Source organism: Acidimangrovimonas sediminis, from assembly GCF_002871005.1.
Taxonomy (GTDB): domain Bacteria; phylum Pseudomonadota; class Alphaproteobacteria; order Rhodobacterales; family Rhodobacteraceae; genus Acidimangrovimonas; species Acidimangrovimonas sediminis.
Window position 1 is genome coordinate 112805 of the sequence record NZ_PHSN01000016.1, and the last position, 54808, is coordinate 167612.

Genomic DNA, 54808 nt, shown 5'->3' on the forward strand with positions numbered 1-54808 from the left:
CCTGGCCTCCGAGTTCGAGGACCTGCGACGCAACTACAACGACGCGATGCAGCGCCTCGAGGATGCGATGACCAACGTCGCGCAGGAAGCGGAATCGATCCGCAGCCAGTCGCGCGAAATCAACCTGTCGGCCAACGACCTGTCGGACCGGACCGAACGCCAGGCCGGCACGCTGACCGATGTCAGCGCCTCGATCGACCAGTTGGCCAAGGCCGTCCGCGCGGTCGCCGATGACACCGGCAGCGCCCGTCAACGGGCCGAAAGCACCCGGGCCGAAGCCGACAAGGGCAAGGAGATCATGACCCGGGCCGTCGCCGCGATGGAGGGGATCCACAAATCCTCGGGCGAGGTGCAGAAGATCACCTCGGTGATCGACGACATCGCCTTCCAGACCAACCTCCTTGCGCTGAACGCGGGGGTCGAAGCCGCCCGGGCAGGCGAGGCCGGGCGCGGCTTTGCCGTGGTCGCCTCGGAGGTTCGCGCGCTGGCGCAGCGCTCTTCAGAAGCGGCGCGCGAGATCAACGAGCTGATCTCCTCCTCGGTCACCGGCATCGCCAACGGCGCCAAGCTGGTGAACCAGACCGGCGAGGCGCTGGCCGGGATCAACGCCGCCGTACAGCAGATCGCCGAGGCGATGGCCTCCATTACCACCGCCACCGAGGAACAATCGGCCGGCGTGGCCGAGGTGAACCAGTCGATCGCCGAACTGGAGGCTGTGACCCAGAAGAATGCCGCCATGTTCGAGGAAACCACCGCGGCCAACTCGATGCTGGCGCAAAGCACCGAACGGCTGACCGCCCTGGTCGACCAGTTCCGCTGCGGCGGCACGGTAAAGCCCCCTGCCCCGGTGGCGCTGCCCCGCGCCTCGTGACCCGCGCCTTGTGACCCGCACGTCCGGGTCGGCAGCCCCCCCTGAGAAACGCGCAAGGCCCCGACGGATCCGCCGGGGCCTTGCGTCGCGGTCATGGTGCCGGGGTCAGCGGCTCAGGCCGCCATGCAACGTCGGCACGTCGAGCGCGCTGAACCCGTAGTGACGCAGCCACCGCAGGTCGCTCTCGAAGAAGGCGCGCAGATCGGGGATGCCGTATTTCAGCATCGCGATCCGGTCGATCCCCATGCCGAAGGCAAAGCCCTGCCACTGGTCGGGGTCCACCCCCGCCGCCGCCAGCACCTTGGGGTGCACCATGCCGGACCCCAGAACCTCCATCCAGCCGTCGCCTTCGCCGATACGCAATTGGCCGTCGACCCAGGAACACTGGATGTCGACCTCGGCCGAAGGCTCGGTGAAGGGAAAGTGCGAGGCGCGGAAACGGGTCGCAACCTTGACGCCGAAGAAGGCCGAGAAGAATTCCTCCAGCACCCACTTGAGGTTCGCCATCGACAGGTCGCGGTCGATCGCCAGCCCCTCGACCTGATGGAACATCGGCGCGTGAGTCTGGTCCATGTCCATGCGGTAGACGCGGCCGGGCGCGATCACCCGGATCGGCGCGCCGGCTTCGGTCATCGCGCGGATCTGCACCGGCGAGGTGTGGGTGCGAAGCACGTGCGGCGGACGCTCGTCACCCTCGGCCCGCGCCATGAAGAAGGTGTCATGCTCCTGCCGCGCCGGATGTTCGGGCGGGATGTTGAGGGCGTCGAAATTGTACCAGTCGGTCTCGATCTGCGGCCCCTCGGCCACGGCAAAGCCCATGTCGGCGAAGATCGCGGTCAGCTCCGCGGTCACCTGGCTCACGGGGTGGATCGTGCCGGCGGCGCGGGGCCGGCCCGGCAGGGTCACGTCCAGCCACTCGGCCTTCAGTCGCTCGTCAAGCGCGGCATCGGCCAGCGCGGCCTTCTTGGCACGCAGCGCGGCGTCGATCTCGTCCTTCAGCGCATTGAGCGCGGGGCCCGCGGTCTTGCGCTCTTCCGGGCTCATCTTGCCCAGCTCGCGCATCTTCAGGCTGACCTCGCCCTTCTTGCCCAGCGCGGCAAGGCGCAGCTCCTCCAACCCGGCTTCATCCGCCGCGTCGGAAATGCGGGTCAGGTAGCCCGCCTTGAGGGTGTCCAGTCCGTCCATCGGAGCCTCCGGCAATTCCGGCTCGTGCCTAGCCTCAGGGGCAGTCGAATGCAAGCGGCGGCACCCTCCTCGAGCATCAGGTTTCTCGCCCTCGGCCGGGCGGACGACGAGAAGCGCAGCGCAGGAGGAGGCGCGCAACGCAAAACCCCGCGCACCGTCAGGTACGCGGGGCCGGTCTCACTGTCCCTGAAACCTTGTCTTGTCGCCCGTTCAGGCTGCCGCAGCGGCCTTGGCCTGCTCGACGATGGCGCCGAAGGCTTCGGGCTCATGCACGGCGAGATCGGCGAGGACTTTACGGTCGACTTCGATCCCGGCTTTCGCCAGGCCATTGACGAAGCGCGAATAGGTCATCTCGGCATCCGCGGCGCGCACGGCGGCGTTGATCCGCTGGATCCACAGGGCGCGGAAGTTGCGCTTGCGGGTCTTGCGGTCGCGGGTGGCGTATTGGTTCGCCTTGTCCACGGCCTGGGTGGCGGTGCGGAAGTTGGTGCCGCGGGCGGCGTAGTAGCCTTTCGCCTTCTTGATCACCTTGCGGTGGGCGGCGTGGGTGACTTTCCCGGATTTGACGCGAGCCATTGTCCAGCCTCCTCAGCGGTCGTAGGGCATGAATTTCTTGACGATCTTGGTATCCGGTTCGGACAGAACCATGGTACCGCGGGCGTCACGGATGAACTTCGTCGTACGTTTGATCATGCCGTGGCGCTTGCCGGCCTGGGCCGACTTGATCTTGCCGGAGGCCGTCGTCGAGAAGCGCTTCTTGGCGCTGGACTTGGTCTTCATCTTGGGCATTTCGCTCTCCATCTTTCAGGCGTTTACGCGCGACTCGGCATGCCGTTTGGCCGGTCCCGCGGTTCGAGCGGGCCGTATAGGCGGCCCGGCCCGGTCTGGCAAGGGAAAAGTCTCCCCCGTGGGTGGCTTCCGCGAGTGGCTTCCATGGGTCAGCTTCCGTGCGTCAGCTGGCCGATCACCCGGTAGACCACGTTGGGGATACCCTCAAAGGTGTAGCCCCCCGGCTTGCGGGTGACCGCGACGACCACGAGGACGCCCGCGACCAGCAGCATGATCGCGGCTGCACGGGGCGGCCGCCCGTCCACGAAGGCGCTCAGGATCGCCGGAATCGCCAGGGCCCCGACAAGGAGGCCGATGACGAAGATCAGGTCGGTGTCCACGCGCCGTCCCTCCGCGGTTGCGAAGGGCCGATTATTCGGGATCGCTGCGATAAATCAAGCGCTCTTCACAGGGGGCGACGCGCAGGATGTTGGTCGACCCCTCGACGTTGAAGGGCACGCCCGCAACCACGAGGATCTGGTCCTTCTCGGTCGCGAACTTGTATTCCAGCACCGCCCGCACGGCCGAGATCACCGCGCCCTTGAAGCGGTCCTGCGCCTCGGTCATCACGCAATGCGTCCCCCAGGTGAGGCAGAGCCGCCGCGCCGTCTCCGGCAGCGGCGTCAGCGCGATGATCGGCACCGGCGGGCGTTCGCGCGCGGTCAGCGACGCGGTGGTGCCCGACTGGGTAAAGCAGCAGATCGCGCGGATCGAGGTGGTCTCGGCGATGTCGCGGGCCGCCGAGACGATGCCATGGGCGATCGTTGTACGGTCGATCCGGCGCGAGCTTTCGATGATCTCGCGGTAGGTCGGATCGCTTTCCACCTCCATCGCGACGGCGTTCATCGTCTTCACCGCCTCGACCGGATAATTCCCTGCCGCGGATTCGGCCGAGAGCATGACGGCATCGGCGCCCTCGTAGATCGCGGCCGCCACGTCGGACACCTCAGCCCGGGTGGGCATCGGCGATTCGATCATGCTTTCCAGCATCTGGGTTGCGACGATCACCGGCTTGCCGGCAGCCCGCGAAGCGCGCACCAGCTGTTTCTGGATCGGCGGCACGTTCTGCACCGGCAGTTCCACGCCCAGGTCGCCGCGCGCCACCATGATCCCGTCCGAGGCCGCGAGGATCTCGTTGAAGGTGCGGATCGCGGCGGGCTTCTCGATCTTCGACATGATCGCCGCGCGGCCCTTGGCCAGCGCCCGGCCCTCCTCGACGTCGGCGGCGCGCTGCACGAAGCTCAGCGCCAGCCAGTCGACGCCCAGCTCGCAGGCGAATTCCAGGTCAGTGCGGTCCTTGTCCGACAGCGCCGCCAACGGCAGCACCACGTCGGGCACGTTCACGCCCTTGCGGTTGGAGATCGTCCCCCCCACCGTCACCACGCAATTGGCGAAGTCGGGGCCGCATTCCTCGACCTTGAGGCGGATCTTGCCGTCGTTTACCAGCAGCGTCGAGCCGGGCTCGAGCGCGGCGAAGATCTCCTTGTGGGGCAGCTGAACGCGATGTTCGTCGCCCTCGGCCGGGTCGAGATCGAGGCGGAACTTGTTGCCCTCCTCAAGATCCGCGGCGCCGGCGACGAAAGTGCCAACGCGCAGCTTCGGCCCCTGCAGGTCGGCAAGGATGGCGATCGGGCGCCCGGTATCCTTCTCGATCTGCCGGATGATGCGATGGCGCGCGGCGATATCCTCGTGGGTGCCGTGGCTCATGTTCAGGCGGAACACGTCCGCGCCGGCCTCGAAAAGCGCACGGATGGTTTCGTAATCGTCGGAAGCGGGGCCAAGGGTGGCCACGATCTTCACGTTGCGAAGGCGTCTCATATGATGGTTCCCTGCTGTCCGGTCCTGCCGCGCCGGTCGGGTCCCTGTATGGCGGAAATGCCGCGAGGTGGCAACAAAGCGCTCCCGGGGACCGGCCCGCCCCCGGGTATGTTACCGCTACCATAAAATCAAGCCCGGGCATGCAGGCGGCGTGCATCGGTGTTGCCCCCCGTGTCGGGCGCCCTGCCCGGCCTGGCGGCAGCGGCGGAACCGGTACCGGCCCGTCACCAGGCCTTGCGCCCGATTGTCGGCGGACGGGGCGGGCGCCCTCCCCCACTGGCACATCCCGGGATTTCGGCGTATGCCCGCGCCCCTGAATGGCAGCCGTACTGCAAGGGGAAAGCGATGAATTACCGGCCCTTCGAGATCGTGGGCGAGGACCGCCCGGGCCGCTGGTTGATCACCTGCGACCATGCCGCGAACACGGTGCCCGATTTTGTCGCCGGCGGCGATCTGGGGATCGCGCCCGAGGATATGGCGCGCCACATCGCCTATGACGTCGGCGCCGCTGGCGTCACCCGCGCGCTGGCGGAGGCGCTGGATTGTCCCGCCGTCCTGTCGAATTTCTCGCGCCTCGTGATCGACCCGAACCGCGGCGAGGACGACCCGACGCTGGTGATGCAGCTCTATGACGGGACGATCATCCCCGCCAACCGCGCCGCCACCGAGGCGGAGGTGGAGGAACGCCTCGAGCGGCTCTACCGCCCTTACCATGCGGCCTATGAACGCCTTGCGTCGCGGCCCGGCACGGTGATCGTGGCTATCCACAGCTTCACCCCGCAGCTCAAGGGCCGGCCGCCGCGCCCGTGGGAGGTGGCCGTGCTCTACTCCCACCGCGACGAACGCTTCTCGCGTCCGCTGATCGAGGCATTGCGGTCCGGCGGCACGCTCTGCGTCGGCGACAACGAGCCCTACAGCGGCCACCTGCCGGGGGATTCCATCGACCGCCACGCCCTGACGCCGGACCGGCCCAATACCCTGATCGAGGTGCGCAACGACCTGATCCGCAACGATGCGGACCAGCAGGCCTGGGGCCGACGCCTGGCGCCCGTACTGGAGGCGGTGCTTGACGCAGCGCGGGTCGGGGGCCAGTTCTAGACTTGGGACGTACCCGCGCCGGAAGGAGGCCCGCCATGGACAAGATCGACGCCGCCACGCAGACTGAGCTTGAGGCCGCGGCCTTCCGCGCGCTGCGCGAGCACCTGATGGACAAGCGGCCCGAGGTGCAGAACATCGACCTGATGAACCTAGCAGGCTTCTGCCGCAACTGCCTGAGCCGCTGGTATCAGGAGGCCGCCAACGCCCGCGGCATCGAGATGTCGAAGGACGAGGCGCGAGAGGTCTTCTACGGCATGCCCTACGACACCTGGCGCGCGCAGAACCAGACCGAGGCCGACGGCACCAAGCAGGAGGCCTTTGCGAAGGCCTTCCGCGAGAACGTGGGCGACGCGCCCAAAGGCTGAGGCCCCGCGCGGCGTGGAGTGCAAGACCCTCGGCCGGATCCGGGAGCTCCTTTCCGCGGCGGCGCGTCGCTGCCGCCACGAAACAGCGCGGGATCGACCCGTTTCGTGTTAAGGTGAAGCGACTCTCCGGGGGAGCGGGACATGAGCGCAACGCCACGCACCAGCTATAGCCGCGCCGAGAGGGTGAGCGACGCGATCGTGCATATCTCGGGCGTGGCCGCGATGGCCGTGGCGGTGCCCGTGCTGATCGGCCTGACGATCTGGCGCGGCGCGGATCCGCTGACGATCACGGCGGTCGCGATCTACGGGACGACGCTTCTTGCGATGCTGGGGTTCTCGGCGCTTTACAACACGCTGGGACAACGGCGCTGGCATGGATTGCTGCGCCGGCTCGACCATTCCGCGATCTACGCCAAGATCGCCGGCACCTACACGCCCTTCACCCTGATCCCCGGCACCCATGGCGGCCTTCTGGCCGCGCTGTGGATCACCGCCGCGGCGGGCATGGTACTGAAACTGATCTCGCCCGGCCGGCTGCGCTGGCTGGCACTGGCGCTCTACCTCGGGATGGGCTGGGCCGGGATTGCGGCGGGCGGAGCACTGCTGGCCCCGCTGTCACCCGCCGTCATCGCCCTGATCATCATCGGCGGGGCGACCTATACCGCCGGCGTGGTCTTCTACCTGGTCGAGCGGATGCCGTTCCACTACACGCTCTGGCACGTCTTCGTGCTGGCGGCGAGCGCGGTGTTCTACGCCGCCGTCACCACACTGGTGGTTCAGAGCACGGCATGAGGCGCCTTCAGGGTGCGATTGATCGCACCCGCAGGGCGCAGGGCAGGTAGAGCTAGGGTGCGATCAATCGCACCCTAGCTTCGCGGTCTTCAGATCACTGCCCTCAGATCGCGGTCTTCAGGCTCTCGTCGATGTAGATCTCGCGCAGCCGCGCCGCGATCGGGCCCGGCTTGCCGCTGCCCACCGCCGTGCCGTCGACCTCGACCACCGGCATCACGAAGGCCGAAGCCGAGGTGAAGAACGCCTCGTCCGCCGCCTTGGCCTCGTCGATGGTGAAGGCACGCTCCTCCACTTCCATCTGCGCCTCGCGGGCGAACCGCAGAACGGCGGCCCGGGTGATGCCGTGCAGGATGTCGTTCGACAGGTTGCGGGTGATGATCTTGCCGCCCTTGACGATGTAGGCGTTGTTCGACGTGCCCTCGGTCACCTTGCCGTCCTCGACCATCCAGGCGTCGTCCGCGCCGGCCTGCTTGGCCATCATCTTGGCCATGGACGGGTAGAGCAGTTGCACCGTCTTGATGTCACGCCGGCCCCAGCGGATATCTTCGAGCGAGATCACCCTGATCCCGGTCTTCGCCGTCGGGTTGTCGGCCAGCCCCGGCTTCGACTGGGTAAAGAGCACGAGCGTCGGCTTCACGTCCGGCCCCGGGAAGGCGAAGTCGCGGTCGCCCGGGTTGCCGCGGGTGACCTGCAGGTAGATCATGCCCTCGTCGATCGCGTTCTTCGCCACCAGTTCGCGGTGAATCGCCAGCAGCTCTTCCTCGGTGCAGGGCGACGCCATGTCCAGTTCGGACAGCGAACGTTTCAGCCGCGCGGCATGTCCCGCGAAATCCAGCAGCTTGCCGCCAAGGACCGAGGTCACCTCGTAGACCGCGTCGGCCATCAGGAAGCCGCGGTCGAAGATCGAGACCTTGGCCTCTTCCTCGGGCATGTACTGGCCGTTGACATAGACAATGCGGCTCATTCTTTCGGTCCCTTCCAGATCAGATCCATTGCCGGGCGGTGCCCGGTCCGTGATGTCGCGCCATCAGCCCCAGAGCGCCGCCGGCGGCGGATGCACCCCCGCCGCGTCGTAATTGAGCGGCGCGGGGCGGTCTTCGGCCAGCAGCAGCGGCCCGTCAAGATCGACGTAATCGGCACCCTGCGCCAGCAGCACCGCCGGCGCCATCGCCAGCGATGAGCCCACCATGCAGCCGACGAAGATGCCATAGCCCTGTGCCCGGGCAAGATCGCGCATCGCCAGCGCCTCGGTCAGGCCACCGGTCTTGTCGAGCTTGATGTTGACCATGTCGTACTTGCCCGCCAGGTCGGCCAGCGTGGCGCGGTCATGGGCGCTCTCGTCGGCGCAGATCGGGACGGGGCGGTCGATCTCGGCCAGCGCCTCGTCGGCGCCGGCGGGCAGCGGCTGTTCGACCAGCGCGACGCCAAGACGTTCGAGATGCGGCACGAGATCGGCGTAGATCTCGGTCGTCCAGCCCTCGTTCGCGTCGATGATGATGCGGGCATTCGGCGCGCCCGCGCGCACGGCGGCAAGGCGGTGCAGGTCGTCCGGCGTGCCAAGCTTGATCTTAAGCAGCGGCCGGTGGGCGTTCTTCGCCGCCTCCGCGCGCATCTTGTCCGGATCGTCGAGCGACAGCGTGTAGGCGGTGATCATCGGTTGCGGCGCGGGCAGGCCCGCAAGGTCCCACACCCGTTTGCCGGCGCGCTTGGCCTCCCAGTCCCACAGGGCGCAATCGACCGCGTTGCGCGCGGCCCCGGCGTGCAGAGCCTGCTGAAGCTCCATCCGGTCGATGCCCGCGGGCAGGCCCTCGATTTCGGCGGTGACGCTTTCCAGCGTCTCGTTGTAGCGCGCATAGGGCACGCATTCGCCCTGCCCCACGATCCCGTCACGCTCGATCCGGACGGTGAGAACCTTCGCCTCGGTGCGCGATCCGCGCGAGATGGTGACGGCCTGGGCAAGGCGGAAGGTGTCGGCGGTGACGGTCAGGGTCATGGTCTACTCCGGTATCACCCCGGCGCCCGCCGGTGCCCCGTCGTCGCGACGACGAGACGCCGGAAGGCGCGCGAGGAGGGTCTCAGATCGCGGCCAGCGCGTCGACCAGCCGGCCCGCACCATGGCGGAACGGATCGACGGCGGGAAGCCCCATCCGGCTCTCGACCTCCGCGAGGTAGGTCTTGGCCTCCTCCTCGCTCATGTGCTGGGTATTGACCGAAATGCCCACCACCTTGCACGCCGGGTTGGCGACCTTGGCCAGTTCCAGCGCCACGTCGCGCAGCGCTTCCAGCGTCGGCAGCTTGTAACCCGGCAGGCCGCGCATGTGATCGCGCGTCGGCTCGTGGCACAGGATCAGCGCATCCGGCTGGCCGCCATGCACAAGCGCCATGGTCACGCCGGAATACGAGACGTGGAACAGGCTGCCCTGCCCCTCGATCAGGTCCCAGTGGTCGGCGTCATTGTCGGGCGTCAGCCACTCGATCGAGCCGGCCATGAAGTCGGCGATCACGGCGTCCAGCGGCACGCCCTCGCCGGTGATCAGGATGCCGGTCTGGCCGGTCGCGCGGAACGACGACTTCATGCCGCGGGCCCGCATCTCCTTGTCCATCGCCAGCGCGGTGTACATCTTGCCGACCGAGCAGTCGGTGCCGACGGCCAGGCAGCGCTTGCCCGTCCGCTTCTCGCCGTTGGCGATCGGGTATTTCACGCTGGGCACCCGCACGTCGTGCAGGGTGCGGCCGTTGGCCTTGGCGGTGCTCACCAGGTCGGCCTCGTCGCGCAGCAGGTTGTGCAGGCCCGATGCCAGGTCGAAGCCGACCTCCAGCGCCTCGCGCAGGACCTGCTTCCATTTCTCCGAGATCACGCCCCCACGGTTCGCCACGCCGATCACCAGCGTCCGTGCGCCCTTGGCATAGGCCTCTTCCAGCGTCATGTCGGGCAGCTTCATGTCGGCCTTGCAGCCGTCCATGCGGAACTGACCCAGCGCGTATTCGGGGCGCCAGTCCTTGATGCCCTGCGCGACCTTCGCGGCAAGCCCGTCCGGCGCGTCGCCGAGGAAGAGAAGATAGGGGGTCTCGATCATGTATGGCCTCCTGTTGCGTTGGCGGAAGAATGCGTCAGCATTTTCAGAATGTCTTGGGTTTGTCGGCGCAGCTCAGGGCGAACGGCGGAAAGATCGTGCGCCATGCGGGCATTTTGTCGAAGATTTGTGCGACCTCTCCGCCACGCGGGCACGAGTCGTGCCGCAGCGCGGCAGGATTGCTGCGTCGCAACGGGGCGCTTGCACCACCGCGCGCAACATTCTATCACGCAATGCAGTTCCAGAGAAATTTCCTTGCCAAGAGGTCCCGATGAGCTTCCGCATCCAGCCCCAACCCCCTGCCCGTCCGAACCGCTGCCAGCTGTTCGGCCCCGGCTCGCGTCCGGCGATCTTCGAGAAGATGGCGGCATCGGCGGCTGACGTGATCAATCTCGACCTCGAGGATTCGGTGTCTCCCTCTGACAAGGATAGCGCGCGGGCCAACATTATCGAGGCGACGCGCGACATCGACTGGGGGGCGAAGACGCTCAGCGTGCGGATCAACGGCCTCGATACGCCGTATTGGTACCGCGACGTGGTGGACCTGCTGGAAAAGGCGGGGCCCCGGCTCGACATGATCATGATCCCCAAGGTGGGCTGCGCGGCCGATGTCTATGCCGTCGACGCGCTCGCCACGGCGGTGGAGCGGGCCACGGGCCGGGAAACGCCCATCGCCTTCGAGGTGATCATCGAATCCGCCGCCGGCATCGCCCATGTCGAGGAGATCGCCGCCGCCTCGCCCCGGCTGGAGGCGATGAGCCTCGGCGCGGCGGATTTTGCGGCCTCGATGGGGATGCAGACCACCGGCATCGGCGGGACGCAGGAGAATTACTACATGCTGCATGACGGGGCGAAGCACTGGTCCGACCCCTGGCATTGGGCCCAGGCCGCGATCGTCGCCGCCTGCCGAACCCATGGCGTGCTGCCGGTCGACGGCCCCTTCGGAGACTTCTCGGACGACGCGGGCTTCCGCGCACAGGCCTTCCGCTCGGCCACGCTGGGCATGGTCGGCAAATGGGCGATCCATCCCAAGCAGGTGGCGCTTGCCAACGAGGTGTTCACCCCGTCCGAGGCCGCAGTCGCCGAGGCGCGGGAGATTCTCGCCGCCATGGAAGAAGCCAAGGCCCGGGGCGAGGGTGCGACCGTCTACAATGGTCGCCTCGTCGACATCGCCTCGATCAAGCAGGCCGAGGTGGTGGTGCGTCAGGCCGAAATGATTGCAGCAAAATAAAGGGCATGGCGGGGTGCACGTGAAAATTGTGTTAACGTAGCGAAACCAGGTGTTGACGCACGGCATCAAAATTGTGCAAGTCTTGTGAATGCGCGCGCCAAATTGCCGCATCCATCGAATCCCGGTCCGAGGGAGAGGAGGCCCGAGGACTCGTGGGAGGAGAGCACGCCCCGGGTAATTCCGGGGCGTCGCTCCTTTCCGGGGCCGGATCTGCGACGCGTAGCGCCGGTGCCCCCTGATCGGGCAACGCTATCGTGATCGCCCCGGCCGCACCGGCGCTGACCTGCCCTCGCCCGGACCGACCCACAACCCACACGTGCAGACCAGTCCGCATCCCGCGCCGTGGGCGCGCGTGCGCCCCGTCCCGCCTGGCCCGGGCGGCGCCCGGTGGCCCTTCTGCATCGCACCTCACTTCCGTCACGATACCTGCGGGGCGCGCCCCCGAAACGCCGCCGCAGCGTTCCCGGCGTTGCAAATGCTGGCCGCGGCGGTCATATAGCCCAGACGCCAAGGAAGCCGGGAGTGGAGCCGGGCATGAACTACCTCGAATTCGAGAAACCGCTTGCCGAGATCGAGGGCAAGGCAGAAGAACTGCGGGCGATGGCCCGCACCAACGACGGCATGGACGTCGAGAAGGAAGCCGCCGCGCTGGACAAGAAGGCGGCGGCGCTGCTTTCCGAGATCTACAAGGGGCTGACACCATGGCAGAAATGCCAGGTCGCGCGGCACCCCGAACGGCCCCATTGCCGCGACTACATCGAGGCGCTGTTCACCGAATTCACACCGCTCGCCGGCGATCGGAACTTTGCCGACGATCACGCGGTGATGGGCGGGCTCGCCCGATTCGACGACATGCCGGTGGTGGTGATCGGGCACGAGAAGGGCAACGACACCAAGAGCCGGATCGAACGGAATTTCGGCATGGCGCGGCCTGAAGGGTACCGCAAGGCGATCCGCCTGATGGACCTGGCGCACCGCTTCGGTCTGCCGGTGGTGACGCTGGTCGACACGCCCGGCGCCTACCCCGGCAAGGGCGCCGAGGAGCGCGGCCAGTCCGAGGCGATCGCGCGGTCGACCGCCAAGTGCCTCGAGATCGGCGTGCCGCTGGTGTCGGTCGTGATCGGCGAAGGCGGATCGGGCGGCGCGGTTGCCTTCGCCACGGCGAACAAGGTGCTGATGCTGGAGCATTCGATCTATTCGGTGATCTCGCCCGAGGGCTGCGCCTCGATCCTGTGGAAGGACGCCGAGAAGATGCGCGAGGCTGCCGAAGCGCTGCGGCTGACGGCGCAGGACCTTCTGAAGCTGGGCGTCATCGACCAGGTGATCGCGGAACCCAAGGGCGGCGCACAGCGCGACCCGCAGGCGGCGATCGCGGCGGTGGGCAAGGCGATCGGCGGGGTTCTCAAGGACCTCAAGGGCAAGAAGCCCGAGAAGCTGGTCAAGGACCGCCGGCAGAAATATCTCGACATGGGATCCAAGGGGCTGGCGGCCTGACCGCCCGCTTCCCGGCCCGCGGCCCTTGTGACCGCGGGCACATCCCCTGTGCAGCGCCGCCCGATGGGGCCGAGCGCGGCTTGGGGCGGGATCCCGTGCGACGGGCGGAGAACTCCCAACCCTTTAACTTATAGAGATTTTTCGCCGAAAAATCGTATCCGGCCTTGATCCGCCGGGTGTGGCTACCGCGTGCGGCGCAGGGGCCTCCTGTATCTCCGGCCCCTTTAAAACTAAACCGTTCAGTTCTATTTCCTCGTCACACGCCAAGCGAGGGTGCGGCAGGCTGCCGCATCCGATGGCGCCCCAGACAGGCGGCCGCACAGCGGTGCGGGCCGCGGACCGCAGGAGACGAGAGATGTACATGAACAAACCCACGCTGCTTCTGGCCGTTGCGCTGGCCGTCGCGCCACTGGCCATCGCAGCCGAGGCGGCCGTGCTTTCGGGCGAACAGAAGGTGCTGGCCAGCGGGAGCTACCCCCTCACGCCGGCCGGCTGGTCGACGGTGCAGACCAACGACTTGTCGGGACACCGCACCGCGATGACCGACTGGCAGGTCGGGGTGCAGATGGTCGCCCCGGCGCCGTCCGTCGGCACGGCGAATACTGGTCAGGCCAAGCACTGACACGCGGCCACCGCGACATGCGAAAGGGCCGGCGGAATGACCGCCGGCCCTTCGCTATTCCGGGGGACGGATCAGGCTGCCCTGCGTTCCGCCACGATCTTGGCCGCGTCCGCCACCGGCAGGTTCAGCGCGGCGCCCACCGCAGCATAGGTCAGCTGACCGGCGTGGGTGTTGAGGCCCGCCAGCAGGTGCCGGTCGTCGGCGCAGGCCTGGCGCCAGCCCTTGTTCGCGAGCGCCATGAGGAACGGCATCGTGGCGTTGCCCAGAGCGATGGTCGAGGTACGCGCCACCGCGCCCGGCATGTTGGCGACGCAATAGTGCATCACGCCGTCGACTTCGTAGATCGGATCCTGGTGGGTCGTGGCGTGAGAGGTCTCGAAACAGCCGCCCTGGTCGATCGCCACGTCGACGATCGCCGCGCCCGGCTTCATCGTCGACAGCTGCGCCCGCGTCACCAGCTTCGGCGCCGCGGCGCCGGGGATCAGCACCGCGCCGATCACCAGATCCGCCTCGGCGACCAGCTCGGCGGTGTCGCCGGCGCTGGCATAGCGGGTGCGGAACGCCCCGGCGAAGGTATCGTCGAGGTAGCGCAGCCGCGGCAGCGAGCGGTCGAGAACGGTCACCTCCGCCCCCATCCCCGCCGCGATCCGTGCGGCGTGGGTTCCGACGACGCCGCCGCCGATCACCACCACCCTGGCCGGGGCGACGCCGGGCACACCGCCCAGCAGGACGCCGCGCCCGCCGTTGGCCTTCTGCAGCGTCCAGGCGCCGACCTGCGGCGCCAGCCGCCCCGCGACCTCGGACATCGGCGCGAGGAGGGGCAGCCCGCCGCGATCGTCGGTCACCGTCTCGTAGGCGATCGCGGTGACGCCAGAGGCGAGCAGGTCCCGGGTCTGCTCCGGGTCCGGCGCGAGGTGGAGATAGGTGAACAGAAGCTGGCCTTCGCGCAGCCGCTTGCGTTCCTCCGCCTGCGGCTCCTTCACCTTGACGATCATCTCGGAGGCCGCGAAGACCTCCTCGGCGGTGTCGGCGATCCGGGCGCCGACGGCCGCGTAATCGGCATCGGAAAAGCCCGCGCCGACGCCGGCCCCGGCCTCGACCAGCACCTCGTGGCCGGCCGCGACGGCCTCATGCGCGGCGTGGGGTGTCATGCCCACGCGGAATTCCTGCGGTTTGATCTCTTTCGGACAACCGATCTTCATGTCGCAACTCCCTCATGTGTCTCCCATGTCTCATGCTGCGCCCGAACGCGTGCCATTGCTTTGAAAAAAGCGGTGGCGAAGGCGGATGGATTACGTAGGATGTCGCGCCGAAATTGACTTTCATCGAAGAAGATTGCGCCCACATGACGATCGACGCGACCGACCGCCGTATCCTGACAGCCCTGCAACGCGATGGCCGGATGACCAATGCCGAGCTCAGCGAACAGGTGAACCTGTCGCCTTCGGCCTGTCACCGGCGGGTGCAGCGGCTGGAAAGCGAGGGGCTGATCCGCGGCTATGTCGCGCTGCTGGACGAGCGGCGGATGGGCCGGCCAACCACCGTCTTCGTCGAGATCACGCTGTCGGGGCAGGCCGACGACGTGCTCGACGCGTTCGAACGGCAGGTGGCCCGGATCCCCGACCTGCTGGAATGCCACCTCATGGCGGGGACGGCGGATTACCTGCTGAAGATCCTGGCACAGGACACCGAGGATTTCGCCCGCATCCACCGGCAATACCTGTCGCGCCTGCCCGGGGTGTCGCAGATGCATTCGTCATTCGCCCTGCGCACCGTGTTCCGCACCACGGCTATCCCGGTGGACTGAGGCGCGCGCCGGGCGGTCAGAGCACGCCGCGAAGGCCGCCCCAAAGTGCGGCCAGCGTGAGGAGCAGGGCCACGGCGACCGCGGTCCAGCGCCAGCCACCCGCCTGGGGGCTGCGCCACGCGGCCATCACGACCGCCCGCGTCACGGCGGCCCAGTAGAGGCCGACGACGACCAGAAGCGCCGAGAACACGGGCAGGCCCGCCGCGGGATCCACCCCTTTCGACAGCATCGCCAGAAGCACCATGGCCGGCACCACCACGAGGAGCGGGCCGAACATCCCGGTCCAGAAACTGTCGGCAAGGCTCAGCCTGCCCCGGAACAGCCGGGCGAACCATCGCGGGGTGAAGTAGCGGCCACGCTCGGCCAGGGTGCGGTCGATCTCCTGTGCAAGCCTCGGGTCCATCGCGTCGTTTTCCCTCCGGCCGGGCACTCAGGCGGCGCGGGCGCCCTGCTCCTCGGCCCGGCGCTTGCGCAGGGCGTCGGCGATCCACAGCCGCGACAGCCCATGGTAGAGCGGCTGCGGTGACAGCATGCGCGACACGCCATAGCCGATCATCGCCGAGGCCATCACCGGCACCACGTTATCATGGTTTCCCGTCATCTCGACGATGATGACGAAAGCCGTCATCGGTGCCTGCACCACCCCGGCAAAATACCCCGCCATGCCAAGGACGGCGGCAAGGCTGGCGCTTCCCCCCAGCAGATAGCCAAGCGTGGAACCCATCCCCGCCCCGACCGCCAGCGACGGCGCGAAGAGGCCGCCGGGAATGCCAGACACGGTCGAGGCGACGGTGGCGACGAACTTCGCAAGGAAGTAGGTCGGGTCGAGGACATGCCCCTCGATGGCGAAACGCGCCTGCTCGTATCCGGTGCCGAAGGTGTCGCCGTGGTAGGCGACGCCGGTCAGCGCCAGCACGAGCCCCGCGAGGAAGGCCACCACCAGCACCCGGCGCCGTGGGGTGATCGAGCGCCAGCGGCGGATCCGGTTGGTCAGCGACAGCACGAGCTTGGAGAACGCCCCGCCCAATACGCCGCCGACCACGCCGCAAGCGATCACCAGCGGCCAGTCTCCGGGGAATTGCGCCGTCGCGTTGGTGAAGCCGAAATAGGTGTAATTGCCGACGATGGCGAGCGAGGCGATACCGGCGATGATCACCGTCGACAGCACCACCCCGTTGGTCCGCGCCTGGTAGGAGCGGCTCATCTCCTCGATGGCGAAGACGATACCGGCGAGTGGCGTGTTGAAGGCGGCCGCGATGCCCGCGGCGGATCCCGCAAGGATCAGGCCGCGCGCCTGTGCCATGCCGCCGATCCGACCCGCCAGCAGCATCAGCGCGGCGCCCACCTGCACGGTCGGCCCTTCGCGCCCGATCGAGGCACCGGAAGCCAGCCCGGCAAGCGTCAGGGCGATCTTGCCGAAGACGATACGCATCGTCAGGTAACGGGCCCGGTCGGTATCGTCGCGCATGTGACGGATGGCGATCGCCTGCGGGATGCCCGACCCCTGCGAGCCGGGAAAGAACCGATCCGCCAACCAGGCGCAGAGCACGAAGCCAAGCGGGGTGATGATCAGCGGAAGCCAGCCCCGCCCTCCGCCGCCGATGACCGCGTGAAACAGAATCTGCGCCTCGTCGGCCAGCCGGGCGAAGGCCGCGCTGACCGCGCCGATGGCAAGGGCGCCGATCCAGAAGACGAGGCGTGATTTCCACTGCCGCTTCGAAGTCACCATCGCCCGGGATCTGCGCACCCAGCCAATCCGTGACGCCCTCGGCGCTTTCATCCCGCTTCTCCCGGCTTCGAGTAATCCGATAGCCGGCGAAATCAAGCCCGGCGCTGTCATGCGGATGAACCTTTGCCTCGCCCCGCGCAAGCCCTGCTCACGCGCCGGTGATGAATGCTGCACCGCGAATGCAGGAAAGCCCCGAAAGCGCGACAATCCGCCGCGGGCGGGGCCCGTCTCCGTGATCGGATGAAACATGGGGCGCGCGGGGCCCGGGCGAGGCTGGGGTGCGTTAAAACCCACCCTGCACGCAGCGCCTATTCCGACGTCATGCTGCGGCGCAAAGAAAAACCCCCGCGGCGGGCGCCCCGGGGGTCGTTCTTCACTGCGTCCAAGGCTCAGGCCTCAGAGCAGACCTTCACGCTGCGCCTTCTTGCGCGCGAGTTTACGCGCACGGCGGATCGCTTCGGCTTGCTCACGGGCACGCTTGACCGACGGCTTCTCGAAATGCTGCTTGAGCTTCATTTCACGGAAGACGCCTTCACGCTGGAGCTTCTTCTTCAGGGCCCGAAGGGCCTGATCGACGTTGTTGTCGCGAACGCTAACCTGCATGTGGTTTTCACCACCTTTCTAAGTTTGAGTTGCATGGAAAATGCAGGAGGTGGCCGTATAGCAAAGCCACCCTAGTTTGTCTACTGTCCGAACGAGAGAGCCAAGGGAGGGCAAGATGGACGAGAGCGAGACCGATACCGCCGGCACCACGCGCGAGGATCCCGCCGAGGCGATCCTTGACGCGGCCTTGATCAACGTGCCCTTCGACGGCTGGTCCGAGACCACGCTGCGCAACGCCGCGCGCGATGCCGGGTACGATCTGGCCACCGCCCGCGCCCTTTATCCGCGCGGGGCTGTGGACCTTGCACTTGCCTTCCACCGTCGCGGCGATGCCGAGATGGTGCGGCGCCTGAACGAGGCCGATCTCGGCGCGCTGAGGTTCCGCGACCGGATCGCCGCCGCCGTGCGCTTTCGCCTCGAGGCGGTCGAGGACCGCGAGCTGGTACAGCGCGGCTCCACCCTCTTCGCGCTGCCGCAACACGCGGCGGACGGGGCCAAGGCGATCTGGGGCACCGCCGACCTGATCTGGCGCACGCTGGGCGACAGTTCGGACGATTTCAACTGGTACACCAAGCGCGCCACCCTCTCCGGCGTCTACGGCTCGACCGTGCTCTACTGGCTGGGCGACACGTCCGAGGGGCACGCGGCCACCTGGGAATTCCTCGACCGGCGGATCGACGACGTGATGCGGGTCGAGAAGGTCAAGGCCCAGGTCCGCGACAACCCGGTTCTGGGCCGCGCCTTCGCCCTGCCGATGCGGATGCTGGGCCGGATCCGGCCGCCGCGCGGCGTGCCCGCCGACCTGCCCGGACAGATCACCCCCCGCGGCTGACCGCCTTCCCCATCACACCGCAGACATTCCACCATTCCGACCGAGGACGAGTCCCATGACCCTGCCCGCGACCATGCGCGCGATCGAGATCGCACAACCCGGCGGCCCCGAAGTGCTGACCCCCACCGAGGTTCCGGTGCCCCAACCCGGCCCGGGCCAGATCGTGATCGCCCTGGATTATGCCGGGGTGAACCGGCCCGACGCCCTGCAGCGCGCCGGCAACTACGCCCCGCCACCCACCGCCTCGCCGCTGCCCGGGCTCGAGGGCGCGGGCCGCGTCGCCGCGGTCGGCGAAGGCGTCAGCCGCTGGTCCGTTGGCGACCAGGTCTGCGCGCTGCTGCCCGGGGGCGGCTATGCCGAATACGTCGTCACCCCGGCCGCGCACGCGCTGCCCATCCCCGCCGGCATGGGCATGCGCGAGGCCGCCTGCCTGCCCGAAACCTTCTTCACCGTGTTTTCCAACGTGTTCCAGCGCGGCGCCCTGAAGGCAGGAGAACGGTTTCTCGTCCACGGCGGTTCGTCGGGGATCGGGACCACCGCGATCCAGCTGGCCAGGGCCTTCGGCGCCCGGGTCTTCGCGACCGCCGGGTCCGAGGACAAATGCGCCGCCTGCCTGCGGCTGGGCGCCGAGCGTGCGATCAACTACCGCGAGGAGGATTTCGTCGAGGTGCTGAAAGCCGAAGGCGGCGCCGACCTGATCCTCGACATGGTCGGCGGCGACTACATTCCGCGCAACGTGCGGGCCCTGGCCGATGACGGGCGCCTGGTGCAGATCGCCTTCCTGTCGGGCCCGAAGGCGGAGCTGAACTTTTCCGCCGTGATGCGGCGGCGGCTGACGATCACCGGCTCGACGCTGCGCCCGCAATCCGACCTTGCCAAGGCACGGATCGCCGAGGGCCTCGAGGCACAGGTCTGGCCGCTTCTGGCCTCGGGCGCGGTGGCGCCGGTGATGGACAGCGAATACCCGATGGACAAAGCCAGCGAGGCCCATGCCCGCATGGAAAGCTCGGGCCATATCGGGAAGATCGTGCTGAAGATTCGCTGACAACATCGCAAAATCGGCTGCCTCGGGGTGTATCGGCCCGCGCTTGTTGCCATATGTTTGGGCAGGACGCGCACCGATCAGGAGGCAGCCGATGAACGTATCCGGCAATTTCGAGATCCTCGCGGGGTTTCCCGCGGACGTCGTGGCGATCGAGGCTCGGGGAAAGATCACCCGGGCCGATTACGAGGAGGTGCTGATCCCGGCGATCGCCCGGGTGGTGGCGGCCGAGGGCCGCGCCAAGCTCCTTTATGTCCTGGGCGAGGGCTTCGAGGGCCTTACCGCGGGCGCGGCCTGGGACGATGCCAAGCTGGGCATCCTGCACATGGGCGAGTTCGCGAAGGTGGCGGTGGTCACCGATGTCGAATGGATCCGGTTGGGCGTGAAGATGTTCGCGCCGATGCTGCGCCCGCCCGTGCACCTGTTCCACCTGTCCGAGATGGAGGCCGCGCGGAGCTGGATCCGGAACGACCACCCCGAACCGCCCCACGTGGCCGAAGTGGCCGCGGACCACAAGCTGCCGACCCTCGAAGACAAGATGTAGGCCACGCGCCGCAATCGCGACACTGCCGCCGCCAAGAAGTTCAGATCCCGCGCCCTGATCCCCAAGGCGCTGCCATTGAGCGCGACTGCCACCAGAAGAGCCACCAGCCCGGCGACTCATGGCGCGGCGGAACGCTCAAGGCTGGGGACCGCGCCAGCGGGGCCTCGTTCAGGGCATCGGGCTCAGGGCGCGGCGCTCAGCCTGCAGATCTCAGGGCATGCCGTCCATCAGGGCACCGGTCGCCGCGCAATCGCGCACGACATCGGCGCCGCAGGGCCGCGGGCGAAGCGACTTTGTGAGACAGATCCGTACCTCGTCGATCCGCCCCGCCTCGCAGGTCACCGTGACCATGTCGGCCGACAGGCCCTTGTTCGCCTCGAGGAAGGCCTGCTCCACGACCGCCGCGGGAAGCTTCACGTCGCGGTGGAGTTTCTTGAAGACCTGCGGGATGGCGATGCTGTCGAAAGCCTTGCGCGCCGCCTCGTAGTAGCGCGCGGCCGAAAGGCCGGTGCAGCGGCCGTGCTTCTTCCACTCGTGCCAGGCAAGGCCCGGCGTGCCGGTGATGTCGGCCATCGCCGCGGTCTGGGCGCGCGTGGGGTCGCGCTGGCTCGTGCGGCAGAAGCTGGGATAGCCGCGGTCGTTCTGCGGCCAAAGCCCATGCAGGGTGAAGCCGAAGCCCGGCCGCGCGGAACATTGCGGCGAATGCCGGGCGTCGCCGGTCAGCGCGCACCATGTCGGCGACCACGACAACGACAGCACGTAATAATCGAACCGGCCCGCACGGTCGCCCCCGGCGGCGGCGCGCAGCGGGGCCCCGAGGACAAGCGCCAAGGCGAGGGGGAGGGCGATCGCGACAACGGGAACGAAGTGGAGAGCTGGCGCAAGGATCCGCGCGCTGCGCCCCATGCGGCAGGGCCTGCCGGAAGCGTGGCGCATTTTCTCTTCCCTCCCGCGACTAGGGGCATTATATACCCTGCAACTTCCCCGGACATCGAGGACACGCGGACCGAAGAAGGCCGCAGCCGTTTTCCGGCCCGGGAGAGATTTGTAAAGGAGTGGCGGAGATGAACAAGCCCCTGATGCCGAAGGCCACCGCCGTCTGGCTGGTCGACAACACCACGCTGAGCTTCAAGCAGATCGCCGATTTCTGCGGCATGCATGAGCTTGAGATCCAGGGCATCGCAGACGGCGACGTCGCGGCCGGCGTGAAGGGCTTCGACCCGGTCGCGAACAACCAGCTCGACCAGATCGAGATCGACCGGGCCGAGAAGGACCCGATGATCAAGCTGAAGCTGAAGTTCAACCCGGCTTCGGTCGGCGAGGAAAAGCGCCGCGGCCCGCGCTACACCCCCCTGTCGAAGCGGCAGGATCGCCCGGCCTCGATCCTCTGGCTGGTCAAGTTCCACCCGGAACTCAGCGACGGCCAGATCGGCAAGCTGGTCGGCACGACCAAGCCGACGATCCAGTCGATCCGCGAGCGGACCCACTGGAACATCGCCAACATCCAGCCGATCGACCCGGTCGCGCTTGGCCTTTGCAAGCAGACCGAGCTTGACGCGGCGGTGCAGCAGGCAGCGCGCAAGAAGGCGGCCGAGGGTTCGGTCATGACCGACGACGAGCGCCGGAAGCTGGTGTCGACCGAACAGTCGCTGGGCATGGCGCCGGAACCCAAGATCCCGGCGGCGATCGCGGGGCTCGAGACCTTCACCCTCTCCGGCAACGACGAGGAAGAGGAAGAGAAGAAAAGCCCGGCCGATTTCTCGGACGCGGACAGCTTCTTCAACCTGCCCGGTGGCGACGACGACGAAGACGAGGACGATTGATCCCTCGCCCCCGGGCGCCTGCATGCGCCCCCACAGAATGACAACGTCCTCGCAGAGACCTGCGGGGGCGTTTTTCATTGGGTCTGAGGGGGGGGGGGCGCTACCACATGGTCCTTGCGGCGCGGCCGGGCCATTCCGCGTCATAGGTGGCGCCGTCGAAACCGCCCTCCGTCATCTCGCGCAGCAGGTCGCCCATGCTGGGCAGGTCGCGCGACTCGTCCCCCGAGGTCCAGAGCCGGGCGCGCAGCGGGGCGCGCGCACATTGGGCATAGACCTCGGCGATCTCGATCACCACGACGGTTCTGGGCACCTTGCCCTGCCGCGCGAAGCGGGCGCAAAGGTCGGCATCGGCGCTCACCCGGGCGCGGCCGTTGACGCGGATCACGTTGTTCGACCCAGGCACGAGGAACAGTAGCGACACGCGCGGATCGCGGACGATGTTGCGCAGGCTGTCGATCCGGTCGTTGCCGCGCCAGTCGGGCAGTGCGAGCATGCGCGGGTCCAGCTCGGTCACCACCGGGCCGTCGTCGCCGCGCGGGCTGCAATCGGTGCCCTCGGGCCCGACGGTGCTGAGCAGGCAGAACCGCGACCGCGCGATCCACGTCCGGTACCCCGGTGTCAGCCGGTCCGCCACCTTGGCGGTCGCGGCCTCGGTCGGGGTGCCGTAAAGCGCCTCGAGCGCGGCGATATCCTCGATGAAGGTCATGCCTTCACCGCTTGGGCACGGGCGGCGGGGGCGTCGAACCCGGCCTCGGCCATCAGCCGGTCGGAGGCCTCCTCGATCACCGATTCGAGTTCGGCCATGAAGGCGGGCACCGCCTTGCCCGGCGCGATCGGGTCGAGGAATTCGACCACCGCAAGACCGCGGCGGCGCAGGATGCCGTGACGCGGCCAGAACACGCCGACATTGGTCGCCGCCGGCACGCAAGTCTGGCCGAGCTGGCTGTAAAGCAGCCCGGCGCCCACCTTGTAGGGCTTGGCCGCACCGGGCGCGACCCGCGTGCCCTGCGGGTAGATGATTAGCTGGCCGGCATCGACCGTGCCCTTCTTCACGCCGTCCATCATCCCCTTGATCGCCATGCCCCGCTTGCCGCGGTCGACCGGCACGCAGCCGATCTTGAGCGCGTACCAGCCGAGGATCGGCGCCCAGAGCAGCTCCTTCTTCATGATGAACTTGGGCCGGGGCGTGGCGTCGACCAGCAGGATGATGTCAAAGAACGACTGGTGCTTGGACACGATCAGCGCCTCGTCGCGCGGCGCCGTGCCGCGCACCTCGGAGCGGAGCCCCACCAGCACGCGAGCCGAGAACCTGACCCAGCGGGTATAGGCATGCACCGCCCAGAAGGCGGCCTCGCGGCGGAACAGGACGACCGGAGTGTAGACGATCGCAAGGATGGCCATGGCGGCGTACATCTGGACGATGAACACCAGCGACAGGATCCATTGCAGCGGCAGCGGCATCAGCTGAGCCCCCTCAAGGTGCGGAACGCCGCGAACCGGGTCGCGGCAAAAGCGACGATGGCGGCCAGCGGCGGGATGAGCAAGGGCCAGAGCCAGCCGATCCCGGCAAACCCCAGCCCGGTGAGAAAGCCGCCCTCGGGCGCCGCGGCGGGCATGACCGCGATCGCCAGCATGCCCAGCCCGGTGCCGGCGACCGCGCCACCCAGCGCGCGCAGGGTGAAGCGGCGGACAAAGGCGCGGGCGATGTAGCTGTCACGCGCCCCGATCAGGCGCAGCACCCGGATGACCTGCGCGTTGGCGGCCAGCGCGGCATTGGCAGCCAGCGTGATCATCGCCGCCGTGGCGCCCGTCAGCAGCGCGATCGAGATCAGCCCGAGAAGGCGCAGCCGCTCTGCCGCGCGCACCAGCGGACGGCGCCAGCGTGCGTGATCGTCCAGCACCGCGCCCGGCGCCTCGGCGCTCAGCCGCTGGCGCAGGCCCTCGGCGTCAAAGCCCTTGCCGGTTTCCTGCACGTCGATCAGTTGCGGGATCGGCAGTTCGCCCAGCGGCAGGCCGGGGCCGAACCACGGGGTCAGCAGCTTCTTCTCGGCCTCCTTGGTAAGGGCGTTGGCAGAGGCGACACCGGGGGTCTCGGACAGGATCTTCAGCACCGCGCGGGTCTGCGTCTCCATCTGTCCGGGCGGGGCGGAAATGCGGATCGTCGCGCTGTCGGCCAGCGCCGCGGCCCAGCGGTCGGCCAGCCGCCCCGAGGCCAGCGACAGCGCCAGCGCGAAAACCGCGAGGAAGGCCATCGCGCCCGCGGTGAACCCGGTCAGCCGCGCGATCACGCCGGTCGGCGGCACCACGCGCCCGGCCTGCATGTCGCCGGTAATGAGCTTGGGCAGCTTCACAGATCGCTCCCCGCCAGGTGCAGGCGCCGGTTGCGGATCCGCAGGACGCGCGCGGCCACCTGCGCCTTGGCATTGCGGATCAGGTTGAGGTCATGCGTGGCGATCAGGATGGTCTTGCCCATCCGGTTGAGTTCGATGAGCAATTGCAGCAGCCGCTGGGACATGTCCCAGTCGACGTTCCCCGTAGGTTCGTCCGCCAGAATGACGTCGGGGCCCATGATGATCGCCCGGGCCAGGGCCGCACGCTGACGCTCGCCGCCGGAAAGCTCTGGCGGGCGGTGGCCCGCCAGCGATTTCAGCCCGACCCAGTTGAGCAGATCCTCGACATCGGTATCGGTCACCGCGCGTCCCGAAACGGTAAGCGGCAGCGCGACGTTCTCGGCCAGCGGCAGGTGATCGAGGAACTGGCAATCCTGGTGCACCACGCCGATCCTGCGGCGCATCCGCGCAACCTCGTCGCGCGACAGCGTCTTGACGTCGGCCTCGAACACGTTGACCCGCCCGGCGGTCGCCAGAAGTTCGCCGTAGCAAAGTTTGAGGAACGTCGTCTTGCCCGCCCCTGACGGCCCGGTGAGAAAATGGAACGACCCCGGCGCGAGGGTAAGCGTCATCTCCGACAGGAGTTCCCCCCCGCCGTAATTGTAGGCCACGTTCTGGAACTCGATCACCCGGCCCCGCCCCTTGGTCCTGCTGCCCCTCGGCCCTCTTGCGCGGCGCCGGTGCCGCGGGCGCCGAATCCGCGCCGGCAGCATCGCCCACGAAGACGGCGGTTTCAATCACCGAGACCACAGCGCGGGGCGCACAATATCACAAAAGCTTGGAGAAAGCTTAACGGCTTGCTACAAGATCAAGAGGGCACCCATATATTCCAGGCATGACGGGTGCGATAACGAGGGCAGGCATATGCGGCTGACGTGTCCGAATTGCGACGCGCAATACGAGGTCGACGATACGGCCATTCCCGATGGCGGGCGCGACGTTCAGTGTTCGAATTGCGGCCATGCCTGGTTTCAGCTTCATCCCGATGTCGAGGAGCAGTTACGCGACGAGGCCCGCGCCTTCGGCGATGCCGGGGTCGAGGCCCCCGCCCCTTCCCCTGCCGCCCCTTCTCCCACCGCCTCTTCCCCTGTCGCACCGGAACCGACGGAGATCACGGCAGCGATCCCAGAATCCAGCGCCGAACCCGCCCCCGCGATCGGGGCCTATGACGACGCGGAGACGACGGATGCGCCCCCCGCCGCGCCTGCGGAACCCGCGGCGGCCTCAGTCACTGCCGGCCTCGGGTCGATCCGCCCGCCGGTGCCAGAGGATGACGTCTACGACGACGATGATGATACGGCCCCGCTTGCCGCGCCGCGGCCTGCCGCATCGCCGCGCCAGATCGACGACGGTCTGAAGCAACTCCTGCGCGAGGAAGCCCAGCGAGAGAGCACCGCGCGCAAGGCCGAGGCCACGCCGATTGAATCCCAGCCCGATCTCGGCCTCGACGATTCCGCGCCCCGCCCGGCGCCCTCTCGCCCCGCCCGGCCGGAATCCGAAACCGGCAACCGCATCGAGAAGGTGATGGCCGAGGAGAAGGCCGCCGCCGCAAGAAGCCGCGCCACCATCGCCGCGGCCTCGACCGGCGACGTGGCCTCGGGTCCGCGCCGCGACCTGCTGCCGGACATCGAGGAGATCAACTCCACCCTGCGCGCCAGCACCGAGCGCGAGCGCACAGGCCCCGGCGCCAGCACCGAGGCCGAGACCCCGGCCGAGCAACGCCGCAACTTCCGCCGCGGCTTTCTGGTCGTGCTACTGATCGCGGTGATCCTGGCGCTCATCTACCTCTACGCGCCGAAGATCGCGCAGCGGGTGCCGGCGCTTTCCGGGCCGCTGCAGACCTATGTGCATACGGTCGACAAGGGGCGGATCTGGATGGACCGGATGATGACCCGGGCGACCCACGCGATCCAGGGCAAGCCCGCCGGCGGCAGCGCCCCGTCGAACTGATCGCGGCCTGATCGCTGCGGGCCTCCGCGTCTGGCCCCGCGTCTGGCCAGAGCGCTGCGGGAAGAGGTCCGCGCCCCGGGCGGCAGCCGTCAGTAAGGCTCCAGCAGCCGCTTCAGGTAGTCACGCTCCTGCTCGGGGCGGCTCATGTCGCCCGACCGCTTGCGCAGCTCCTTCAGTATCTCCTCGGCGCGGCGGTAGATGTCTTCGCCCTGCAGGATGTCCTGGTTGGTGCCCATGCGGCCCACGGTGCCGGTCTCGCGGCCCAGCGGATCGCGCGACCCGCTCTGTGCCTGCTGGCCCTGCTGCCCGCGCTGCCCCGGGGCCTGCCGCTGGTTGTCGGCCATGGCGCGGCCAAGGTTGCGCATCCCTTCACGCAGCGCGTCCATCGCCTGAGCCTGCTTGTCGAGCGCGCCGTTGAGATCGCCATCGCGCAGCGCCTGCTCGGCCCCCTCCATCGCCCGGCCGGCCCGGCCCAACGCCTCGCGCCCGGCCTTGCCGTCTGGCGTGCCCGCCCCGGGAAGGCCCTGCTGCCCCTGACGGTCGAGCTGATCGCGCAGCGCCTTCTGACGCTCGGCCAGCGACCGGCGCTCGGCATCGCCGTTCTGCCTCTGGCCCTGGCCCGGCTGCTGCTCTTGCTGACCTTGGCCCTGCTGACCCTGGCCCTGCTGACCCTGGCCCATCTGGCCCTGACCCTGCTGACCCGGCTCGGTGCCCTGCTGCCCCTGCTGGGCGCCCTTCTGCATGTCCTGGAACGCCTGGTCCGAGAGGTTCTGCTGCTTGCGCAGGGTGTCGGCGAGGCCCTGCATCTGGCCCTGCCCGGGGATCTGTTCGCCGCCCTGGCCCTGCGTGACCCGCAGGTTCTGCATCATCTGCGACAGCTGATCGAGAAGCTGCTGCGCCTCGGCCATCCGCCCCTCGTTCATCAGCTGCTGCAGGCGGTTCAGCATCTGCTGCAGCTGATCACCGGTGATCTTCCGGCTGTTGCCGTTGTCGGCATTCTGCTGGTCGGGGGTCTTCTGCTGCTGCTCGGCCAACTGACGGATGTAATTCTGCATGGCGTCATTCAGATCGCCCATCAGCTTCTTCACCTCATCGGGGCTCGCCCCCCTGCGGATCGCTTCGGACAGCCGGTCCTGCGCCTGCCGCAAGCGCGCCAGCGCATTGGCCAGCGTCCCGTCCTCGAGCAGCACCGCGACGTCCCAGAGCGCATTCGCCACCTCGTCGCGCACGCTGTCGGTCAGCGACTTGTCCTCCACCGCCGCATCCAGCCGGCGCATGGCGATCCGCAGCAACAGATACGCGCGCTCGTTCTTGATGAAGCCCTCCGGCTGCCACGTCACGGCGCGCAGCACCTCGACGGTGCGCGCGGCGTTGGCCTTCGACCACAGCAGATCGCGCCGCATCTCGATCACCGCCGCCGCCAGCGGATCGAAGAACCGCCGGCCCGGCAGGTCCATCACCCGCGGCGGGGTCGAGGTGACATGCCCCGCCGCATCCTCGACCGTCAGCACCATCTTCACCGGCAGGTTGGCCCAGGCGTTCTTGGCAAGGTTCTCCGTCAGGGTCTCGGTGAAGGACTTGCGGCTTCCCGAGATCGGCATCGGCAGGGTCAGCACGATCGGATCGCGATGCTCCGGCGCGACCTTGAGGCCATAGCGCCGGTCGACCGCGGCAAGGTCGAGGGTGATCGTGGCATGGCCCTTGACGATGCCGTAATCGTCGCTGGCGCGGAACGGCTGCTGCATCTCGCCGCCGGCCTTGCGTTGGGCGACCCCGGCAAAGTCCACCTTGGGCGCCTCGTCCGGCGTCACCTCGATCTGCCAGCTGCGCCCGCCCTGCCCCGAGACGGCCAGGTCGCCACTGTGGCTGGCGGTGAAGCGGATCGCGCCGTCATCCGCGGCCTGCCCGTCCCCGGCCTGTCCGTCCGCTTCCTTCCCGCCCGTCGGCGCCGTGCCTGTGCCTGTGCCCGTGGTGCCTGCGTCGGACAGGGTCTGGCTCACCGTCACCGTTCCGGGTGCGCCGTAGAGGCGCAACTGCACCTTCGATCCCTGCGGCACGGCGAAGCCATCCCGGTCGATCTCGTTGAGATAGAGTGCGGGCTTCCCGGTATAGAGCGGCGGCTGGATCCAGCCCTCCCACGCCGGGCCCGCGGCGATGGCGGCCCCCTTGGTGGGCACCGGTGCGGCCGGCAAGGTGAAGAGAAGGCGCTGCGGCACCCCGAAAATCAACGCAAGGACGAAGGCGGTGGCGGCAACGTGGCGCAGGCCGAACGGATCGCGCGCGGCGATCCTGAGGTCCGGCGCCACCGTGCGCGCGGCCTGCGCCCGGTCTGCCATGCGCCCCATGTGGGCCCGCCACACGGCCGAGGATTGGTCATCCTCGGCGCCGATCGCCTGCGCATCGGCAAGCGCGGCGAAGGGACGGCCCGGAAGGCTGGCATCCAGCCGCGCCAGAGCCTCGCCGCGCCGCGGCCGCCGGAACCGCCAGCCGCCCCATGCGGCAAAGACCGCCATGGCCGCAAGGCAGAGCCCGACGATCCAGTGCAGCACCTGCGGCGACAGGACCTGGCCCAGCCCCAGCATCAGCGCCGCGACCAGCGCCAGCCCGATCGTCCAGACCGGCCAGAACGCGCGGGTGATACGCTCCGCCCAGATCCCCGCAAGCGTCAGCCTCAGCGGCCAGCGCGCACGGCGAAGCGCGGCAGCATAGGCGCGGGCCGCCGGGTCCGTCGGCGCGTCCCGGGGATCTGCGCCCTCGCCGGGTGTCTGGGGGTCGTCGCTCATGCGCTCCTTCCGGCGGATCGTCGTTGCCGGGCAGGGCGCCCGGCGATCACATCCATGTGGGGATGGTATCGCGGGCGATCATTTCTTCAAAGCTCGGCCTTGCCCTTACCAGCGCGAATTGGCCGTCTTTCACAAGAACTTCGGGAATGAGCGGGCGCGAGTTGTATTCCGACGCCATCGTCGCACCGTAGGCCCCGGCCGAGCGGAAGGCGACAAGGTCGCCCGGCCCCACCGGCGGCAGCTTGCGGCCCTTGGCGAAGGTGTCGCCCGATTCGCAGACCGGCCCGACGATGTCGTAGACATGTGGCTCCACCCCCGGCTCGGGCTCGATCACCGGAACGATGTCGTGATGCGCGCCGTACATCGCCGGACGCACGAGATCGTTCATCGCGGCGTCGAGGATCAGGAAATCCCGCCCCTCGCCCGATTTCACATAGATCACCTCGGACACCAGGATCCCGGCGTTGCCGGCGATCAGGCGGCCCGGCTCGATCTCGATCTCGCAGCCCAGATGGCCCAGCTTCTCCTTCACCAGCGCACCGTATTCGATCGGCAGCGGCGGGGCGGAGTTCGACCGCTCATAAGGAATGCCGAGCCCCCCGCCCAGATCCAGCCGGCGGATCGTGTGGCCATCGGCACGCAGCGCCGCGGTCAGGGCCGCGACCTTGTCGAAGGCAAGGCCGTAAGGCTCCAGCTCCGTCAACTGGCTGCCGATGTGAACGTCGATCCCCACCACCTCCAGCCCCGGCAGGGCGGCGGCGCGGGCATAGACCTCCCGCGCGCGGGATATCGGGATGCCGAACTTGTTCTCGGACTTGCCGGTGGCGATCTTCTCATGCGTCTTGGCGTCGACGTCGGGGTTCACCCGCACAGTCACCGGCGCCACCTTGCCGAGCGAGAGCGCGACCTCGTTCAGCACCTCCATCTCGGGTTCGGATTCGAGGTTGAACTGACGGATCCCGCCCTCCAGCGCCGCCCGCATCTCGGCGCGCGTCTTGCCAACGCCGGAAAACACGATCCGCTCGCCCGGGAAGCCCGCGGCAACGGCCCGCGCGTATTCCCCGCCCGACACCACGTCGGCCCCGGCGCCCAGCTCCGCCATCAGCTTCAGCACGGCCTGGTTCGAGTTCGCCTTCATGGCGTAGCACACCAGGTGATCGGTGCCGGCCAGCGCCTCATCGAACAGGCGGAAGTGGCGGGTCAGCGTGGCCGTGGAATAGCAATAGAACGGCGTGCCGACCTCGGCCGCGATTTCGGTCAGGGGAACATCTTCGGCGTGCAACACGCCGTCGCGATAGAGAAAGTGATCCATGTGCTGCTGATAGCACCGGCAGGGCGCTTTGCAAGGCCCGTCACTCGGGCAGCTTGTAGAGCGTCGCCTTCTTGTGCGCGATGATCGCCTCGTTACGGGCGGCCACCCGGTCCATCCGGGCCTTGATGTCGGGCGACAGGATGCCCTTGCGGTGCGCCATCTGATAGAACTCATGCCCCGGGTTGCAGTTGCTCTCGACCAGCACGCCGCCATCGGGTCCGATTGCCACGTCCCAGCCGATCAGCCCGTTGATCGGAAAGACGGCGTGGGCATTGCAGACGGTTTCGACGATCCGGTCCCAGTTCGGCACGCGGAAGCCGACGATCGGCAGGCCCGACACCGGGTGCGTGTCGATCTCGTGCGAGTCCGGGCCATGGCCGGCATAGCATTTCTCGATCACCCCGCTGGTCGCATCGAGCCGCGCGATCATGCTTCCGTGCTGCCAGAAATTGTCCGACATCGCCTTGGGCGAGGCGATCTTCCAGATCGCGTAAAGCGGCTTCGGCGCGTGGTCCTCGATCACCGTGACGATGCGCAGGCAGCTCAGCCCGCGACCGGCGATGGCGGTCACCTCCGGATGCTGCTCCACCACGTCCTGGAACAGGTAGCCCTCCGGGAAGTCGCGCACGATCTCCTCGGCCAGCGCCACAAGCGGCACGCAACGCCCGTCCCCGAGCGAGAGCATCCCGCTGTCACGGTCGATCGCGTCGATCCAGACCGAGCCGAGCGCATGGGTGCCGTCGGTCGGCTTGCCGAATAGCGGGTAGGTCGCGGTGTCGCGCAGGAAGGCCGCGACCCCTTCCGCATCGCGCAGGACCGGGGTCTCGCCGAACCAGCGCTCGCGGCTCAGCAGCGCCTGTGTGCGTGTCGTGGGCAGGCCGAACTGGCGCCAGAGCGCGGTCGAGGCCGCCTTGTCGCCGAGAAAGCCGCGCATCCGCGTCAGCCCCTCGGGCGCCATGCGCTGGTTCAGCACCCAGTTCGCCTTTGCGCCGACGAACTGGCGCTTTTCTTCCAGCGTAAGATCGCTGCGATAGAGGTGCAGGCCGAAATATTCCTGCTGGGTGACGCCCCGGCGCCTTGCGACGAGGCGGATGATCTCGCGGAAGATGTGACCCGGGCTCACGCCGGCCTTCTCCGCTGCCTTGCGCACCAGCGTCGCGATCACCGGCGGCTTGGCGGTGCGTCGGTCGGTCAGAATCTTGGCGTCGGCCACCACTTCTGTCTGAATCATGGTCAGTCCCCACATATCCACAAGCACTGTTTCGCCAGCGGATACAGGCGGATTTGGGCAATACCGTGGCGAAACGGGGCCTCTGAAAGGTGATTTACGGGCCGCATGACGCAGGCCTCAGGTCACGGGCCGCGTCCTCAGGAACAGGTAGAGGGGCAAGCCACAGGACAGGCCGATCAGGAAGGTCGCGGGGATCGCCACCAGCGCGATCCAGTTGCGCCGCACCAGCGTCTCCGCCAGCACCCAGAGCGTGAGCGCGAGCGCGGCGATCGTCAGGTCCCACATCAGTCCGGTGGTCGCGGCATTGGCGTGCCAGGCGGTGACCAGCCCGGGAAGGTCAACGCCGTGGTCCGCGAACCATGCCAGGTAGAAGCGCATCGGTTGCACCGCGCCCCAGACCGCGAGGGCCAGATAGGCGAGGCGCAGCGCCGACATCAGAGCTTCGACACCACGCCGACCCGGGCATCGCCCGAGATCGACAGCGACGACGAGCCATCGCGCGACGTGACGGTGTTGTCGGGCTTGGCCGGCGGCGGGGTCGGCGCGCCATCGGCGCCACAGGCGGCGACGAGGGCGGCAAGGCCAAGGGTGGCGGCGAGGCGGATCATTTCAGGATCTCCTTCCAGCGGGCAGTCTGGGCCCGGACGTTGTCGGGCGCGGTGCCGCCGTAGGAGCGCCGGCTGGCCACCGAATTGTGGACGCCAAGCACCGAATAGAGATCCTGCGTGATCCCCTCGTGCCCGGTCTGCAGCTCCTTCAGCGACAGATCGGCAAGGTCGCAGCCCTTCTTTTCCGCCAGTGCCACCAGTGAACCGGTCACGTGGTGCGCGTCGCGGAACGGCAGGCCCAGCTCCCGCACCAGCCAGTCGGCAAGGTCCGTGGCGGTCGAGAAGCCCGCCCCTGCCGCCTCTTCCAGGATCTTCCGGTTGCCGTGCATGTCGCGCACCATCCCGGTCATCGCGGCCAGTCCCAGCATCAGGTTGTCGGCGGCGTCGAAGACCTGTTCCTTGTCTTCCTGCATGTCCTTGGAATAGGCCAGCGGCAGCCCCTTCATCACGGTGAAGAGGGCAACGGTCGCCCCAAGGATCCGGCCCACCTTGGCGCGCAGAAGCTCCGCCGCGTCAGGGTTGCGCTTTTGCGGCATGATCGACGAGCCGGTCGAGAAACCGTCCGACAGCCGCACGAAGCGGAACTGCGCCGAGGACCAGATCACCAGTTCCTCGGCGAAGCGCGACAGGTGCATGGCGCAGATCGAGGCGGCGGAGAGGAACTCCAGCGCGAAATCGCGGTCGGCCACGGCGTCGAGCGAATTGGCGGACGGCCGGTCGAAGCCAAGCGCCTCGGCCGTGGCATGGCGGTCGATCGGGAAAGAGGTGCCGGCCAGCGCGGCCGCGCCGAGCGGGCATTCGTTCATCCGCGCGCGGGCGTCGCGGAAGCGGCCGGCGTCGCGGCCCAGCATCTCGACATAGGCCAGCATGTGGTGGCCCCATGTCACGGGCTGGGCGCTTTGCAGGTGGGTGAAACCTGGCATGACCCAGTCGGCCCCGGCCTCGGCCTGCGCAAGAAAGGCCTTCTGCAACGCCTCGATCCCGCCGATGGCCGCGTCGATCTGGTCACGCACCCAGAGCCGGAAGTCAGTCGCCACCTGGTCGTTGCGCGACCGCGCGGTGTGCAGCCGGCCCGCCGGTTCGCCGATGATCTCCTTCAGCCGGGCCTCCACGTTCATGTGGATGTCCTCGAGGTCGGTGCGGAAGGCGAAGTCGCCCGCCTCGATCTCTGACAAGACCGTGAGCAGGCCTTCCCCGATCGCCTCGGCATCCTTATCCCCGATGATGCCCTGGGCGGCGAGCATCGCCGCATGGGCGCGCGAGCCGCGGATGTCCTGGGCGTAGAGCCGTTTGTCGTAACCGATCGAGGCGTTGATCGCCTCCATGATCGCGTCGGGACCAGCGGCGAAACGCCCGCCCCACATGGTGTTTGCAGCTGTCGTGTTATCGGTCATTGTCGGCAGGGTCCGCTTCGGGTCGGAGAGAGCATGAAGAATATCCGTATCGCCGTCCTGTACACGGCCCTCGCGCTTGGTGCAAATGCCCTGGCCGTGCTGCCCGCCGCCGCCGCGATGGCCCCCGCCGTCGCAAGCGCCGACGGGTTGCGCGCAGGCGACATGAAGAAACTGTCGCTGCATGCCGATCCGAAACCGGTGCCCGACATCGCCTTCCAGGACGCCGACGGCAAGCCGCACAAGCTTTCGGAATACCGCGGAAAGCTGGTCCTCGTGAACTTCTGGGCAACCTGGTGCGCGCCCTGCCGGGTCGAGATGCCGACCCTCGACAAGCTGCAGGCCGAGATGGGCGACCGGCTTACGGTGCTGCCGATCGCCACGATCCGCAACACGCTGCCCGCGGTGCAGCGGTTCTTCAAGAGCGACAAGATCGAACACCTGCCCATCCTGATCGACCCGCAGGCAGCGCTGGCGCACAAGATGGGGGTCATGGGGCTGCCCGTCACCCTCATACTGAACGCGCAGGGCGAGGAGATCGGGCGGTTGATCGGCGAGGCGGACTGGTCCGGCGACGACGCAAGGGCCGTGCTGGGCGCGCTGATCGGCGCGGACGGGTGACGCCAGGAGCCAAGAGTTTTAGATAAAACTCTTGGCAAATTTCTTGGAAGAAATTTGGATGGCGCTCAGGCGGGACGGCGGGTCTTCTGTGCCAGCGCCACGCCGCCGACGACCAGCACCAGCGCCGCGGCGTGGTAGGGTTTCAGCCGCTCGCCCAGCACCAGCACCGACAGGATCGCCCCGAAGACCGGCACGAAGTTCATGAAGAGCCCCGCCCGGTTCGACCCGATCAGGCGGTTCCCCGCGGCAAAGGACATCTGCGCGACAAGGCTGGGGAAAATCCCGGTGAAAAGCGCGATGGCCAGCCCGGCCGTGTCGGGCCCATGGGCCGCGCCCGTCGCGATCTCGAACCCCGAAAACGGCAGCGAGGTGATCAGCGCCGCGACCGACAGCACGATCATGAAGCTCAGCAGGTGGATCTCGGGCATCCAGCGCAACGAGACGGAATAGAGTCCGTAGAACGTCGTCGCCAGGAGCATCAGCGCGTCGCCGTGGTTGAGATGCAGGTTCAGAAGCACCCCCAGGCTGCCCTGCGCCGCGACGGTCAGCACACCGGCAAGCGTCAGCGCGAAGCCCGCGAACTGGGCCGCGGAAACGCGGGTGCGGAACAGCACGAAATTGGCCAGGAAGATCACCAGCGGCATCCCGGCCTGGATGATCAGCATGTTGAGCGCGGTGGTATAGCGCGCCGAGGTGTAGAAGGTCGCGTTGAAGAGGGTGAAGCCCACGGTGCCCATCGCCGCCAGCATCGGCAGGTGGCGGCGCACCACCGGCCAGTCGTGCCGCAACCGCCGGTGACCGACAAGGCCCACGGCGACCACCGCGATGGCCCAGCGCAGCGTGGTCAACACGAAGGGGCTGACATGCCCCACGGCAAGCCGCCCGGCGACGGCGTTCGAGGCCCAGACAAGCGCGGTCAAGAGCAGGAAGACATAGGCGCGGGTGATCATGACTGGGCCCCTCCCCGGCCCGACAACCGCGCGACCCTAACGGCGGGGGGCGGCGGGGACAATGGGGGCCGGTCCGTCCATCAACGGGGCATCAGGGCGGCAGCAGGGGCCCGTCAGCGCCACTTCACCCCGAGCCTCTTTCGGCACGAGCGAAGGAGCGGGTCCGTCCGGTCAACAGGGCGTCGGGGCGGCGGCAGGGGGCTGTATCAACCCTCCACCCCAGGTTGCATTTCGGCATGAAAGCCGGGGCCGGTCCGTTAGGCCAACGGAGCGGCAGGGCGGCAGGGGGCAGTCTGCCCCTGCACCCCCGGCGCATGTCGGCCCGAACGAAAGAGCCGGTCTCGCGGTCGGGGCGGAACGGCACCTCCGCTCAGTGCGGGGCTCCGTCTGCCGGGTCGTGGGGCCGGCAAGGGGGGCGTCAGCGCCTTCCCTCGCGCAGCCAGGCGGCGAGGGCAAAGAGCGAGGCGATCAGCAGGAAGGCCCAGGCCGGCAGGAACGGTGTCACCCGCAGGTCCTTGGTGATATAGGCGTGGCGCGGGGTGATCCCGATCCAGCCGCGGCCGGCGGCGGCGCGACCCTCCGCCACCGTGCGCACGTCGGGCACGCCATCCTCGACCCGAAGCACCCCGCCGCGGTGGATGGCGGCATAGGGCGCCAGCCGGTCGGGCGTGGCGATGGTCTGTTCGAATTCCTTCGGCGCCGAGGGGCCGACCGCGATCACCGCGGTCTTGTCGCCCTGCTTCAGGCGATAAAGCCCCATGTCCGGCGCCGTCCAGGTGGCGGTGAAACGGCCCGGCTCGGTCTCGGTCAGCGGCACCTCGACGGTCTTGTCGTCGGGGCCGGTGATCGAGACCTTGTCATGCCCCTCGCTCAGCGAGCGGCGGGTGATGGTGATGGTCTGGCCCTCGGCGCTGGCGGTCAGGGCCTCTTCCTCGAGGTCCGGCTCCTTCATCATCCAGTGCGCGAGGCGGCGCAGCAGTTCGAGCTGCGGCCCCCCGCCCTCGTAACCGCGCGACCAGAGCCAGGCCTCGTCCGACGATAGCAGCGCCACGCGCCCCTTGCCCTCGCGCTTGAGCACGAGGAGCGGGTCGCCGTCGATGCCGGACATCAGCACCTGCCCGCCGCGGTTCTTCACCTCGACCTGGCGGAACCAGCGGCCCCAGCCGGGCCCCTTCTCGCCCGGCTTCGGCTTCGGCCCGAAAGCCGCGAGCCCCTCGGTCACCGGGTGGCGATCGCCAAGCTTGGTGATCTCGGGCTTGAAGCCCCCGACGAGGACCTGGGAGGTGGGCACCACGGGCAGGATGTCGCCCAGAGGCGAACGCCAGAGGCTGTCGGCCGAGCCGAACTCGGGCCCGGCCGAGACCAGCACCGCACCGCCGTTCTCGACATATTGCTTGACGTTGTCGAGATAGGCCGATGGCAGGATGCCGCGGCGGCGGTAGCGGTCGAAGATGATCAGGTCGAATTCCTTGATCTTCTCGACGAAAAGCTCCCGCGTGGGGAAGGCGATCAGGGACAGCTCGCTCACCGGAACGCCGTCCTGCTTTTCCGGCGGGCGCAAAATGGTGAAGTGCACGAGATCGACCGAACTGTCGGATTTCAGCAGGTTGCGCCAGACCCGTTCGCCGGTATGCGGCTCTCCCGACACCAGCAGCACGCGCAGCCGGTCGCGCACCCCGTTCATCTGGACGACGGCGGAGTTGTTGCGGTCGGTCAGCTCGCCCGTCTCGGTGGGCACGGTGAATTGCAGCACGTTCATCCCGCCGTGCGGCAGGGTGACAGGCAGTTGCAGATCCTTGCCAACGGGAACGGTGAAAGTCTGTGGCGGCTTGCCGTCGATCGCGATCTTCAGGCTGGCGGTGGCGGGAATATCGGCGGGCACCTGCCCTTCGTCCTGCACCCGGAGGGTCAGCTTGACCGGCTCGCCCATGATGGCGAAGGCGGGGGCGTCCTTGACGATCAGCCGGCGGTCCCAGTCGCTGCGGTGGCCGGTCAGCACGACGTTCACCGGCGCCGGCATGTCGGGCGCGCGCGCCATATCGTGCACCTGCCCGTCGGTCACGAGGATGGCGCCGGCGACCCGGGCGCGGGGTTCCTCGGCCAGCGCGTCCGATAGTGCGCCCATCAGAAGGGTGCCGCCATCGCCCGGCGCGTCGCCCAGGGTGACCTGACGCACCTCGGTGTTGGGAAGGCGCTGCAACTCGTCCTTGAGGTCTGTGACCGCCCGCTCCATCTGCGCGGGGCGGTCGCCGATCTTCTGGCTGGCGGAATGGTCGCTGACCAGCAGCACGATGTTGGACAGCGGCTGGCGGTCCTCGGTCTGGAGCGCGGGATTGGCGAGCGCCAGCAGCAGCACCGCCGCGGTCAGCCCGCGCAGCCACCACCCCGACAGGCCGCGCCAGAAGGCCAGCACCACGGCCAGCACCGCCACCGCGATGGCAAGCCAGAGCACGGGCCATGGCACCATGGGCGCGAAGATGATCTGGCCCCAACTCAATTCCCCAGCCTTTCCAGAAGCGCCGGAACGTGGACCTGGTCGGACTTATAGTTGCCGGTCAGCACGTACATGATCAGGTTGACGCCGAAGCGGTAGGCGATCTCGCGCTGGCGCTCACCGGCATAGCCGGAGCCCACCGGCAACAGCGGCTGGCCCTGCCCGTTCACCGCCCAGGCCGCGGCCCAGTCGTTCGCGCCGATCACCACCGGCGTCACCCCGTCGTTGAGGTTGCGAAACGGCATCCCCTCGACCTTCTTGGCATCCGGCGGCGCGGCCTCGACCCATGTCGTGCCGCCGGTGTAGCGGCCGGGGAAATCCTGGATCAGATAGAAGGCGCGGGTCAGCACGTGGTCCTTGGGCACCGGCGAGAGTGGCGGAATGTCGAGGCCAAGCGCGATCTGGCGCAGGCGGTGGGCGTTCGGCGTTTCCTGTCCGCCGATGGCCAGGTCGGCATCCTGGGTGTCGAAGACGATCATCCCGCCGGTGCGCAGATATTCATTCAGCTTGGCATAGGCCTTCTGCGACGGGATCGGCTCATCCGCCGTCACCGGCCAGTAGAGAAAGGGGAAGAAGGCGAGCGTATCGGTCTCGACGTTCACGCCCATCGGTTTTTTCGGCTCGACCGAGGTGCGCGCGGTCAGCACGTCCGAGAGGCCCTGAAGACCGGCCTGCGCGATGCGGTCGACCTGCGCGTCGCCGGTCAGCACATGGGCAAGGACAACACCGGACGTCGCCTGAATCGCGAACTGGTCGCCGGGCTTCGGGTCGTTGCCTGCGGGCGCCGCGGATTCGTTTGCGGCTTGGCCCGGCGCCTGCTGTGCCGTCTGGCCGGCCCCGCCGGGGGCGGCCTCGGCCTGTGCCCGCGCGGGTGCCGGGGCCAGCGCCAGCCCGAGCCCCAGCGCCAGAAACATGGCGGCCGTGGTCGTGGCCCCCGAGGAGGGCCGGCGCATCCGCCCGGACAGGATGAGCGACGCGATCAAATCGGCCAGCAGGAGGATCAGCGCCGCGCCGATGAACCAGCCGGTCAGCAGCGTCTCGCGCGCCATGGCCAGCCCCTCGACCGGAACGCCGGCGGGCCAGCTGGCCGCCTTGAGCGTCGCATCGGGGCCGGTCACGTTGAGCGCGAGCCTGCGGTCCTCGCTTCGATAAAGGCCCGGGGGAGTCTTCGGCCCGGCCGCCGCTGCGACCAGCGTCTCGCCCGGAACCCCCGCCATCTGGCCCGCGTCGCGCGTCCGCCCGAAAGCGTCAAGCAGCTTGTCCGGCACCCAGGTCGTGCCCGCCATCTCCTTCGCGGTGGGGCGTTCGGGGCGGGTGGAGACCGCCAGCCGGTCCAGCATCTGCACGAAAAGCCCCGAGAGCGGCAGCGTCGACCATTCGGCATTCGCGGTGACGTGGAACAGCACCACCTGCCCCTGCCCCAGCGCCTTGCGCGTCACCAGCGGCGTGCCGTCGGCAAGCGAGGCGATGGTGTGCTGGGCAAGGTCCGGGTCGGGCTGGGCCAGCACCTGCGCGTTCACCGTCACGTCGTCGGGGATCTTCAGGCCGTAGAAGGGCGAGCCCTTGGTGAAGGGGCGCAGCTTTTTCGGTTGGCCCCAGCTCATCGCGCCGCCCACAGTGCGCCCGCCGATCCGCAGGCGCACTGGCATCAGCGGATCCTCGTGATCGCGCGAGACGTCGCTAGCGGCCAGCCGGGGCCCGGCAAAGCGCAGAAGCAGGCCGCCCTTGCGCGTCCACTTCTCCAGATCCTCCTTTTCCTGCGGCGAAAGCTTGGCCACGTCGGCAAGGATGATCACGTCTGGCGCGGCAAGCAGGATGTCGTCGAAACTGCCCTCGACAAGGTCGGCCGTGGGTTTCAGCGCCTCGCGCAGGTAATAGAGCGGCGACAGAAGCTGCAGCCCCTCGCGGTCGCGCGGCCCCAGCAGTGCCACCTTGCGGCGCTTCAGCGCGTCGTCGGTCAGGCTGATCGCTCCGGCCGAATGCGCGCCCTCGATCTCGAACCGGTTGATGCGGTTGCGAAGTTCCGGCGGCAGGGTCAGCCTGGCCTCCGCTTCGGTCTTGCTCGGCGCGAAACGCGCCTTGACCTGGGCCAGCGCGCGCTCGGCCCCATCCGGACCGGTGCCGCGGGCGATGATGGTCTGCGTCACCTCGGGCCCGGGATCGGCACGCAACGCGCCCAGCTCGATCGCGCCGTCGCGGAACTTCGGCGGGCGCAGCGCGTAGACCGGGCGCGGGCTTTCGAACACCCGCACCGCCCCGTGCGACTGCAATGCCTTCAGCAGCGCCGACCGCCCGTCACGGTCGAGCCCGTCCGACAGCCAGTAGGTATCGAACGACCCGCGCAGGGAGGCCGCCCAGTGCGCAACGGTCTGTGTATCCGGTCCCCAGGGCTTGGGTTGCAGGCTGGGCAGGCGCGCCTCCCACCCCTTCGCCTCGGTGAAGCGCGGGGTGCCGTCGCCGTCGCGCGGCACCTTCGGCAGATCGGTGAGCGAGATGATCGCCACCGGCCGCCCGGCGCGCCCCGCCTCCTCCAGCAGGCCCGAGATCCGGTCGGACCGCCGCTGCCAATCGCGGGCCGAGGCCCAGCTGCCGTCGGTGAGAATAAGCAGCGGTCCATGGCCCGGCGGCTCCACCTTCGGGTTCAGGACCGGCCCCGCGAAGGCCACGATCGCCGCCGCCAGCGCCAGCATGCGGATGAGCAGCAGCCACCACGGCGTTCGTTCCGTCTCGATCCGCGCATCGGTCAGGCCGAGAAGCAGCGCAACCCCCGGAAACCGCCGCCGGACCGGCGCGGGCGGCACGGCGCGCAGGATCACCCAGAGGATCGGCAGCGCCAGAAGACCCAGCAGCAGCCAGGGCGTGGTGAAGCCGAGAGGCCCCAGCATCCACATCAGCGCGCGCCCTCCAGCACCTGGTAAAGCCACAGGAGCGGCGTCAGCGCCGCCTCGCCGGTGTGATGGCAGCTGTAGTGCCAGCCGGTGGCCCGGGCGAGACCCGCAAGCCGATCCTTGCGCTCGGCCAGCCGTTCCAGGTACCGGTCGCGCAGATCGCCCGCACGCTTCGTCTCGTGCCGGAGCGCGCCGGACATGGAGGTGAAGATCGTCCGCCCGTCGAAGGGAAAGGCCTCCTCCACCGGGTCGAGCACCTGCACCAGCGCGCCGCGCACGCCACGGTCGGCGGCAGCCGTCAGCGCGGCCTCGACCCGCGCGGGGTCGCCCAGGAAATCCGACAGGAACACCGCCCGGCTGCGCGGCGGCAGGTCGCGCGCCCCGGGGGCGCCGTAATCCTCTTCGCCCTCGCCCTCCAGCCCCAGCGTCAGGCGCAGCAGCTGCATCCGCCCCGCTCCGGGCGCCAGCGGCGGCTGGGCAAGGCCCACGCGCTCCCCCGCCCGGATCAGCAATACGGCGGCCGCCAGCGCCAAGAGCTTCGCGCGGTCGCCCTTGGGCGCGCGCGTCTTGTCACCGCTGAAGGTCATCGAACGGCCGGGATCGACCCAGAACACCACCGATTGCGCCGCCTGCCATTCCTTCTCGCGCACGTAATGGGCGTCGGACCGGGCCGAGCGGCGCCAGTCGATCATCCGGGCCTCGTCGCCTGGCGTGGCGGGGCGGTATTGCCAGAATTCGTCGCCCATGCCGGCACGGCGGCGGCCATGTTCGCCCGGCATGATCGAGGCCGCCAGATGCTCGGCCTCGGCCAGCAGCGGCGGCAAGGCGCCGCCGAGGGTCTCGGCCCGGCCACGAAGCTGGGCAGAGGCGGCGGCATCGCTCACGCCGCGGCCCCGATCCGCGTGACCTGCGCAGTGACGCTGTCGATCACGCCGCCCAAGGTCTCGCCCCGGGCCCGCGCCGCGAAGGAAAGCGCCATGCGGTGGCTGAGCACCGGGCGCGCCATCGCCGCGACATCCTCGGCGTTGGGGGCAAGCCGGCCCTCCAGCAGGGCACGCGCCCGCACCGTCAGCATCAACGCCTGCGCGGCACGCGGACCTGGGCCCCAGGCCACCGACTCCGCCACCCGCTTGGTCGCCTCCGGCTCGCCCGGGCGGCAGGCGCGCACGAGGTCGAGGATCATCTCGACCACCGCCTCGCCCACCGGCATCCGGCGGAGCACGATCTGCGCGGCCAGCAATTCCTCGGCGGTGAACACGGCTTCCGACCTGGCCTCTTCCACCCCGGTGGTGGCGATCAGGATGTCACGCTCGGTCCGGCGCTCGGGGTACGGCACGTCGACCTGCACGAGAAAGCGGTCAAGCTGGGCCTCGGGCAGCGGGTAGGTGCCCTCCTGCTCGATCGGGTTCTGTGTGGCCAGCACGTGGAAGGGCTTGCCCAGCGGCCGGTGCTGCCCTGCGATCGTCACCTCGCGCTCCTGCATCGCCTGCAGAAGGGCGGATTGCGTGCGGGGCGAAGCGCGGTTGATCTCATCCGCCATCAGAAGCTGACAGAACACCGGTCCCTCGAGGAAACGGAACGCGCGGGACCCGTCGGCGGCGGTTTCCAACACCTCCGATCCCAGAATGTCGGCCGGCATCAGGTCGGGGGTGAACTGGATGCGGTTTCCCTTCAGCCCCATGACGGTAGAGAGCGTGTCCACGAGCCGCGTCTTGCCCAGCCCCGGCAGACCGATCAGCAGCGCATGCCCGCCGCAAAGCAGAGCCGAAAGCACGAGACCGACCACCCGGTCCTGCCCGATGAACCGCTTGTCGACGGCGGCCCGGGCATGGGCGAGGCGGTCGCCCAACGCCTCGATTTCGGCGACGAGTGCGGTGTCCTCGGCCATGACATCCCTCCGTGAGACTCTATATGGAACATTAGACTTTAGAATAGCGTGGGGCACAAATGACAAAAGGGGCGGAAGAAAAGAACATGCCCGGTGCGTCGGCGGAAAGCCTCGCATCGGCTGCGGGCAAGGCAGCGAAGAAAGGCCCGCCGCCGGTCCACCTGTGGAATCCGCCGTTCTGCGGCGACCTCGACATGCGGATCGCGCGCGACGGGACGTGGTACTACCTCGGCACCCCGATCGGACGGCACGGGCTGGTGAAGCTGTTCTCGTCGATCTTGCGCAAGGACGGCAACGACTACTTCCTCGTCACACCGGTCGAGAAGGTCGGGATCACCGTCGAGGACGCCCCCTTCGTCGCGGTCGACGTGGAGGCGGAGGGCACCGGGCGCGACCAGCGGCTGACCTTCACCACCCATGTCGAGGACCGCGTGACGGCAGGCCCCGACCACCCGATCCGCGTGGTCCGAGATCCCGAGACAGGGGAGCCTTCGCCCTATGTGCTGGTACGCGCCAACCTCGAGGCGCTGATCGACCGCAAGAGCTTTTACCGGCTTGTCGACCTGGGCACGCACGAGGAACGGGCAGGTGAAAGCTGGTTCGGGCTGTGGTCGGGCGGGGAATTCTTTCCCGTCATCCCCTCCGCGGAGCTTGCCTGATCCGGCGGCGCGCGCCCCCGGCGCGCAAGGCATTTGCTTCGGTGGGGGCGCAGCCCCCACACCCCCGGAGTATTGCTGGCAAGAAAGAAGCAAGGGCTACCTCACCCCGGATCTTTCTTGTGGAAATACTCCGCGGGGGTCCGGGGGCGCGAAGCCCCCGGCCTTGACTATTCCAGCCCTGCGATGATGGCGCGGAGCGTCGCGATACCCTCGCCCTTCTCCGACGAGGTCACGACGATCTCAGGGTACGCCGCGGGATGTTTCGCCAGCGCCGCGCGGGTCTGGTCAAGGGTCCTGGCAAGGCCGCCGGAGCCCATCTTGTCGGCCTTGGTCATTACCACCTGGAAGGTCACGGCGGCGCGGTCGAGAAGCTCCATGATCTCCTGGTCGACCTTCTTCACGCCATGACGCGCGTCGATCAGCACGAAGGCGCGCCGCAGCGTAACGCGGCCCGCGAGGTAGGATTTCAGCAGCGCCTGCCATTTCGCCACCACCGCCACCGGCGCGTTGGCGAAGCCATAGCCCGGCAGATCGACGAGGTAGCCCTGTTCTCCCAGCGCGAAGAAGTTGATCTCCTGCGTGCGGCCCGGGGTGTTCGAGGCGCGCGCGATTCCCTTGCGCCCGGTCAGCGCGTTGATCAGGCTGGATTTGCCGACGTTCGAGCGCCCGGCGAAGCAGACTTCGATCCGGTCGGGAGGCGGCAGGCCATCCATCGCGACCACGCCCTTGACGAAATCCACGGGCCCGGCGAACAGCAGTCGGCCGGCCTCGCGGGCGTCGTCTTCGGGTTCCTCGGCCAGCGGGAAGGGCAGCATCAGAGCACCTCGACCTTGTCGCCACGGGCGATCCGGCCGCCCTTGGTCACGATGGCGTAAAGGCCCATCTCCTGTCCCTGTCCGATCGCGCGCAGGCCGCCCAATGTGTCGGCGTCGACCTTGCCCGTGGCGGGGTTCGCCGTGGTCGCCCTGCAGCGCGTGATGCGTTCCTCGATCTTCAGCTCGGCCTCGCCGATCCGCAGGGTCCGGCCCGGCCAATCGACCTCGACCCACGCCTCGAGCCCGTCGAGCCAGAGATTGCCACGCCAGCGGTGAAGATCGAGATCCTGGCCGAGATGCGCCCCCAGCGCCCGGTTCGACGCCATGTTCAGTACGGCGACCGAGGGGAAATCGCTGTCGGTCATCCCACGCCCCGGGGCCCGCACGATGGCGGCGGAGGCCGCGCGGTTCGCTGGCATCAGCGGCGCCACCCAGTCGAGGAAGGCCGCGGTGTCCGCGTCGGGGTCGATCTCAAGCGCCGGGCGGTCTGGATGGGTCAGCGTGAGCCGCCCCGTCCCCTCGTCCAGCGCGGCCGAGATCGCCATCAGCGCAGGGGCCTTGGCCCCGCGCGAGAAATTGGCGCAATGGGCCCAGCCGCCCTCCGCCGGCAGTTTCGCCGCCTCGTGCGCGACGGCCCAGTGCCTGTCCCAAGGCAGGCAGGCGCCTTCCGAAAGGCAAACGGACGCGAGTTCCTCGCGTCCGTGGGCCTTGATCGGGTGGCGGAAGATATGGGCGAGCGTGGCGCTCATTTCCCCTCCGCCTTCTTCTTGCGATTGAAGCCCGATCTGATGTTGCCGAACACGTCGGGCTTCGCCCCGTGGCTGCGCATGATGATGTACTGCTGGGTGAAGGTGATCGTGTTGTTGGTGATCCAGTAGAGCACGAGGCCCGACGGGAACGACCCGAGCATGAACATGAACACCCAGGGCATCCAGGCAAAGATCATCTTCTGCGTCGGATCCGCGGGGGCCGGGTTCAGCTTCTGCTGCAGCCACATCGAGATGCCGAGCAGGATCGGCAGCACCCCGAGCGAGATGATGTGGATCGGCGAATCCACCGGCGGCACGTTCCAGGGCAGCAGCCCGAAGAGGTTCAGGATCGACGAGGGATCGGGCGACGAGAGGTCGCGGATCCAGCCGATGAAGGCGGCGTGGCGCAGTTCGATCGTGACGTAGATCACCTTGTAGAGCGAGAAGAAGATCGGGATCTGGATCAGGATCGGCAGGCAGCCCGCGGCGGGGTTCACCTTCTTCTCCTTGTAGAGACCCATCATCTCCTTCTGCAGCTTGGCGCGGTCGTCGCCGGCCTTCTCCTTCAGCTTCTCGATCTCGGGCTGAAGCTCCTTCATCCGGGCCATCGAGACGTAGGATTTGTAGGCCAGCGGGAAGACGATGATCTTCAGCGTCACGGTCAAGAGGATGATCGCCAGGCCCATGTTGCCGACGATGCCGTGGATGAAGTGCAGCACCAGGAAGATCGGCTTGGTCAGGAAGAAGAACCAGCCCCAGTCGATCGCGTCGATGAAGCGCGGCACGCCCTGCTTCTCGTAGCCCTTGAGGATGTCGTAGACCTTGGCGCCGGCGAACAGCCGGGTGGTGGTCTCGACCGATTTGCCCGGCGCGACCGACTGCGTGGGTTCCTGCACGCTGACCTGGTAGATGTCGCTGCCGTTCACATATTGCGCGGTCTGGGTGGCCTTCTTGCCCTGGTCGGGCACCAGTGCGGTCATGAAGTATTTCGAGGTGATCCCGGTCCAGCCGGTCGAGGCGCCGGGGATCTGCTTGACGTGATCGCCCACGCCGTTCACCGCCCCGGCCTTGCTCAGATCCTTGTAGGACATTTCCTCGAGCTTGCCGTCGGCCATCTGGTAGGCGCCCTCGAAGAGCAGATAGTACATCTTGCCCTTGGGGATGCCGTGGCGGGCGACGATGCCGTAGGGCGCCAGCCGCGCCGCGGCGGTGCCGGTGTTCACGACCTTCTGGGTCACGGTGAACATGTACTTGTCGTCGATCGCCAGCGTCCGCTCGAACGTCAGGCCCTTGTCGTTCTTCCAGGTCATGGTGACCGGATGGCCGGGGCTCAGCGTGGCGCCAGCCGGGGCGGTCCAGACGGTGTTCGGGCCGGGAACATCGGCGCCGGTCAGGCCGTTGCCCGGGGCCCAGCCGTAGACCGCGTAATAGGGATCGGGGCTGCCGGCGGGGCTCAGCAGTTCGACCAGCGGCGAATTCTTGTCGACGGTCTCGCGATAATCCTTGAGCTTGAGCGAGTCGATACGCCCGCCCAGTGTCGAGATGGAACCCTCGAGCGTCGGCGTCTCGATCTTGATCCGCGGCAGCTTGGCAACCCGGTCGGCGACCGAGGCGGCGGCATCAGTGCCGCTGCCCGCCTGGGGCGCGGGCGCGCTGGTGCCGGTCTCGGCGGGCTGGGTTGCGGCCGCCCCATCCGACTTGGCCGTCGACTGGTCGTTCCCGGCGGCGGTCTGCGTGGCTGTCCCCTTGTCCTGCGCCGTCTTCGACGGCTCGGGCTGAGGGAACAACCAGAACCAGGCGAGGATCACCAGCAGGCTGAGCGCCGTCGCGAGAATGAGGTTCTTGTTCTGATCGTCCATAGGGGGCCCGACACCTGTCCTGTCTGAAGGTCAGCCGTGGTTCAACAGATGCGGGGCCCAAAGGTCAAGCGGTTTTGGCTCACTTCTCGTGCCCGCCCACGCACGAACCACCCCCGAAGACCGTGCCCAGCCCCGCTGACGCGCCGCGCCGCCCTTTCTTCTGAGTGGAAATATCCCACGGGGGTGCGGGGGTGTGAAACCCCCGCAGACTCGGCGGGTGCGGGGGTGTGAAACCCTGCAGATTCGGCGGATACGGGGGTGTGACCCCACATGGCGACCGCGGATGCCGGGGTCGCCCGCCCTGGGGCGCGGCCCTACCCCGCCCGCTTGCCCAGCGTCGGTGTCGCCGCCATCTGCCGCGCGCGGTGGCGGCCGATCCAGGTCGCCGTGATCTCGCGGCGCATCGGCCGGGCGATGCCGAAGCCCTGCACGTGGCCGCAGCCCAGCTGCGCCAGCATCGCATGTTCGCCCGTGCTTTCCACCCCTTCGGCAAGCGTCTCCAGCCCCAGCCGCTCCGCCATCGACAGGATCGCCGCGACCATGCGCTGCTGACCCGGATCCTCGTCCAAGCGGGTGACGAAGCTGCGATCGATCTTGATGCGCCCGACGCCGAACCGCCGGACCGCCGCGATCGAGGCATGGCCGGTCCCGAAATCGTCGAGGTCGATGCCACAGCCCATCTTCGAAAGCTCCGCCAGGTTGCGCACCACCACGTCGTTGTCGGTGGTCGCGACCACGGTCTCCAGCACCTCGACGACCAGCCGGTCCGGAGACAGGCCGAACCGGTCCAGCTCCCACTTCAGGCGCTCGGGCAGGCGCGGGTTCGACAGTTCCTCTTGCGAGAAGTTGATCGAGACGTTCGGCACATCGAGCCCCGAGGCATCCCAGTCCGACAACGCGGTCAGCGCACCATAGAGAACGACCTCGCCCAGCCGCTCGCTCAGCCCGGCCTCGTGCACCAGCGGCAGGAACTCGGCCGGGGGAACCATTCCGCGCTGCGGATGCTCCCAGCGCGCCAGCGCCTCGAAGCCCGAGATCTTACCGGTGTCGGTCGACACCTGCGGCTGGAAGAACGGCTGGATCTGGCCACGATCGAGCGCCTCCGCGAGGTCGTCGCGCAGGCTGGCGCGATCGTCGCTGGCGCGCTGCATCGCCGGCGACCAGGCGCGAATCGCCCCCGGCCCGTTGCCCAGCGCCTCGGCCGCCGCGATCTCGGCGGCATCCAGAAGACTACGGCCCCGGGCATCGGTCAGGCGCGACGCCTGGCAGAAGCCGATCGAGGCGGTGGCGTAGATCCGCAACGCGTCGATGGCGATCGGCGCGGCCAGCGCCTGCTGCAAGCGCGCCGCAAGCTGCAGCACCGATTCCAGGTCGGCCCGCCCCACCGGGGCCAGCGCCACGGCGAAGCTGTCGCCCTCGAGCCGGGCCACCACGTCGCCCGGGCGCAGCACGTCCTGCAGCCGCTCGGCAGAGCGGCGCAGCACCTCGGCCCGCGCGGCATGGCCATGGTGATCGGCCAGAACCCGGGCGTCGTCGAGATGCACCACCAGACAGGCCGAGGTCTTGCCCACCGCGCTGCCCCCCGCAAGGATCGAATCGAGGGTCGCCACCAGCCCCTCGCGCAGGATCAGCCCGGTCTCGCCGTCCTGCGCGGCGCCGGCGGGCGGCTGCGCGTCGACCCCGAACGCACCGGCCATCAGATACAGGAGCGGCAGGCCCAGCGCCGCCAGAACGAGGTGATGTTCGCCCCCCAGCCAGAAGGCCGCCAGCGTCACCGCCGGCAGGAAGGCCAGGTTCTCGGGCCGGCGCAGGCGCTGCGCCCAGCGGTAAAGGAACATCGCGGCCCGCGGCCCGAATTCTTCCGTCATCTCGTCACCCCGTCCTTGCGGGCGCACCCCTTGCCGCCCGGAACAGGGGCAAGCTACGGGGCGGGGCTGAGAGCTTTCTTAATCCCGGTCGGAAAGTTGCGGCGGATTTTCGGGAAAATCCGCTTGTGCCGGGGCGGCGGCGGCCGGGTCCCGCATCAGGCCGGCGAAGTCGAACAGCCCGGGGTCAAGCAGGTGCGAGGGCCGGGCATTCATCAGCGCGCGGAACATCACCTGCCGGCGGCCGGGGCTGCGCGCCTCCCACCCGTCCAGGATCTGCTTGACCTGCTGGCGCTGCAGCCCGTCCTGGCTGCCGCACAGATCGCAGGGGATGATCGGATAGTTCATCGCCCGCGCGAACTTCTCGCAGTCGGCCTCGGCCACGAAGGCCAGCGGGCGATAGACGAACAGGTCCCCCTCCTCGTTCAAAAGCTTGGGCGGCATCGTCGCCAGCCGTCCGCCGTGAAAGAGGTTCATGAAGAAGGTCTCGAGGATGTCGTCGCGGTGGTGACCCAGCACCACGGCGCTGCACCCCTCCTCCCGCGCGATGCGGTAGAGGTTGCCGCGCCGCAGCCGCGAGCAGAGCGCGCAATAGGTCCGGCCCTGGGGCACCTTGTCCATGACGATGGAATAGGTGTCCTGATACTCGATCCGGTGCGGCACCCCCATCCTTTCAAGGAACTCGGGCAGAACCGTCGCCGGAAACCCCGGCTGCCCCTGGTCTAGGTTGCAGGCCAGAAGCTCGACCGGCAGGAGGCCGCGCCACTTCAGCTCGTGCAGCACGGCCAGCAGGGTATAGCTGTCCTTGCCCCCGGAGAGGCAGACCAGCCATTTCGGCAGCGGCGCGTCCGGGTCGCGGAGGCCGGCCTCGACCATGCCATACGTCTCGATCGCCGCGCGGGTCTCGCGCACCAGCCGCTTGCGCAACTTGCGGAACTCGGTCGACGACGGCGCGCCGTGAAAGAGCGGGTGGATCTCGTCGCTGTCGTCAAGCATCGGAACGGGCCTTGTCCTCGGGGGCATCTTCGGGGGCGGAATGGCTGGGCGCCCGGCAGTGATTCAGGCTGCGGTGATTCAGGCGGTCATGCTCCGGATCAGCGCCGGGAACCGGGTCGTAGCCCGAGCGGCCCAACGGATGGCAGCGCCCGATCCGCCGCAGCGCAAGCCAGCCGCCCCTGAGCGCACCGTGCCGCTCCAGCGCCTCGAGCGCATAGGCGGAACAGGTCGGCTGGTAGCGGCAGTTGAAACCGACCCAGGGCGACAGAAGCAGGCGGTATCCCCGCACCGGCAGTGCCAGGATGCGGGCCAGCGGGCTCATCGTCCGCGCCCCTTGCGCGGACCGGCGCCTTTCGCTGCTCCCCGGTCCCGCCCCCGCTCGGTGCCCTCGTGAACCCGGTCGAGCGCCCCGCGCAGATCGTCCAGCATCTCGGCAAAGGGCCGCTCCACCGTCGCCCCCGGACGACCGACGAGAACGTAATCCCACCCCGCGCGCCCGGCCCGCGGCAACACCTCGCGCGCCAGCGCGCGCAGGCGGCGCTTGGCCCGGTTGCGCGTCACCGCGTTGCCGATCTTCTTGGAACAGGTGAAGCCGATGCGGATGCCCTCCGCCGTCTCGGTCTCCGCCCGGCGCCTGGCCTGCAGCAGGAACCCGCCCGTGCCCTGGCGCCGGGCCTGCGCCGCGCGCAGGAAATCGGCGCGCTTGGCCAGCACGGTGACAGGTTGCGATGCTGGGGGCTCCGCGCAAGACGAAACCGCCGGAACGCCCCCGGCCGGTTCGGCTTGCGCCGCGGCCAACGGGATTTCCGGCGGTGTCATGGGCGTGTCTCGCCTGAGGCTGGTCGCCTAAGGCCGGGCTTACGCCGACAGCCGCTTGCGGCCCTTGGCGCGGCGCGCGTTCAGGACCTTGCGGCCGCCGACCGTCGCCATCCGGGCGCGGAAGCCGTGGCGGCGCTTGCGAACCAGGTTCGAGGGTTGGTAGGTGCGTTTCATCGCGTGGCTCCGTCAAATCGCCCCCGCGGACACGCGGAGAAAACCGCGAGGATTCGGGAGCTCGTGCATTCGAAGCCCGTCCTTTACGCAGCCTCGCCCCACAAGTCAACGCGCCCCTCACGAAAAAAGCGCCGCGCGGACTCCGCGCAGCTCCGCGCCCCGCCCTTCCTCTTCTTCTGAGCGGAAATATCCCACGGGGGTCCGGGGGTGTGAAACCCCCGGCGCCGAACGCCCGCCAGGCCGTGCCCGCCTCAGACGTGCTGCGCCCCGTTCACCTCGATCTCGGTGCCCGAGACATAGGCGCTGTCCTGCGAACAGAGGAACCAGATCACGCTGGCCACCTCGGCGGGCTGGCCGAGGCGGCGCATCGGCAGGGTTTCCACGATCTTCTCGGTTCCGGGCGACAGGATCGCCGTCTCCACTTCGCCCGGCGCGATCGCGTTCACCCGCACGCCGAGCGGGCCGAAATCATGCGCCATCTCCCGGGTCAGCGCCGCCAGCGCGGCCTTCGAGGTGGCATAAGCCGCACCGGCGAAGGGATGCACGCGCGACCCGGCGATCGAGGTCACGTTGACCACGCTGCCCCGCCCCGCCGCCAGCTCTTCCTTCAGCCCGCGCGCCAGCACCACCGGCGCGAAGAAATTGACGTGGAACACCTGCCCCCAGGTCCTGAGGTCGGTCTCCAGCGTATTGAGCCGGGATCCGCCCTCGCCCTTGGGTGATATCCCCGCGTTGTTCACCAGCGCGTCCAGCCGGCCATTCAGCTTCTCGCGGATCACCTCGATCGCCTCGATCGTGCGCGACGGCTCCGACAGGTCGATCTGGATGTGATTCTCCTCGCCGCCGGGCCAGGGGCAGCGCGGATCGAAGGGGTGGCGCGAACAGGTCAGCACCCGCCATCCCTCGGCCGAGAAACGCTTGACCGTAGCATGGCCGATCCCGCGGCTTGCGCCGGTCAGCACCAGGGTCTTCTGCGGTTCGGTCATCTCGCTCCCTCCGGGTCATCGAAGGGGGGGAGCCTAGCCACACCTGCGGAAAGTGCAATGCCATGCGCCACGATCGGCGCCATCGCGCGAGGGCAGCGCGGGCGGCGCGGGCGCACGCCCCTGCCCCCGGCGCTGTCAGAGGTCGGTGAACCGTGGCAGCTCCACCGCGACCGTCGCCCCGCCGTTCGCCGCCGGGTCGAGGCTGAGACTGCCGCCGTGCCGTTCCGCTAGCCGCCGCGCGACGGCAAGGCCGAGGCCCGCTCCCCCGGTATCGCGGCTGCGCGACAGCTCTCCCCGCGCGAAGGGTTCCAGCAGCGCCGCGCGGGCCTCGGGCGGGATGCCGGGGCCGTCGTCGGAGATCCGCAGCGTCACCGTCCCGGCCCCGGCCGACAGGCCGATCCGCGCCGCCTTGCCGTAGCGCAGCGCGTTGGTCGCAAGGTTCACCACGATGCGCCGCAGCGACAGCGGATCGCCGATCACGTAGATCCCGCTTTCGGGGCTCCGGGGCGCAAGCGTCGCGGCCATGCCCTCTTCCGCCATCCCCGCCACCTCGGCCCGGACCAGCTGGGCGAAATCGACAAGTTCGCGGTTCTCCTCCCCCGCCTCTGCCTCGTCATTGCCCCGCGCCGCGAGAAGCGCGTCGTCGATGAGGCGGATCATGTCCTCGATATCGGCCACGGCGCGGTTGCGCTGCTCGGGGTCGGGGATCGCCTCGACCCGCAGCCGCAGGCGGGTGGTGAAGGTGCGCAGGTCGTGCGAGATCCCTCCGAGGAGGGCCATCCGCGCCTGCATCAGGCCCGACAACCGGGTCTGAAGCCCCGAGATCGCCCGCACCAGCGCCCGGATCTCTCGGCTCTGCCCGCGGGTCTCGGGCAGGGCCACCGGGGGGCCGGAGAGGTCGATCCGCTCGGTCGCGCGCGCAAGCTGGGACAGAGGCGCGATCTCGCGCCACAGGGTCCACAGCGCGACGAGCGAGATCAGCGTGCCGGCCGCCCCGGCGATAAGGCCCACGGGAATGCCGAAGCCGGTGACGATGATCGGGCTGGTCGCCGCGATCAGCAGGAACCCGCCCTCGGCAAGGCCGATCTGCAAGGCGACCTGCCGCCGACCCTGCCATCCGAAATGCACCGGGTCGCCTGCGCGCTCGGGCGCGGGGCCGCGGGCGGCGGTGAAGCTGTGGCCCGCCAGCGCCGGCGCATAGCGGCGCATCAGCGCCTCGTCGGAATGGGCAAGCCCCGGGGCCGCGACGCGCTCCCGCCCGGGCGGAAGGAGCGCGACCCGGAAGATCGGCGTGTTCAGCGCCCGCACCAGGTCGGGGCGCCGTGCCGCGGGCGTCGCCTCCACGGTGCGGACGATCGCGGCGACCCGCGCGGGCGCGGGTTCGTAGCTGCGCGCGGTCCAGTCGCTGCCGGCATAGCCCACGATCAGAAGCCCCAGCCACATCGCCAGAAGCCCCGCCGCAACCAGGGCCCCGAACCTGCGCAGCCGAGCGAGGGAGCGCGTGGGCGACCGCCTGGCCATCTCAGCCACGCGGCTGCACGACCTGGGTGAACAGGTAGCCGCCGCCCCGGATCGTGGAAATCAGCGTGACGCCGGGGCTCACCTCGGCCAGCTTGCGGCGCAGGCGCGAGATCAGCACGTCGATCGTGCGATCGAACGGGTCGGCGCTGCGGCCACTGACCGCGTCGATCAGCTGGTCGCGGCCGAGCACCCGGCGCGGCCGGCGCACGAAGGTGGCAAGCAGGTCGAACTCGGCACTGGTCAGGGTCACCGGCACCCCGTCCACCCCGCGCAGGTCGCGCCCGTCGAGGTCGATCACGAAGCGGTCGAAGGTCAGGATCCGGCGATCCTCGGTCTGCGCCGAGGGCTGCATCTGCGCGCGGCGCAGCAGGCTACGGATCCGCGCCACCAGCTCGCGCGGGGCGAAGGGCTTCACCAGGTAGTCGTCGGCGCCGAGTTCCAGCCCCAGCACGCGGTCGATCTCGTCGCCCCGGGCGGTCAGCATCAGGATCGGCACGGTCGAGGCGGCCCTGACCCGCCGGCAGATCGACAGCCCGCTTTCCCCCGGCAGCATGACGTCGAGGATCAGCAGGTCGGGGAAGGTCGCGGCCATCCGCTCCGTCGCCTCGGCCACGTCGGCCGCGGCCGCGACCTGAAAGCCCTCGCCCTCCAGCAGCGCGGTGACGAGGGTGCGGATCTCCGGGTCGTCCTCGACGATCAGGAGAGAGGCGGAGGTGGCGGCGGCAGGGCTGATGTCCATGGCCCGAGTGTCCGACATCGCCCGGGGCGAGGCAAACGAATCCGGCGCCGTTAACAAAACGACACGGTTCGACATGGGCGGTTCAAACCCGGTTCACCGCGCGCGCCTAGACCCGGCCCTACACCGCCGGCAGAGCCCGGCACGGAATTTCAGGAGGCTTCGATGAACCCGAGAAAGATCACCGCGCTTGCGGCGGGCGCCTGCCTTGCGGCGCTGGCGACCCTGGGGGCGGCCATGCCCGCCATGGCGGCGACGGGCGCCGTCACGGTCAGCACGCTGAACCTGCGGGCCGGGCCGGGCACCGGCTATCCGGTGGTGCGGGTGCTGCCCGCGGGCGCGCAGGTCACGCTCTATGGCTGCACCGGCGACACGCGCTGGTGCGATGCGGCCTGGGACGGCGGGCGCGGATGGGTCTCGGCCAGCTATGTCGAGGTGACCTACCACGGCGCGCCTCGGCCGCTCACTCCCGGCACCCTCGCCATCGTGGGGCTGGGGGTGGTGGCGTTCAACCAGGCCTACTGGAACGCGCATTACGTGGGCCAGCCGTGGTACGGGCGCTGGTCCTATTACCACGGCGGCGCGGGGGCGGGGCACGCGGGCGGCACCGTCTGCGGCCCGAACGGCTGCGCCCACCGCGGCGTCACCGTGGGCCCCGGCGGCGCGGCCCATGCCGGCTCCACCCGCTGCGGCCCGAACCGCTGCGCCCATGTCGGCGCCGTGCGCGGACCGGGCGGCAACACCGTGGTGCGCCGCGGCGTCTACGACCGCTGAAGCGCCGCCCCTTCCCCGCCTGCCCCCGCCTTCCCCTTCCCCGGAACACACAGGACAAGACCATGCTCCGTACCGGCCTTATCACCCTGGCACTCCTTTCCGGCGCCGCGGCGCCCGCGCTTGCCGCCACCGCGGCCCCGCCGCCCTCCCTGACGCTCGCCGAGAAGATGGAGCTTCGGCAGAATTGCGGGCCCGATATCCGCAAGCTCTGCGGCAACGTCAGCCCCGGCGACGGCCGGGTCGCGGCCTGCATGCGGACCCACAGGGACGAGCTGAACAAGGCCTGCAAGGCGACACTGGCCAAGTTGATGCCCCCGGTGGCACACTGAAACGTGACCCGACCCGGGACCGGGAGACGCAGAGCGCGCCCGGCCCGGACCTCGATGCCTTCCGGAAAGGGACCCCGATGCGCCACCACCTTCCCCCGGCCGCCGGCCAAATCACCCGCCGGGCGGCCGCCACCCTTATCGTCGCCGCGCTCGCCGTCTTCTGTGCCTGGGCCCAGGCGCGCGCGGAGGAGACGGTTCCCACGGTCCGGCCGGTCACCGCCCCCGTCACCCGCGCGCTCTACGAGACCGGCACGGTGAAGGC

57 protein-coding genes (2 of these 57 cut by a window edge) are annotated in these 54808 nt (G+C 68.9%); 18 read left to right on the top strand and 39 right to left on the bottom strand.

The window, feature by feature from the left end; translation table 11 throughout:
- Positions 1-871: the 3' portion of a methyl-accepting chemotaxis protein gene (locus CVV76_RS15335; protein ID WP_102225549.1), read on the top strand. Its footprint begins 851 nt before the window's first position; 871 of the gene's 1722 nt are visible here — the last part of the coding sequence; its start codon lies beyond the left edge, outside the window; the stop codon is at positions 869-871.
- Positions 872-976: 105 nt separating this feature from the next.
- Here the strand turns inward: CVV76_RS15335 and pheS are convergent, their stop codons facing one another.
- The 5 genes from pheS to pyk all read right to left on the bottom strand — a co-directional run bounded on the left by pheS (position 977) and on the right by pyk (position 4702).
- Positions 977-2056 (bottom strand): phenylalanine--tRNA ligase subunit alpha, encoded by a 1080-nt coding sequence (pheS, locus tag CVV76_RS15340; protein WP_102225550.1) that lies wholly within the window; start codon positions 2054-2056, stop codon positions 977-979.
- Between the two features lie 210 nt (positions 2057-2266).
- A complete protein-coding gene (gene rplT / locus CVV76_RS15345) occupies positions 2267-2632 on the bottom strand; it encodes a 50S ribosomal protein L20 (protein ID WP_102225551.1) in 366 nt (121 codons plus the stop codon).
- A 12-nt stretch (positions 2633-2644) separates the two neighbouring features.
- Positions 2645-2845 carry a 50S ribosomal protein L35 gene (rpmI, locus tag CVV76_RS15350; RefSeq protein ID WP_102225552.1) on the bottom strand — a complete coding sequence of 67 codons (201 nt, stop codon included), beginning with the start codon at positions 2843-2845 and terminating at the stop codon, positions 2645-2647.
- A gap of 149 nt (positions 2846-2994) precedes the next feature.
- The gene (locus tag CVV76_RS15355; protein WP_102225553.1) at positions 2995-3225 is read right to left on the bottom strand and encodes a hypothetical protein; all 231 of its coding nucleotides are present in this window, start codon (positions 3223-3225) and stop codon (positions 2995-2997) included.
- Between the two features lie 31 nt (positions 3226-3256).
- Positions 3257-4702: a pyruvate kinase gene (gene pyk, locus CVV76_RS15360; protein WP_102225554.1), complete on the bottom strand. Its 1446-nt coding sequence runs from the start codon at positions 4700-4702 to the stop codon at positions 3257-3259.
- A 345-nt stretch (positions 4703-5047) separates the two neighbouring features.
- Here pyk and CVV76_RS15365 point away from each other — a divergent pair, with 345 nt between their 5' ends.
- From CVV76_RS15365 to trhA, 3 genes are all read left to right on the top strand, one after another.
- Positions 5048-5800: an N-formylglutamate amidohydrolase gene (locus CVV76_RS15365; protein WP_102225555.1), complete on the top strand. Its 753-nt coding sequence runs from the start codon at positions 5048-5050 to the stop codon at positions 5798-5800.
- 35 nt (positions 5801-5835) lie between these two features.
- The gene (locus tag CVV76_RS15370) at positions 5836-6165 is read left to right on the top strand and encodes a DUF1244 domain-containing protein (RefSeq protein WP_408607885.1); all 330 of its coding nucleotides are present in this window, start codon (positions 5836-5838) and stop codon (positions 6163-6165) included.
- A 141-nt stretch (positions 6166-6306) separates the two neighbouring features.
- The gene (gene trhA, locus CVV76_RS15375) at positions 6307-6957 is read left to right on the top strand and encodes a PAQR family membrane homeostasis protein TrhA (protein WP_102225556.1); all 651 of its coding nucleotides are present in this window, start codon (positions 6307-6309) and stop codon (positions 6955-6957) included.
- 103 nt (positions 6958-7060) lie between these two features.
- Here trhA and CVV76_RS15380 read toward each other — a convergent pair whose 3' ends face one another.
- The 3 genes from CVV76_RS15380 to dgcN form a co-directional block, all read right to left on the bottom strand.
- A complete protein-coding gene (locus CVV76_RS15380) occupies positions 7061-7921 on the bottom strand; it encodes a D-amino-acid transaminase (protein ID WP_102225557.1) in 861 nt (286 codons plus the stop codon).
- Between the two features lie 63 nt (positions 7922-7984).
- Positions 7985-8950 (bottom strand): N-acetyl-D-Glu racemase DgcA, encoded by a 966-nt coding sequence (gene dgcA / locus CVV76_RS15385; RefSeq protein ID WP_102225558.1) that lies wholly within the window; start codon positions 8948-8950, stop codon positions 7985-7987.
- 82 nt (positions 8951-9032) lie between these two features.
- Complete coding sequence (gene dgcN / locus CVV76_RS15390) at positions 9033-10034, bottom strand: N-acetyltransferase DgcN (RefSeq protein WP_102225559.1); 1002 nt, start codon at positions 10032-10034, stop codon at positions 9033-9035.
- Between the two features lie 268 nt (positions 10035-10302).
- Between dgcN and CVV76_RS15395 the strand changes: the two genes are divergently transcribed.
- From CVV76_RS15395 to CVV76_RS15405, 3 genes are all read left to right on the top strand, one after another.
- A complete protein-coding gene (locus CVV76_RS15395) occupies positions 10303-11262 on the top strand; it encodes an L-malyl-CoA/beta-methylmalyl-CoA lyase (protein WP_102225560.1) in 960 nt (319 codons plus the stop codon).
- A gap of 534 nt (positions 11263-11796) precedes the next feature.
- Entirely contained in the window at positions 11797-12756 is a 960-nt protein-coding gene (locus CVV76_RS15400; protein WP_102225632.1) for an acetyl-CoA carboxylase carboxyltransferase subunit alpha, read from the top strand.
- Positions 12757-13111: 355 nt separating this feature from the next.
- Positions 13112-13378 carry a hypothetical protein gene (locus tag CVV76_RS15405; RefSeq protein WP_102225561.1) on the top strand — a complete coding sequence of 89 codons (267 nt, stop codon included), beginning with the start codon at positions 13112-13114 and terminating at the stop codon, positions 13376-13378.
- A 71-nt stretch (positions 13379-13449) separates the two neighbouring features.
- On the opposite strand, the gene ald is transcribed toward CVV76_RS15405, so the two are convergent.
- Positions 13450-14580, bottom strand: a complete 1131-nt coding sequence (ald, locus tag CVV76_RS15410) for an alanine dehydrogenase (protein ID WP_102225562.1) — start codon at positions 14578-14580, stop codon at positions 13450-13452.
- A 143-nt stretch (positions 14581-14723) separates the two neighbouring features.
- On the opposite strand from ald, the gene CVV76_RS15415 reads away from it, so the two are divergent.
- The gene (locus tag CVV76_RS15415) at positions 14724-15185 is read left to right on the top strand and encodes an Lrp/AsnC family transcriptional regulator (RefSeq protein ID WP_102225563.1); all 462 of its coding nucleotides are present in this window, start codon (positions 14724-14726) and stop codon (positions 15183-15185) included.
- A gap of 16 nt (positions 15186-15201) precedes the next feature.
- On the opposite strand, the gene CVV76_RS15420 is transcribed toward CVV76_RS15415, so the two are convergent.
- The 3 genes from CVV76_RS15420 to rpsU form a co-directional block, all read right to left on the bottom strand.
- On the bottom strand, positions 15202-15588 hold the full coding sequence (locus tag CVV76_RS15420; protein ID WP_102225564.1) for a hypothetical protein: 387 nt from the start codon (positions 15586-15588) through the stop codon (positions 15202-15204).
- A 27-nt stretch (positions 15589-15615) separates the two neighbouring features.
- A complete protein-coding gene (locus CVV76_RS15425; protein ID WP_233192971.1) occupies positions 15616-16914 on the bottom strand; it encodes a chloride channel protein in 1299 nt (432 codons plus the stop codon).
- A 396-nt stretch (positions 16915-17310) separates the two neighbouring features.
- Positions 17311-17517 (bottom strand): 30S ribosomal protein S21, encoded by a 207-nt coding sequence (gene rpsU / locus CVV76_RS15430; protein ID WP_102225566.1) that lies wholly within the window; start codon positions 17515-17517, stop codon positions 17311-17313.
- Between the two features lie 115 nt (positions 17518-17632).
- Here rpsU and CVV76_RS15435 point away from each other — a divergent pair, with 115 nt between their 5' ends.
- The 3 genes from CVV76_RS15435 to CVV76_RS15445 all read left to right on the top strand — a co-directional run bounded on the left by CVV76_RS15435 (position 17633) and on the right by CVV76_RS15445 (position 19935).
- A complete protein-coding gene (locus CVV76_RS15435; protein ID WP_102225567.1) occupies positions 17633-18349 on the top strand; it encodes a COQ9 family protein in 717 nt (238 codons plus the stop codon).
- A gap of 55 nt (positions 18350-18404) precedes the next feature.
- A complete protein-coding gene (locus CVV76_RS15440; RefSeq protein WP_102225568.1) occupies positions 18405-19394 on the top strand; it encodes an NAD(P)H-quinone oxidoreductase in 990 nt (329 codons plus the stop codon).
- A 91-nt stretch (positions 19395-19485) separates the two neighbouring features.
- Positions 19486-19935, top strand: a complete 450-nt coding sequence (locus CVV76_RS15445; protein ID WP_102225569.1) for a SpoIIAA family protein — start codon at positions 19486-19488, stop codon at positions 19933-19935.
- 210 nt (positions 19936-20145) lie between these two features.
- On the opposite strand, the gene CVV76_RS15450 is transcribed toward CVV76_RS15445, so the two are convergent.
- Entirely contained in the window at positions 20146-20871 is a 726-nt protein-coding gene (locus CVV76_RS15450; RefSeq protein WP_233192972.1) for a ribonuclease T2, read from the bottom strand.
- Between the two features lie 128 nt (positions 20872-20999).
- Here CVV76_RS15450 and CVV76_RS15455 point away from each other — a divergent pair, with 128 nt between their 5' ends.
- A complete protein-coding gene (locus tag CVV76_RS15455; protein WP_102225571.1) occupies positions 21000-21758 on the top strand; it encodes a DUF1013 domain-containing protein in 759 nt (252 codons plus the stop codon).
- Positions 21759-21858: 100 nt separating this feature from the next.
- Here the strand turns inward: CVV76_RS15455 and CVV76_RS15460 are convergent, their stop codons facing one another.
- Genes CVV76_RS15460 through CVV76_RS15475 form a run of 4 tightly spaced genes read right to left on the bottom strand, consistent with a single transcriptional unit; the run spans position 21859 to position 24777 of the window.
- Positions 21859-22464 carry a pyridoxamine 5'-phosphate oxidase family protein gene (locus tag CVV76_RS15460; RefSeq protein ID WP_102225572.1) on the bottom strand — a complete coding sequence of 202 codons (606 nt, stop codon included), beginning with the start codon at positions 22462-22464 and terminating at the stop codon, positions 21859-21861.
- Positions 22461-23219, bottom strand: a complete 759-nt coding sequence (locus tag CVV76_RS15465; protein WP_102225573.1) for a lysophospholipid acyltransferase family protein — start codon at positions 23217-23219, stop codon at positions 22461-22463. Before CVV76_RS15465 ends, CVV76_RS15460 begins: the two co-directional genes overlap by 4 nt.
- Entirely contained in the window at positions 23219-24079 is an 861-nt protein-coding gene (locus tag CVV76_RS15470) for a cell division protein FtsX (protein ID WP_102225633.1), read from the bottom strand. The genes CVV76_RS15465 and CVV76_RS15470 overlap by 1 nt, the downstream gene beginning before the upstream one ends.
- A gap of 26 nt (positions 24080-24105) precedes the next feature.
- Complete coding sequence (locus CVV76_RS15475) at positions 24106-24777, bottom strand: cell division ATP-binding protein FtsE (RefSeq protein WP_102225574.1); 672 nt, start codon at positions 24775-24777, stop codon at positions 24106-24108.
- Between the two features lie 235 nt (positions 24778-25012).
- Here CVV76_RS15475 and CVV76_RS15480 point away from each other — a divergent pair, with 235 nt between their 5' ends.
- Entirely contained in the window at positions 25013-26098 is a 1086-nt protein-coding gene (locus CVV76_RS15480; RefSeq protein ID WP_102225575.1) for a zinc-ribbon domain-containing protein, read from the top strand.
- A gap of 89 nt (positions 26099-26187) precedes the next feature.
- Here the strand turns inward: CVV76_RS15480 and CVV76_RS15485 are convergent, their stop codons facing one another.
- The 6 genes from CVV76_RS15485 to argH form a co-directional block, all read right to left on the bottom strand.
- Positions 26188-28881: a TIGR02302 family protein gene (locus tag CVV76_RS15485; RefSeq protein ID WP_102225576.1), complete on the bottom strand. Its 2694-nt coding sequence runs from the start codon at positions 28879-28881 to the stop codon at positions 26188-26190.
- Positions 28882-28927: 46 nt separating this feature from the next.
- Positions 28928-30193 carry a diaminopimelate decarboxylase gene (gene lysA, locus CVV76_RS15490; RefSeq protein ID WP_102225577.1) on the bottom strand — a complete coding sequence of 422 codons (1266 nt, stop codon included), beginning with the start codon at positions 30191-30193 and terminating at the stop codon, positions 28928-28930.
- A gap of 40 nt (positions 30194-30233) precedes the next feature.
- Positions 30234-31424 (bottom strand): sugar-transfer associated ATP-grasp domain-containing protein, encoded by a 1191-nt coding sequence (locus tag CVV76_RS15495; protein WP_158243168.1) that lies wholly within the window; start codon positions 31422-31424, stop codon positions 30234-30236.
- A 117-nt stretch (positions 31425-31541) separates the two neighbouring features.
- A complete protein-coding gene (locus CVV76_RS15500; protein WP_102225579.1) occupies positions 31542-31859 on the bottom strand; it encodes a DUF2834 domain-containing protein in 318 nt (105 codons plus the stop codon).
- Positions 31859-32032 carry an argininosuccinate lyase gene (locus CVV76_RS15505; protein ID WP_102225580.1) on the bottom strand — a complete coding sequence of 58 codons (174 nt, stop codon included), beginning with the start codon at positions 32030-32032 and terminating at the stop codon, positions 31859-31861. Before CVV76_RS15505 ends, CVV76_RS15500 begins: the two co-directional genes overlap by 1 nt.
- The gene (gene argH / locus CVV76_RS15510; RefSeq protein ID WP_102225581.1) at positions 32029-33426 is read right to left on the bottom strand and encodes an argininosuccinate lyase; all 1398 of its coding nucleotides are present in this window, start codon (positions 33424-33426) and stop codon (positions 32029-32031) included. The genes CVV76_RS15505 and argH overlap by 4 nt, the downstream gene beginning before the upstream one ends.
- A 33-nt stretch (positions 33427-33459) precedes the next feature.
- Between argH and CVV76_RS15515 the strand changes: the two genes are divergently transcribed.
- Positions 33460-34044 carry a TlpA family protein disulfide reductase gene (locus tag CVV76_RS15515; protein WP_102225582.1) on the top strand — a complete coding sequence of 195 codons (585 nt, stop codon included), beginning with the start codon at positions 33460-33462 and terminating at the stop codon, positions 34042-34044.
- Positions 34045-34109: 65 nt separating this feature from the next.
- Here the strand turns inward: CVV76_RS15515 and CVV76_RS15520 are convergent, their stop codons facing one another.
- The 5 genes from CVV76_RS15520 to CVV76_RS15540 form a co-directional block, all read right to left on the bottom strand.
- Entirely contained in the window at positions 34110-34994 is an 885-nt protein-coding gene (locus tag CVV76_RS15520) for a DMT family transporter (protein ID WP_102225583.1), read from the bottom strand.
- A 418-nt stretch (positions 34995-35412) separates the two neighbouring features.
- Complete coding sequence (locus tag CVV76_RS15525; protein ID WP_102225634.1) at positions 35413-37461, bottom strand: hypothetical protein; 2049 nt, start codon at positions 37459-37461, stop codon at positions 35413-35415.
- A gap of 26 nt (positions 37462-37487) precedes the next feature.
- Positions 37488-40379: a DUF4159 domain-containing protein gene (locus CVV76_RS15530; protein ID WP_102225584.1), complete on the bottom strand. Its 2892-nt coding sequence runs from the start codon at positions 40377-40379 to the stop codon at positions 37488-37490.
- On the bottom strand, positions 40379-41260 hold the full coding sequence (locus tag CVV76_RS15535; protein ID WP_233192973.1) for a DUF58 domain-containing protein: 882 nt from the start codon (positions 41258-41260) through the stop codon (positions 40379-40381). Before CVV76_RS15535 ends, CVV76_RS15530 begins: the two co-directional genes overlap by 1 nt.
- Entirely contained in the window at positions 41257-42264 is a 1008-nt protein-coding gene (locus CVV76_RS15540) for an AAA family ATPase (protein WP_102225585.1), read from the bottom strand. The genes CVV76_RS15535 and CVV76_RS15540 overlap by 4 nt, the downstream gene beginning before the upstream one ends.
- An 86-nt stretch (positions 42265-42350) precedes the next feature.
- On the opposite strand from CVV76_RS15540, the gene CVV76_RS15545 reads away from it, so the two are divergent.
- The gene (locus CVV76_RS15545; RefSeq protein WP_233192974.1) at positions 42351-42923 is read left to right on the top strand and encodes a DUF1285 domain-containing protein; all 573 of its coding nucleotides are present in this window, start codon (positions 42351-42353) and stop codon (positions 42921-42923) included.
- A 167-nt stretch (positions 42924-43090) separates the two neighbouring features.
- Here CVV76_RS15545 and yihA read toward each other — a convergent pair whose 3' ends face one another.
- From yihA to CVV76_RS15600, 11 genes are all read right to left on the bottom strand, one after another.
- On the bottom strand, positions 43091-43738 hold the full coding sequence (gene yihA / locus CVV76_RS15550) for a ribosome biogenesis GTP-binding protein YihA/YsxC (RefSeq protein ID WP_102225587.1): 648 nt from the start codon (positions 43736-43738) through the stop codon (positions 43091-43093).
- A complete protein-coding gene (locus CVV76_RS15555) occupies positions 43738-44487 on the bottom strand; it encodes an MOSC domain-containing protein (protein WP_102225588.1) in 750 nt (249 codons plus the stop codon). The genes yihA and CVV76_RS15555 overlap by 1 nt, the downstream gene beginning before the upstream one ends.
- Positions 44484-46346, bottom strand: coding sequence for a membrane protein insertase YidC (yidC, locus tag CVV76_RS15560; protein WP_102225589.1), 1863 nt, complete (start codon positions 46344-46346; stop codon positions 44484-44486). The genes CVV76_RS15555 and yidC overlap by 4 nt, the downstream gene beginning before the upstream one ends.
- Before the next feature lie 314 nt (positions 46347-46660).
- The gene (locus CVV76_RS15565; RefSeq protein ID WP_233192975.1) at positions 46661-48214 is read right to left on the bottom strand and encodes a bifunctional diguanylate cyclase/phosphodiesterase; all 1554 of its coding nucleotides are present in this window, start codon (positions 48212-48214) and stop codon (positions 46661-46663) included.
- 78 nt (positions 48215-48292) lie between these two features.
- The gene (gene ttcA / locus CVV76_RS15570; protein ID WP_233192976.1) at positions 48293-49207 is read right to left on the bottom strand and encodes a tRNA 2-thiocytidine(32) synthetase TtcA; all 915 of its coding nucleotides are present in this window, start codon (positions 49205-49207) and stop codon (positions 48293-48295) included.
- Positions 49200-49529, bottom strand: coding sequence for a membrane protein insertion efficiency factor YidD (yidD, locus tag CVV76_RS15575; RefSeq protein WP_102225590.1), 330 nt, complete (start codon positions 49527-49529; stop codon positions 49200-49202). The genes ttcA and yidD overlap by 8 nt, the downstream gene beginning before the upstream one ends.
- Positions 49526-50026 (bottom strand): ribonuclease P protein component, encoded by a 501-nt coding sequence (gene rnpA, locus CVV76_RS15580; RefSeq protein ID WP_102225591.1) that lies wholly within the window; start codon positions 50024-50026, stop codon positions 49526-49528. The genes yidD and rnpA overlap by 4 nt, the downstream gene beginning before the upstream one ends.
- 39 nt (positions 50027-50065) lie before the next feature.
- The gene (gene rpmH, locus CVV76_RS15585) at positions 50066-50200 is read right to left on the bottom strand and encodes a 50S ribosomal protein L34 (protein WP_102225592.1); all 135 of its coding nucleotides are present in this window, start codon (positions 50198-50200) and stop codon (positions 50066-50068) included.
- A 251-nt stretch (positions 50201-50451) separates the two neighbouring features.
- Positions 50452-51186 (bottom strand): SDR family oxidoreductase, encoded by a 735-nt coding sequence (locus CVV76_RS15590; protein WP_102225593.1) that lies wholly within the window; start codon positions 51184-51186, stop codon positions 50452-50454.
- A 135-nt stretch (positions 51187-51321) separates the two neighbouring features.
- Positions 51322-52707 carry a sensor histidine kinase gene (locus CVV76_RS15595; protein ID WP_102225594.1) on the bottom strand — a complete coding sequence of 462 codons (1386 nt, stop codon included), beginning with the start codon at positions 52705-52707 and terminating at the stop codon, positions 51322-51324.
- Between the two features lies 1 nt (position 52708).
- Positions 52709-53446, bottom strand: coding sequence for a response regulator (locus CVV76_RS15600; protein WP_102225637.1), 738 nt, complete (start codon positions 53444-53446; stop codon positions 52709-52711).
- A 162-nt stretch (positions 53447-53608) separates the two neighbouring features.
- On the opposite strand from CVV76_RS15600, the gene CVV76_RS15605 reads away from it, so the two are divergent.
- The 3 genes from CVV76_RS15605 to CVV76_RS15610 form a co-directional block, all read left to right on the top strand.
- The gene (locus CVV76_RS15605; RefSeq protein WP_102225595.1) at positions 53609-54217 is read left to right on the top strand and encodes an SH3 domain-containing protein; all 609 of its coding nucleotides are present in this window, start codon (positions 53609-53611) and stop codon (positions 54215-54217) included.
- Positions 54218-54279: 62 nt separating this feature from the next.
- On the top strand, positions 54280-54546 hold the full coding sequence (locus CVV76_RS24705; protein WP_146010303.1) for a hypothetical protein: 267 nt from the start codon (positions 54280-54282) through the stop codon (positions 54544-54546).
- 77 nt (positions 54547-54623) lie between these two features.
- Positions 54624-54808, top strand: the beginning of a protein-coding gene (locus tag CVV76_RS15610) for an efflux RND transporter periplasmic adaptor subunit (RefSeq protein ID WP_146010304.1). 961 nt of this gene lie beyond the right edge of the window; the window shows 185 of its 1146 coding nt (coding positions 1-185); the start codon lies at positions 54624-54626; its stop codon lies off the right edge, out of view.

Excerpts from the sequence above, each read along its gene's own strand:
- CVV76_RS15505 (WP_102225580.1), bottom strand. The coding sequence starts at position 32,032 with ATGATCCGCCTCGCCGCCACCCTTGGCCTTGCCGCCCTCGTCGCCGCC.
- CVV76_RS15565 (WP_233192975.1), bottom strand. The coding sequence starts at position 48,214 with ATGACGGAAGAATTCGGGCCGCGGGCCGCGATGTTCCTTTACCGCTGG.
- rpmH (WP_102225592.1), bottom strand. The coding sequence starts at position 50,200 with ATGAAACGCACCTACCAACCCTCGAACCTGGTTCGCAAGCGCCGCCAC.
- CVV76_RS15515 (WP_102225582.1), top strand. The coding sequence starts at position 33,460 with ATGAAGAATATCCGTATCGCCGTCCTGTACACGGCCCTCGCGCTTGGT.
- CVV76_RS15440 (WP_102225568.1), top strand. The coding sequence starts at position 18,405 with ATGACCCTGCCCGCGACCATGCGCGCGATCGAGATCGCACAACCCGGC.
- rnpA (WP_102225591.1), bottom strand. The coding sequence starts at position 50,026 with ATGACACCGCCGGAAATCCCGTTGGCCGCGGCGCAAGCCGAACCGGCC.
- CVV76_RS15465 (WP_102225573.1), bottom strand. The coding sequence starts at position 23,219 with ATGCCGCTGCCGCTGCAATGGATCCTGTCGCTGGTGTTCATCGTCCAG.
- CVV76_RS15485 (WP_102225576.1), bottom strand. The coding sequence starts at position 28,881 with ATGAGCGACGACCCCCAGACACCCGGCGAGGGCGCAGATCCCCGGGAC.
- CVV76_RS15590 (WP_102225593.1), bottom strand. The coding sequence starts at position 51,186 with ATGACCGAACCGCAGAAGACCCTGGTGCTGACCGGCGCAAGCCGCGGG.
- CVV76_RS15500 (WP_102225579.1), bottom strand. The coding sequence starts at position 31,859 with ATGTCGGCGCTGCGCCTCGCCTATCTGGCCCTCGCGGTCTGGGGCGCG.
- rplT (WP_102225551.1), bottom strand. The coding sequence starts at position 2,632 with ATGGCTCGCGTCAAATCCGGGAAAGTCACCCACGCCGCCCACCGCAAG.
- rpsU (WP_102225566.1), bottom strand. The coding sequence starts at position 17,517 with ATGCAGGTTAGCGTTCGCGACAACAACGTCGATCAGGCCCTTCGGGCC.
- pyk (WP_102225554.1), bottom strand. The coding sequence starts at position 4,702 with ATGAGACGCCTTCGCAACGTGAAGATCGTGGCCACCCTTGGCCCCGCT.
- CVV76_RS15460 (WP_102225572.1), bottom strand. The coding sequence starts at position 22,464 with ATGACCTTCATCGAGGATATCGCCGCGCTCGAGGCGCTTTACGGCACC.
- trhA (WP_102225556.1), top strand. The coding sequence starts at position 6,307 with ATGAGCGCAACGCCACGCACCAGCTATAGCCGCGCCGAGAGGGTGAGC.
- CVV76_RS15405 (WP_102225561.1), top strand. The coding sequence starts at position 13,112 with ATGTACATGAACAAACCCACGCTGCTTCTGGCCGTTGCGCTGGCCGTC.
- CVV76_RS15395 (WP_102225560.1), top strand. The coding sequence starts at position 10,303 with ATGAGCTTCCGCATCCAGCCCCAACCCCCTGCCCGTCCGAACCGCTGC.
- CVV76_RS15520 (WP_102225583.1), bottom strand. The coding sequence starts at position 34,994 with ATGATCACCCGCGCCTATGTCTTCCTGCTCTTGACCGCGCTTGTCTGG.
- CVV76_RS15480 (WP_102225575.1), top strand. The coding sequence starts at position 25,013 with ATGCGGCTGACGTGTCCGAATTGCGACGCGCAATACGAGGTCGACGAT.
- CVV76_RS15435 (WP_102225567.1), top strand. The coding sequence starts at position 17,633 with ATGGACGAGAGCGAGACCGATACCGCCGGCACCACGCGCGAGGATCCC.
- argH (WP_102225581.1), bottom strand. The coding sequence starts at position 33,426 with ATGACCGATAACACGACAGCTGCAAACACCATGTGGGGCGGGCGTTTC.
- CVV76_RS15370 (WP_408607885.1), top strand. The coding sequence starts at position 5,836 with ATGGACAAGATCGACGCCGCCACGCAGACTGAGCTTGAGGCCGCGGCC.
- ttcA (WP_233192976.1), bottom strand. The coding sequence starts at position 49,207 with ATGCTTGACGACAGCGACGAGATCCACCCGCTCTTTCACGGCGCGCCG.
- lysA (WP_102225577.1), bottom strand. The coding sequence starts at position 30,193 with ATGGATCACTTTCTCTATCGCGACGGCGTGTTGCACGCCGAAGATGTT.
- dgcA (WP_102225558.1), bottom strand. The coding sequence starts at position 8,950 with ATGACCCTGACCGTCACCGCCGACACCTTCCGCCTTGCCCAGGCCGTC.
- CVV76_RS15400 (WP_102225632.1), top strand. The coding sequence starts at position 11,797 with ATGAACTACCTCGAATTCGAGAAACCGCTTGCCGAGATCGAGGGCAAG.
- yihA (WP_102225587.1), bottom strand. The coding sequence starts at position 43,738 with ATGCTGCCCTTCCCGCTGGCCGAGGAACCCGAAGACGACGCCCGCGAG.
- yidC (WP_102225589.1), bottom strand. The coding sequence starts at position 46,346 with ATGGACGATCAGAACAAGAACCTCATTCTCGCGACGGCGCTCAGCCTG.
- rpmI (WP_102225552.1), bottom strand. The coding sequence starts at position 2,845 with ATGCCCAAGATGAAGACCAAGTCCAGCGCCAAGAAGCGCTTCTCGACG.
- CVV76_RS15540 (WP_102225585.1), bottom strand. The coding sequence starts at position 42,264 with ATGGCCGAGGACACCGCACTCGTCGCCGAAATCGAGGCGTTGGGCGAC.
- pheS (WP_102225550.1), bottom strand. The coding sequence starts at position 2,056 with ATGGACGGACTGGACACCCTCAAGGCGGGCTACCTGACCCGCATTTCC.
- CVV76_RS15470 (WP_102225633.1), bottom strand. The coding sequence starts at position 24,079 with ATGCAGGCCGGGCGCGTGGTGCCGCCGACCGGCGTGATCGCGCGGCTG.
- CVV76_RS15545 (WP_233192974.1), top strand. The coding sequence starts at position 42,351 with ATGCCCGGTGCGTCGGCGGAAAGCCTCGCATCGGCTGCGGGCAAGGCA.
- CVV76_RS15600 (WP_102225637.1), bottom strand. The coding sequence starts at position 53,446 with ATGGACATCAGCCCTGCCGCCGCCACCTCCGCCTCTCTCCTGATCGTC.
- CVV76_RS15555 (WP_102225588.1), bottom strand. The coding sequence starts at position 44,487 with ATGAGCGCCACGCTCGCCCATATCTTCCGCCACCCGATCAAGGCCCAC.
- dgcN (WP_102225559.1), bottom strand. The coding sequence starts at position 10,034 with ATGATCGAGACCCCCTATCTTCTCTTCCTCGGCGACGCGCCGGACGGG.
- CVV76_RS15595 (WP_102225594.1), bottom strand. The coding sequence starts at position 52,707 with ATGGCCAGGCGGTCGCCCACGCGCTCCCTCGCTCGGCTGCGCAGGTTC.
- CVV76_RS15450 (WP_233192972.1), bottom strand. The coding sequence starts at position 20,871 with ATGCGCCACGCTTCCGGCAGGCCCTGCCGCATGGGGCGCAGCGCGCGG.
- CVV76_RS15525 (WP_102225634.1), bottom strand. The coding sequence starts at position 37,461 with ATGGTGCCATGGCCCGTGCTCTGGCTTGCCATCGCGGTGGCGGTGCTG.
- CVV76_RS15495 (WP_158243168.1), bottom strand. The coding sequence starts at position 31,424 with ATGATTCAGACAGAAGTGGTGGCCGACGCCAAGATTCTGACCGACCGA.
- CVV76_RS15455 (WP_102225571.1), top strand. The coding sequence starts at position 21,000 with ATGAACAAGCCCCTGATGCCGAAGGCCACCGCCGTCTGGCTGGTCGAC.
- CVV76_RS15420 (WP_102225564.1), bottom strand. The coding sequence starts at position 15,588 with ATGGACCCGAGGCTTGCACAGGAGATCGACCGCACCCTGGCCGAGCGT.
- CVV76_RS15380 (WP_102225557.1), bottom strand. The coding sequence starts at position 7,921 with ATGAGCCGCATTGTCTATGTCAACGGCCAGTACATGCCCGAGGAAGAG.
- CVV76_RS15445 (WP_102225569.1), top strand. The coding sequence starts at position 19,486 with ATGAACGTATCCGGCAATTTCGAGATCCTCGCGGGGTTTCCCGCGGAC.
- CVV76_RS15415 (WP_102225563.1), top strand. The coding sequence starts at position 14,724 with ATGACGATCGACGCGACCGACCGCCGTATCCTGACAGCCCTGCAACGC.
- CVV76_RS24705 (WP_146010303.1), top strand. The coding sequence starts at position 54,280 with ATGCTCCGTACCGGCCTTATCACCCTGGCACTCCTTTCCGGCGCCGCG.
- CVV76_RS15605 (WP_102225595.1), top strand. The coding sequence starts at position 53,609 with ATGAACCCGAGAAAGATCACCGCGCTTGCGGCGGGCGCCTGCCTTGCG.
- yidD (WP_102225590.1), bottom strand. The coding sequence starts at position 49,529 with ATGAGCCCGCTGGCCCGCATCCTGGCACTGCCGGTGCGGGGATACCGC.
- CVV76_RS15365 (WP_102225555.1), top strand. The coding sequence starts at position 5,048 with ATGAATTACCGGCCCTTCGAGATCGTGGGCGAGGACCGCCCGGGCCGC.
- CVV76_RS15530 (WP_102225584.1), bottom strand. The coding sequence starts at position 40,379 with ATGTGGATGCTGGGGCCTCTCGGCTTCACCACGCCCTGGCTGCTGCTG.
- ald (WP_102225562.1), bottom strand. The coding sequence starts at position 14,580 with ATGAAGATCGGTTGTCCGAAAGAGATCAAACCGCAGGAATTCCGCGTG.
- CVV76_RS15425 (WP_233192971.1), bottom strand. The coding sequence starts at position 16,914 with ATGGTGACTTCGAAGCGGCAGTGGAAATCACGCCTCGTCTTCTGGATC.